Origin of the sequence: Polyangium sp. 15x6 (assembly GCF_029960785.1) — a bacterium.
In the GTDB taxonomy this organism is placed as follows: domain Bacteria; phylum Myxococcota_A; class Polyangia; order Polyangiales; family Polyangiaceae; genus Polyangium.
The window spans coordinates 1-53,270 of sequence record NZ_JASBQE010000086.1; the positions used below are offsets into that span (position 1 = coordinate 1).

Sequence of the window (53,270 nt, forward strand, 5' to 3'; positions counted from 1 at the left end):
CGGCCGTTGGAAGAACCGCGCATCGCGCGGTTCTTCCACCCCGAGTCCAGGGCTTGCCCTGGTCCGGGTCGAGGGGCGGATAGCCCCCGCGGGGTCCGGGGCAGCGCCCCGGCGCGGCGGCCCCAATGCGCAGGTCAGGCGATGAGCCGGAGGGGCGCGCCGGCGTGCCAGGCGAGGATGTCCTCGAGTGCGTCCCGGTAATACACGGCGAAGTTTTCTCGCGTCACGTAGCCGAGGTGCGGCGTCAGGACGACGTTGGGCAGGCCGAGCAGCGGGTGCTTCGGCGACACGGGCTCCTCTGGGAACACGTCGAGCCCGGCGCCGGCGATACGCTTCGCGTCTAGCACGCCGAGCAGCGCGTCCATGTCCACGAGGCCCGCGCGTGACGTGTTGATGAGAAATGCCGAGGGTTTCATGGTGGAGAGCTCCTCCACGCCGACGATCCCGCGCGTCCGCTCGCCGAGCACGAGGTGCAGGCTCACGACGTCCGCCGTCCCGAAGAGCGCGGCCTTCTCCACGCGTTTTGCCCCCGCTGCCTTGGCTCGCGTGTCGTTGAGGTTCGGGCTCCAGGCCACCACCTCCATCCCGAACGCATGCCCGACGCGCGCGACCTGGGTTCCCAGCTTCCCGAGCCCGACCAGGCCGAGCCGCTTGCCGGCGAGCCCCTCGGTCAACCCCGTCTGCCAGACTCCCAGGCGGAGCGCCTTGTCTTCGGCTGGGATGCGCTTCACGAGCGCCAGGATCAGGCCCCAGGTGAGCTCTGCCGTCGGCGTGCCGGCCGAGCGTGTACCCGAGACGGTGATCCCACGCGCGCGACAGGCCGCGAGATCGATCGCCGCGTTTCGCGCCCCGGTCGTCACCAGGAGCCGCAGGTTCGGCAGGTTTTCGATGAGAGCGGCCGGGAACCGGGTCCGCTCTCGCATGGCGACGATCACGTCGAACGGGCGTAGCGCCGCGATGAGCTCGTCACGATCGGTGATGTGCCGATCGAACACCACGAACTCGCTGCCTGGCGGCAGGCGGCGAAAGTCCGCGAGGCTCTCTGCCACGCGAAGGTAGTCATCGAGGATGGCGACTTTCGGCGGGTTCTTGACGGTCATGCGTACAGACTAGTTGGAACGCTCGCCTTCACGCACAACAAAAGCACCGAACCGACGGGCTGATACGGTTGGGAATGGCCGGCAATGCGGCGCAACGGTCATTTCCCGAAGGGGAAAATGTCCCGCCGCCGCCGCGGGGCGGGTGCGCGCGCGGGCGAGCGGCCCCCGCGGCGGATCCGGGAGCGTTGCGAGATGGGGAAACCGGTCCGGGCCCCGGAGCTGGGGCGTTTTCCCGGACGGGAAACGTGCCCGTCCGCGCGTCCGGGAGCGTTGCGCGGACGGGAAACGCTCCTGGGAGGACGAGCGGGCGCGTTGCGAGACGTCGCAACGCACCCCGCCGCCGGATCCTGGCGCGTTGAGAAGAGGAGAAACGCGCGTTTCTTCGTTCCGGGGTGCGTTTCCGCGGATTTCAGCGCGCTCGGCTGCCCCGCCGCGGTTTTCGTCTACCATGGCGCCCGCCTTGGGCCCCTTCATGTCCCGCCTGCGCCGCTGCTCACCTTCCCTGCCTCCGGCGCTCGCCCTCTTCGCCACGCTCGCAGCCGTCCCCGAGGCCTCCGCGGCATCCCTGCCCCGCCTCGTGGTCGAGCGCGCGCCGGAAGCGGCTGATTGTCCCGACGCCGCAACCCTTGCCGCCGCCGTCGAGCGCCAGATGCAGCGCCCTGCACTCGATCCGGAAGGCGCGGACCCGTCGGCCCCGGTGTACGAGGTGCACGTCGTCCGCTCGGAGGACGGGTACGCCGCGACGTTGAAGGCGGGCGACCTCACGCGGCAGCTCTCCGACCCGGGATCCACCTGCGACGAGCTCGCCGATGCGCTCGCCCTGACCCTGGCCATCCTGCTCGACAGCGAGCCCGCGGCACCGCCGCCTCCGCCGCCACCGCCGCCGCCGCCTCCGCCCCCGCCTCCGCCCCCGCCCCCGCGCCCGGCCGACCGGGACCTCTCCTTCCACCTCGGCGCCGTCGCAACCGCTGGATTCCTCACGCCTTTCTCCCCCGCCGTCACCGGCGAGGTCGCTCTCCGCCTCGGCAGAGCCTCCTTCGGCGTCGGCGTCTTCGGCCTCCCTGGCACCTCCATCGACGTCGCCGCCGGCCAGGTCCGCCTTTGGCTCGTCGCGGCCACGGCGCGGGCCTGCGGCGCCGTCGTCGACCCGCCCCGCGGCGTCCGCGTCTCCTTGTGCGCCGAGCCCTTCCTCGGCGCCGTCCACGGCGAGGGCCGCGGCTTCGAGGCCAACCGCGAGGGCTCCCGCCCCTGGATCGCCCTCGGCGGCACCGGGATCCTCGAAGGCCCCCTCGCCGGCCGCCTCGGCTGGTCCGTCCGCCTCGGCGTCGCCGTGCCGCTGCTTTCCTACGCCTTCACCGTGGACGTGCCCACGGGCCCGGACCCGGATGCCCCGACCACCACCGCCACGGCCTTCCAGCCCACGCCCATGAGCGGATTTCTCGGCGCAGGCCTCCGCTGGACGATTCCGTGATGGCGAACGGCCCCTGCCTCCACCCAGCCAGGGCCATGACCGCGGACGCTGTCACTCCATGAACTTCCGGCAGCTCTACGACGAGCACTTCCCGTTCGTCTGGCGCTCCCTGCGCCGCCTCGGGATCCGCGAGAGCGACCTCGCCGACGCCGTGCAAGACGTGTTTCTCGTCGTTCACCGGCGGCTGCCCGAGTTCGAGGGACGATCGAAGATGAGCACCTGGATCTTCGGCATCTGCTTCCGGGTCGCCGGCGATCGTCGCAAGGCCGCCCGCGCCGCCGACCGCCGCGACGGGGGCGACGAGCCCTTGCTCCACACGCCCGACGAGCGCGCCGACGTGGCCGCGGAGGCCGAGCGCCGCCGCGAGCTCGCGCAGCTCGAAGCGTTGCTCGACGAGCTGCCGCTCGATCAGCGCGCGGTCTTCACGTTGTTCGAGCTCGAAGGCATGACGGGCGAGGACATCGCCCAGACGCTGGAGCTGCCCCTCGGCACGGTGTACTCGCGCCTCCGGCTCGCCCGCGAGGCCTTCCGGCGGGGCGCGGCGCGCTCGCAGGCGCGCGACCGGTTTTACATGGCCCCGTCCCCGAAGGCCCCGGGGAGCGCCCTCACGAATCAGGCAGGAGGGAAGCGATGAGCGACCCGAGGCGATGGATGGAGGAAGGCGCGGACGCCGCGCCGCACGAGCGCGCGCTCCTTCGAGCGGGGCTCGACATGGCCCCGCCGGCCGGCGCGGAGGATGCGATCTGGGCCGCGCTGAGCGCCAAGATCGGCCCGGGCGGAGGCGGAGGAGATGGGGGCGGCGGCGCCTCGGGCAGCGCGGGGGCGCCGGAGCAGGCAGCGACGGCGACCTCGTCGACGGCCAGCGCCTCGGGGGCGATCGGCGTCGCGAAGGGTGTTTTCGTGGGGCTCCTCGGCGCGGCGATCGTCGCGGGCGCCGTCGCGGCGCTCGTACCCACGAAGGAGCCACCGCCGGCTGCGCCGAGGATCGAGCCCACGGCGGAGGCGGTGATCGAGCCGCCGCGCGCGCCGGAGCCGGACGTTCCGCCGCCCGAAGCCGCGCCCGCGCCGGCTCCGGCCACGGAGGACGAGCCGCCGAAGAGCGCCCCGCCGCGGAGGTCCGCCGCGGCCGTCCCCTCGGCGAGCGTCGAGCCCCCTGCCCCCTCGCCCGCTGTCGATCCCGCGGCGGCCGCGCGCGCCGAGCGGGCGAGCCGTCTGCGCGAGGAGCGGACGGCCCTCGGGGACGCGCGCGCGGCGCTCCGGGCCGGCGATACGGCGGGCGCGCTGCAAAAGCTCGAAGCCATGGGGGATCGTTTTCCCAACGGCACCCTCGCGCAGGAGCGCGAGGCGCTGGCCATCGAGGCCCTCGCCCGGGCCGGTCAAACCGCCGCCGCCTCCGAGCGCGCCGCCGCCTTCCTCCGCGCCCACCCGACGAGCGCGCACGCGAAGAAGCTCCGCGGCTTCGTCCGATGAAACCCCCCATTCGCATTTTTTGAAATGGCGCCCGGCGCCTCGGTCCACCCATATCGCACGAACCTGGTGCCGGCCGACGTCCGGCGGCGCCGCGTGCAAAGGAGAATGTCATGGGCCAGCGATCTGCAATGACGTTGTTTTCGTGTATCCTCGGCCTCGGCGTGACGGGTATCGCATGCCAGGGCGTGGTCAACGTGGGCGGCGGCAGCAATGAGTCGCCGCTCCCCAAAGCGAACAAAGTCGACCTTCTGCTCGTCGTGGACAACTCGCGGTCCATGGCCGACAAGCAGGAGGTCCTCGCGCGAGCGACCGAAGACCTCGTACAATCGCTCGCGAACCCGCCGTGCGTGGACGCGAACGGCGTCGTGGTGTCGACACCGTCGACGGCCGTCGAACCCTGCCCGGCGGGCCAGGTGCGAAGGCACGTGCCCGTGACCGACATCCATATCGGCGTGATCAGCTCGAGCCTCGGTGGCCGTGGCGCCAAGACTTGCCCGGACGTCGTCGGCAACGACGCGACCTGCTCGCCGAACCCCAACCTGACGAACAACGACAGGGCCCACCTGCTGACGCGCGCCGACGCGTGCGGCATCACGCCGGAGGTGCCGACCCACGAGAACAAGGGGTTCCTCGTCTGGGATCCCATCGGGGCGCTCTCGCCGCCGAGCACCGCGGGCGAGCTCGCGCAAAAACTCTCCAACATCGTCCGCGGCGTCGGGCAGATCGGATGCGGATACGAGTCGCAGCTCGAGAGCTGGTATCGTTTCCTCGCCGACCCCGAGCCTTACGAGTCGATCAGCGTCGTGAATTTCGAGGCCACGCCCCAGGACATCGACACCGAGCTGCTCGAGCAGCGCCGCAATTTCCTACGGCCGGATTCGATGCTCGTGATCCTGGCGCTCACCGACGAGAACGACTGCTCCATCAAGGAGACGGGCCTCCATTACCTTGTCGCGGAGCCCGACCGGCTGCCGCGGCCGCGCAGCGAATGCGCGACGAACCCGAACGACCCGTGCTGCAAGTCGTGCGGCGTGGATCCCGGCGATTGCCCCGTCGATCCAACCTGCTTCGGCCCCCAGGGGGACATCCTCCGTCTGAGCACGAACGAGGACCCGATCAATCTGCGTTGCTTCGACCCGAAGCGCCGCTTCGGGATCGACTTCCTCCACCCCGTGGATCGATACATCAACGCCTTGACCCAGCCCACGGTCACGACGCGCGCGGGGGACGTCGTCCCGAACCCCATCTTCTCGGACCTCGATCCGAGCGACACGAACGAGACGATCCGCGATCCGGGGCTCGTCTTCGTGGCCGGTATCGTCGGTGTGCCCTGGCAAGACATCGCGCGGGACCCGTCGAACCTCGCAGCCGGCTACAAGAACGCGGAGGAGCTCACGCAAAGCGGAGCCTGGAGCGCCCTTCTAGGCGATCCCGCGACGTTCACGCCGCCGACGAACCCGTACATGATCGAGTCCATCGGGAAACGCACGGGGGTCCCGGCCGGCAATGTGAAGAACGGAGGCGACCGCAGCACGAACAACGAGGATCTGCAATACGCCTGCACCTTCCCCCTGGTCGAGCCGCGCGATTGCAGCGACGAGTCGAGCTCGATACCGTGCGATTGCTTCAGTGTGAACAACGACAGCCCGCTCTGCGCGCCGAACCCAAACGACGGCGGCGCGCGCACGCTGCAAGTCGCAGCCAAGGCCTACCCGAGCCCCCGCACGATGAGCGTAATCGAGGGCGTGGGCAACCAAGGCGTGCTCACCTCGATCTGCCCGTCCCAGCTCACGGACACGAGCGCCCCGGATTACGCATACCGCCCAGTGGTCCAAGCCCTCGTCGAGCGCATGGCAAACCGGCTCTGATGTGGATTGGGGACGCCGCGCCGGGGCGCTGCCCCGGACCCCGCGGGGGCTGTCCGCCCCTCGACCCGGACCAGGCACGGCCTGGACCGAGGGTGGAAGAACTGCGCGATGCGCAGTTCTTCCAACGGGCCCGTTGGAAGACCAGGGACAGCGTTGCCGATTGCAAGGTCAGCGAGGCTGTCTTGGTTGGCAGGGCTCGTTCCTCGGCCTGTTCGATGAACTGCGCATCGCGCAGTTCATCGACCCCGGGTCCAGCGCTTGCGCTGGTCCGGGTCCAGGGGCGGATAGCCCCTGGTGGGGCCTGGGGCAACGCCCCAGCGCGGCGGCCCATCACGCGCCCTTGCTGATGGGCAGCGAAAACGTGAATGTGGTGCTCTCCCCTGGGACGCTCTCGGCCTCGACGCGCCCCCCGTGCGCTTCCACGAGACCACGCACGATGTAAAGCCCGAGGCCGAGGCCCTTGATGGCCCCGCCTCTCGCGCGCCCCCGCTGGAACCGCTCGAACAAGGCTCGCATGTCCTCGGCCAGGATGCCCGGCCCCTGATTGCGCACTGCCACCGTGATCTCGGCTTCACGCCTCTCTGCGACGACCTCGATTGACGTCCCGGGGGTCCCGTATTTGAGTGCGTTCGAGAGCAGGTTCTCTGCGACCTGCTCGAGCCGCTGCCCGTCCACGGAGATTGCGGGAAGCTCGCCGCGGATCGAGAGACTGACGCGATCGCGGTCGCTGCTCGCCTCGATCACCCGCGCGAGCAGCGCTGGGATGTCGGTCGGCGCGCGCACGAGCTCCAGCCGGTGCGCCTCGATTCGTGACAGATCGAGCAGATCGCCGATCATGCGCCCGAGCCGCTCCGCGCTCTCGACGATCCGCTCGGCGCGGCGGCGCGCCGTGGGGTCGGCCGACGCGCGCGCGAGCATTGACGCGAGGGTCATGATCGTCGTGACTGGCTGGCGCAGGTCGTGGGCCACCACGCTCGTCCATTCCTGCCGCATTCGCTCGAGCTCCTTCAGCGGCGTGATGTCCTCGTAGGTCACGACGGTCCCGAGGTGTTGGCCTGCCTCGCTGTGAATGGGCGACGCATTCGTCAGGACCGGCACGTCGGGCTTGTCTGGGGCACGGATGAGCATCTCCCGCCCGGTCACCACCTCGCCGCGCATGCCCCGCTCGATCGATAGGTCCCCTCGGGGCACGGGCGTGCCATCTGGCAGGCGGAGCCGCTTCCGTATCTTTCCGAGCGCGTCCGGATCCGAGTTGGCCACGCCGAGCAGCTCCTCGGCCCTCCGGTTCATCACGTACCGCGCCCCCTTCTCCAGCTCGCAGAGCACGATGCCGATGGGCGACCGGTCGATCACGGCCCGCAGCCAGCGCCGCTCGGTCGAGAGGGCATCGACGAGCCGTTCGCGCTCCGCTTCCAGCCGCCGCTGCTCGGTCACATCGTCGTCGATGGCGAAGGCACCGAGGATTCGCCCCTCCGGATCACGCACCGGCGCGGCCGAGTTCAGGATGAGCCTGTGGGGGCCGTCGAAGGCCTCGATCTCGATGAGATCGTTCCGCGTGGCCTCGCCATTCCGTAGCGCGCGCATGAGCGCCCATTCCTCGGTCTCGACCCTCTTGCCCGTATCGGCCCACCATGCCTTGTATTCGCCGAACCGCTCCGGCCCGACGAGCCGTGCCCCGCCCCAGATGTTTCGTCCGGCGGGGTTGACCAGGACGAGCTGGCCGCGCTCGTCGGAGACCCATACTCCGACCGGCAAGGCCTCGAGCACCTGCCGGAAGAGGAGCTCGCTCTTCTGGAGCGCCGTCTCCGCGCGGCGCTGCTCCGTCACGTCCAGGACCGTCCCGCACATCCGGATCGGGCGCCCCTGGTCGTCGCGGAACACGTCGCCTTCCGCGTGCACGATCCGCTCCCGGCCGTCCTCGACCACGATGCGGAGATCGTGCGAATACGTGAGCGTCCCTTCGAGGGCTCGCCGAACCGCCTCGTCCACGTTCGCGCGATCATCCGGGTGCACGACCGAGAGAAAATCCTCGTAGGCCCTCGTCTCGGCCCCGGGAGGCAGGCCGAAGAGGCGGCAGCACTCGTCCGACCACGAGACCTCGTTCGTGTCGACCTCCCATTGCCAGCTCCCGATGTGGGCGATCCGCTGGGCGCGGGCGAGGCGCTCCTCGATCCGGCGAAGCTCCTCCTCGGATTGCTTGCGTGCGGTGACGTCCCGGAGGATGCCCATGTGCAGGCCCGGAACGAAATGGGCCTGCGCGGTGAACTCGCAGACGAGCGTGCTGCCGTCGGCGCGGACGAACGTCCCCTCGGCTCGCCAGTGCCCCACCCTGAGGAATTCGGACCAGTTCGCCCGGGCCTGGGCCCTGTATTCGGGTGGCCGGAGCTCGAACACGTTGCACTGCAAGAGCTCGTCCCGAGACGCACCGAAGAGCTCGCAGGTGCGCGGGTTGACGTCGACCAGGTGTCCTGCGTCGTCGGCGACGACGATACAGTCGAGCGCGTGCTCGAAGAGCCGCCGGTATTTCCAATCGGTCTCCGTGGCCGCCCGGGTCGCGGCCGCCAGCGATGCAGCGATGAGGCCCGTGAGCGCCGAGAGCATCGGTAACGACCGATCCCGGCCGTTCTCGGCCCGCGACGTGAAGCAAACCAGCACGCCGAGCAGACGTTCTTCGGCGACGAGCGGCGCCGCCAGGGCTCGCTGGCCACAGCCGAGCACCGCGGCCGCGTGGAGGTCCGAGGGGACGTCCTTGGCTGCGACATCGACGTCCGCGGCCCTCCGCGTGCGCGCCACGTGAGCGGCCAGGCTCGCCGATTCCAGCGGGAGCGAGCCGATGCGGTCGAGAAGCGCCTCGGGCGCGCCGCGATGCGCCGAAATTGAGAGCGTACGCTCGTCCCCGCTGACGCCATAGACGAGCGTCACGTCCCCGCCGAGCGCCGCGGCCACGAGCTCGACGGCGAGCCGGTGCGCGTCCCGGGGCTCGCTCGCGCTGCGGAGGAGGCCCGTCGCAAGCTTCGAGAAGACGTCTGCGTGATCTGTAAAAATGCCGTTGTCGGAATGAATGACCTCGTCAGCATCCAACATATCTCGCCTGCTGCGCCCCGCCGCTCGGAGAGCGCGTGGATAACGCTCCCAATACAAACCATGCACACGGCGGCGTGTCACGCTGATTGCCGATCGAATGCCATGGCCCGCCCCGGCAGGACGGCTACCGCCGCTGCCCGTCAGCCCGCCTCCGCGCTCGCGGTCTCGGGGACGGGCAGGGAAAACGAAAACGTGGTGGTCTCCCCGGGGACGCTCTCGGCCTCGACCCGCCCCCCGTGCGCCTCCACGAGCCCTCGCACGATGTAAAGCCCGAGCCCGAGCCCCTTGATCGTCCCGCCCCGCGCGCGCCCCCGCTGGAATCGCTCGAACAAGGCGCGCATGTCCTCGGCCGTGATCCCCGGCCCCTGGTTGCGCACCGACACCACGACCTCGCAGCCGTGCCTCTCCGCGACGACCTCGATCGGCGTCCCGGGAGCGCCGTATTTGAGCGCGTTCGAGAGCAGGTTCTCCACGACCTGCTCGATCCGCTGTGCATCCACGGGCACCGCGGGCAGCTCGTCGCGGATGGAGAGCGTGACGCGATCGCGGGCCTCGGTCGTCTCGATGACGTGCGCGAGCAGCTCCGGGATGTCCGTCGGCGCGCGCACGAGCTCCAGCCGGTGCGCCTCGATCCGCGACAAGTCGAGCAAATCGCCGATCATCCGTTCGAGCCGCTCCGTGCTCGCCACGATTCTCTCGGCGCGGCGGCGCGCCGTGGGGTCGGGCGAGCGCGCGAGCATCCCCGCGAGCGTCATGATCGTCGTGACCGGCTGGCGCAGGTCGTGGGCCACCACGCTCGTCCATTCCTGCCGCAATCGCTCGAGCTCCTTCAGCGACGTGATGTCCTCGTAGGTCACGACGGCCCCGAGGATCTGGCCCTCATCGTTGCGAATGGGCGACGCATTCGTCAGGATCGGCACGTCTTGTTTGTCCGGGATACGGATGAGCAGCTCCCGCCCGGTCACCACCTCGCCGCGCATCCCCCGCTCGATCGACAGATCTCCGAGGGGCACGGGTGCGCCGTCCGGCAGGTGCAGCCGCTGCCGCATGAGGCCGAGCGGGTCCTCGATCGGCCCGATCACGCCGAGGAGATCCTCGGCCCTCCGGTTCAGCACGAACCGCGGACCCTTGGGGAGCTCGCAGAGCACGATCCCGATCGGCGAACGGTCGATCACGGTCCGGAGCCAGCGACGCTCGGTCGACAGGGCGCGCACGAGCTCCTCGCGCTCCGCTTCGAGCCTGCGCTGCTCGGTCACGTCGTCGTTGATGGCGAACGCCCCGAGGATTCGTCCCTCCGGATCACGCACGGGCGCCGCCGAGCTCAGCACGATCTTGTGGGGCCCTCCGAGGGCCTCGATTTCGATGAGCTCGTTCAGCACGGTCTCGCCCGTCCGCACTGCGCGGGCGAGCGCCCATTCGTCGGGCTCCACCTCCTCGCCCGTATCGACCCACCACGCCTTGAGCGCGCCGATCCGCTCCGGCCCGGTGAGCTGCGTTCTGCCCCAGATGCGCTTCGCCGCGGGGTTCGCCAGGACGAACTTGCCGTGCTCGTCGGCGACCCAGACCCCGACCGGCAAGGTCTCGAGCACCTGCCGGAAGAGAAGCTCGCTCTTCTGCAGCGCCATTTCCGCCCTCCGCTGCGCGGTCACGTCCTGCATCGTCCCGGTCATGCCGATCGTGCGCCCCGCCTCGTCGCGGACCACGTCGCCCTCCGCGTGCACGATCCGCTCGACCCCGTCGGCGGCGAAGATGCGGTGATCGATCGAATAGATCGCGAGCCCGCGGAGGGCTCGTTGCACCGCTTCGTCCACGCGCGCGCGGTCGTCCGGGTGCACGAACGCGAGGAACTCCCCGTAGGCTTTCTTGTCATGCGAGGGGGGCAGGCCGAAGAGACGGAAACATTCGTCCGACCAGGTCGTCTCGTCCGTCGCGGCCACCCACTCCCAGCTCCCGATCTGAGCGATCCGCTGGGCGCGGGCGAGGCGCTGCTCGCTCAGGCGCAGCGCCTCCTCGGATTGCGTTCGCGCGCTGACGTCGCGGAGGGTCGACAGGTGTCTGCCCGGCATGAAATGGGCCTGCGCCGCGAACTCGCCGATGAACGTGGTCCCGTCGGCGCGCTGGAACGGCCCCTCGGCCCTGAAGCGCCCGGCTTCGAGGAAGGCCGGCCACGCCGCTCGGAGCTCGGCCGCGAGCGCGGGGGGCCGGAGATCGAACACGGTCCACCGCAAGAGCTCGTCGCGAGGAGCGCGGAGCAGCGCGCAGGCGCACGGATTCACATCGAGGAGGCGCCCCGCGTCGTCCGCGACGAGGATCCCGTCGAACGCGTGCTCGAAGATGCTTTGGTAGAGCCGCTCGGACTCTGTGGTCGTCCCTCCCGTCATGCCCCCGCTGCTCACCCCAAGGCTTCCTGCTCGGCTCCTCGTCGCCCCAGCGTCTTCTAGCCCACCACCGATCGGCCGGCAAAACAAGCGCCGTCTTGGGCGCTCGGGCGCGCTTCACCGCTTCGCGTCGAGCTCCGGGTAATGTCGGAAAATATCCTCTTCGCAGAAGGGCAGCCGCCGCGGGGACGCGAGATAGGCCGCAATCCGGGGGCGCGCGGCCACCGCTCCGGCGAGCGCCGCGAGCTTCGGCGTGCTTCGCTCGGCGCGCGCCATGGCGTTCGGGAACGCGTATCGCAGGCCCTCGATCACCTGGAACATCGAGAGGTCGACGTACGAGAGGGTGGAGCCGACGAGATGGGCGCCCCCGTTCCGGGCGAGCGCCTGCTCGAAATAGCCCAGGAACCTGGGCAGCCGCTCCTTCCGGAAGAGCGACGCGCGCTTCTTCGCCGCGGTCTTCTGGTCCTCGTAATAAAGGCTCGATGCGATCGGGTGGTGCGTGTCGTGGATCTCGGCGACGAAATCGGTGACCGAGAGCTCTAGCTGATGCGCATGCAGGCGGCTCTCCTCGTCGTCGGGGACGAGCCCGAGCCGTGGGCCGAGGTAGAGCAGGATGTTCGCCGTGTGCCCGAGCAAAAAATCTCCGACCTCGAGGAACGGCGGCGCGAATGGCACGAGCCCGCGGCCCCCGCCTTCGAGGAGCTTCATCATCGCGCGGACGCCGCCGCCCTTTTTCGCGGGCAAGCGGGCCACGTCGACGTACGGGACGCCCGCCTCCTCGAACGCGAGCCGGACGAACTCCCCGCGCCCCTGGATCGACGGCCAGTAGTACAGCTCGTAACGCGCCTTCACCCGGCGCAAGGTATCACGGCGTCAGGACCCGTTCGAATGCTGCCGCAAATGGGCATCCACCGCCCGCGCCGCGTCGCGCCCCTCGCGGATCGCCCATACGACCAGCGATTGACCACGACGCATGTCCCCCGCGGCGAAGACCTTGGGATTCGAGGTCCGATAATTCCGCATATCAGCCTTCACGTTTCCGCGGGCGTCGAGCGCTACCCCGAGCTCCTCCAGCATTCCCTTGCGCACCGGGTGCAGGTATCCGAGCGCGAGCAGCACCAGATCCGCCGGGACGTCGAATGTGGAGCCGGGGATTTCCTCGGCCCGAAAGGCGCCGGTCGCGTCCTTTTTCCAGTCGAGCCGCACGGCGGAGAGCGACTCGACCTTCCCGTTCTTGCCGGAAAAAGACTTCGTCGCGATGGCGAAATCGCGGGAGCAGCCCTCCGCGTGCGAGCTCGACGTGCGCAGCTTCATCGGCCAGTACGGCCACGTGAGGGGTTTGTCCTCCTTTTCGGGCGGCTCCGGCATGAGCTCGAAGTTCGTGACGGATCGCGCGCCCTGCCGCACCGCCGTGCCGATGCAATCCGACCCGGTGTCGCCGCCGCCCAGCACGACCACGTGTTTGTCCGTCGCGAGGATCTGTCCCGGCACGAGGTCCCCGGCGATCCGCTTGTTCTGCTGGGTCAGGTAGTCCATCGCGTAATGAATCCCGTCGAGGTCGCGCCCCGGCACCTCGAGCGGCCGCGGCGCCTCCGAGCCGCCCGCGAGCACGACCGCGTCGAACCCGTCGAGGAGCTCCTTCGCCGGCAGGTTCACGCCCACGTGCACGCCCGTCCGGAACACCACGCCTTCGGCCCGCATCTGATCGAGCCTGCGATCGACGTGCCGCTTCTCCAGCTTGAAATCGGGGATCCCGTACCGCAGGAGGCCGCCGATTCGATCGTTCTTCTCGAACACCGTGACCTCGTGCCCGGCCCGCGCGAGCTCCTGCGCGCACGCGAGCCCCGCCGGACCCGAGCCCACCACGGCGACGCGCTTGCCCGTCTTGTGGCTCGGGGGCTGCGGCACGATCCAGCCCTCGTCCCAGCCCCGGTCGACGATCGAGTGCTCGATCGTCTTGATGGTGACCGGCTGATCGTTGATGTTCAGCGTGCAGGCCGCCTCGCACGGCGCGGGACAGACACGCCCGGTGAACTCCGGGAAATTGTTCGTCGAATGGAGCACCTCGAGCGCGTGGCGCCAGCTCTCGCGGTAGACGAGGTCGTTCCAGTCGGGGATGAGGTTGTTGACGGGACAGCCGTTATGGCAAAACGGAATCCCGCAATCCATGCAACGCGCGCCCTGCCGGCTCACCTCGACGGGCGCCATCGGCAGGACGTGCTCCTCGTACCGCTGGATCCGCAGCGGCACCGGCACGACCTCGGGCTCCTTGCGCGGGATCTCCAGGAAGCCTTTCACCTTACCCATGGGCCACGACCTCCGTCACCGTCGCGGGAGCGGCCTTCGCGGCCTCCTCGGCCGCGTGCTCGGCGAGCGCGCGGCGGTATTCGTGCGGCATCACTTTCACGAAATGGGCCCGGTACGCGTGGAAATCGTCCAGGATCGCCCGCGCCCGCGCGCTGCCCGTGTAGAAGAAGTGCTTTTCGAGCAGGCTCTGGACGATCTCCGCGTCCGCGCGCCCGAGGTGCCGGACCGCGCCCTGTGGCATGTGCTCCGCGTCGAGGACCTGCTCGAGAGCCACCATGGAGAGGTTACACCGCAATCGGAAATCCCCGGTCATGTCGAGCACGTAGGCCACGCCGCCGCTCATGCCCGCGCCGAAGTTGCGCCCGGTCTTTCCGAGCACGACCACGGTGCCGCCGGTCATGTATTCGCACCCGTGATCGCCGATCCCCTCGACGACCGCCGTCGCGCCGGAGTTCCGCACCGCGAACCTTTCGCCCGCGACGCCCCGGAAGTACACCTCGCCGCAGATCGCGCCGTACAGCACGGTGTTGCCGACGATGATGTTCTCCTCCGGCACGATCGGGCAATCGCGCGGCGGGTACGCGATGATCCGGCCGCCGGACAAACCTTTTCCGACGTAATCGTTCGCCTGCCCTTCGAGCTCCAGCGTGATCCCCTTCGCGAGGAACGCGCCGAAGCTGCCGCCGGCCGTCCCGCGGGCGCGGATCCGGATCGTGTCGTCCGCGAGCCCGGCGTGCCCGTACCGCCGCGCGACCTCGCCGGAGAGCATCGCCCCGGTCGCGCGGTGGATGTTGCGGATCGGCACGTCGAACGCGACCGGCACCTGGTTGACGAGCGCCGGCAAGGCCTCGTCGATGAGCCGGTGATCCAGCACGTGCTCCAGGCTGTGATCCTGCCGCTCCGTCCAGCGGATCGAGACGCCCGGCGGAGATTCGGGCCGGTAAAACACCCGCGAGAAATCGAGCCCCTTGGCCTTCCAGTGCGCGATCCCGCGGCGCATGTCGAGTTTGTCCGAGCGCCCCACCATCTCCGCGAAGGTGCGGAGGCCCATCCGGGCCATGTACCCGCGCACCTCCTCGGCCACGAAGAAGAAGTAATTGACCACGTGCTCGGGCTGCCCGGCGAAGCGCTTCGCGAGCTCCGGATCCTGCGTGGCGATGCCGACGGGGCACGTGTTGAGGTGGCATTTGCGCATCATGATGCAGCCCTCCACGACGAGCGGCGCTGTCGCGAAGCCCATCTCGTCCGCGCCGAGCAGGGCCGCGATCACCACGTCCCTGCCCGTCTTCATCTGCCCGTCGGCCTGCACCGCGATGCGGCCGCGCAGCCGGTTCAGGACGAGCGTCTGTTGCGTCTCGGCCAGGCCGAGCTCCCACGGCCCGCCCGCGTGCTTGATCGACGAGAGCGGCGAGGCGCCCGTGCCGCCGTCGTGCCCCGAGATCGTCACGTGATCCGCGTGCGCCTTGGCCACGCCCGCGGCCACCGTCCCGACGCCGATCTCGGCCACGAGCTTCACACTGATGCGCGCCTTCGGGTTCACGTTCTTGAGATCGTGAATGAGCTGGGCGAGGTCCTCGATCGAGTAGATGTCGTGATGGGGCGGCGGCGAGATCAGGCCCACGCCGGGCACCGAGTGCCGGATCTGCGCGATGTACTTCGAGACCTTGTGTCCCGGCAGCTGCCCGCCTTCGCCGGGTTTGGCGCCCTGGGCCATCTTGATCTGGATGTCGTCGGCGTTGACGAGGTACTCCGTGGTCACGCCGAAGCGACCCGCGGCCACCTGCTTGATCGCCGAGCGCATCGAGTCGCCGTTCGGCAGGGGCACGTACCGCGCCGGATCCTCGCCGCCCTCGCCCGTGTTCGACTTGCCGCCGATGCGGTTCATCGCGATCGCCAGCGTCGTGTGCGCGGCCTTCGAGATCGAGCCGAGCGACATCGCGCCCGTGGAGAAACGCTTCACGATCTCGGACGCCGGCTCCACCTCGGAGAGCGGGATCGGGTGCTCCGATTCTTTGATCTCGAACAAACCACGCAGCGTCATCAGCCGCTCGCTCTGGTCGTTCACGAGCCGCGCGTATTCCTCGTACGTCGCGAAGTTGTTCATGCGCGTCGCATGCTGGAGCTTCGCGACTGCGTCCGGCGTCCACATGTGGGCCTCGCCGCGGGCGCGGTAGGCGTAGTCGCCGCCGGCGTCGAGCGTGTTCCGGTAGGCCGGCGCGTCGTTGTAGGCGCGCCGATGCAGGCGCACGGTCTCCTCGGCGACCTCCTGCAAACCGACGCCCTCGATGGCCGTCGCCGTCCCCGTGAAATAACGATCCACGAAGGCCGAGGCGAGCCCGACCGCCTCGAAGATCTGGGCGCCGCAATAGGACTGGTAGGTCGAGATGCCCATCTTGGACATGACCTTGAGCAGCCCCTTCGCGATCGCCTTGATGTACCGCGCGCAGGCCTCCGGATGCGTCATCCCGGGCGGCAAGAGATCCCCGAGCATGCCCAGCGTGGCGAACGCGAGGTTCGGGTGGATCGCCTCGGCGCCGTAACCCGCGAGCAGCGCGAAATGATGCACCTCGCGCGCCGATCCCGTCTCGACCACGAGCCCCGTCCGCGTCCGCAAGCCCGCGCGCACGAGGTGCTGGTGCACGTCGCTCACCGCGAGCAGCGCCGGGATCGCGATGTGGTCCTCGTCGATGTCCCGATCCGACAGGATCAGGATGTTCACCCCGCCTCCGCGCACCACGTCCTCGGCGTCCGCGCAGAGCTTCCCGAGGGCCGCCTCCATCCCGTCCGCGCCCCACGCGGCCGGGTAACAGATCGACAGGACCACCGACCGAAAATGCCCTTTCGTGAGCTCCTCGGCGCGGTGCAGCTTCTCCATGTCCTCGAACGTGAGAATGGGCAGGTGCACCTCGAGCCGCATGTTCGGCCCGCTCTCGTCGAGCGCGAGGATGTTCGGCCGCGGCCCGATGAACGAGACGAGCGACATCACGGTCTCCTCGCGGATCGGATCGATCGGCGGGTTCGTCACCTGCGCGAAGAGCTGCCGGAAGTAGCCGTAGAGCGGCTTCGGCCGATCGGAGAGCACGGCGAGCGGCGTGTCGTCGCCCATCGAGCCGATCGCCTCCTCGCCCGTCGCCGCCATCGGCGCCATCACGAGCCTGAGATCCTCCTGCGTGTAGCCGAACGCCTGCTGCCGATCGAGCAGTTTGTCGCTGTCGGGCACCGGCACGTAGTCCGGCATCGGGATGTTCTCGAGCCGGAGCTGCGTGCGATCGAGCCACTTCTGGTAAGGCCTGTGCTTCGCGAGCTTCGTCTTGAGCTCCTGATCGTCGATGATGCGCCCCTCGGCGAGATCGATGAGCAGCATCTTTCCCGGCTGAAGCCGCCATTTCTTGACGATCTTGCGCTCCGGGATGTCGAGCACGCCCGCCTCGGAGGCGAGGATCACGTAGTCGTCGTCCGTGAGCAGGTACCGCGCGGGCCGAAGGCCGTTCCGATCGAGCGTCGCGCCGATCTGCCGCCCGTCCGTGAACGCGATCGCCGCCGGCCCGTCCCACGGCTCCATGAGCGCCGCGTGGTACTCGTAGAAGGCGCGGCGACGCTCGTCCATCAGCGGGTTACTGGCCCACGCCTCCGGGATCATCAGCATCATCGCGTGCGCCAGCGAATAACCGCCGAAGTAGAGCAGCTCGAGCGCGTTGTCGAACGAGGCCGAGTCCGACTGGCCGTCGTAGATGAGCGGCCAGATCTTCTGCAGGCCGTCGCCGAGCAGCTTCGAGGCGATGTTCTGCTGGCGCGCGCGGATCCAGTTCACGTTGCCGCGCAGCGTGTTGATCTCGCCGTTGTGCGCGATGAGCCGGAACGGATGCGCGAGATCCCACGACGGGAACGTGTTCGTCGAGAACCGCTGGTGCACCATGGCGAGCGCGGACTCGACCGCTTTGTCCTTCAGGTCCACGTAGAACTCGCCGACCTGGTGCGCGAGGAGCATGCCCTTGTACACGATCGTCCGCGCTGAAAACGAGGGCACGTAGAACTGCCCCGCGCGCGAGATCCGGAGCGCGCGGATCGCGTGACCTGCGCGCTTGCGGATGATGTAGAGCTTGCGCTCGAAGGCCTCGACGTCCGGCGTGGAGAGGCCTCGCGCCACGAAGACCTGCCGGATGACGGGCTCGCTCGCTTTGACGCCCTCGCCGAGGCCGGTGTTGTCGACGGGCACGTCGCGCCAGCCGAGCACCTCCTGGCCTTCGGCGACGATGGCGCGCACGACCTCGTGCTCGCAGGCGGCGCGCGCGCCCGGGTCCTGCGGCAGGAACATCATGCCCACGCCGTACTCGCCGGGCTCGGGCAACGTGATGCCGGAGAGCGCGCACTCGCGCACGAAGAACGCGTGGGGGATCTGCAGCAGGATGCCCGCGCCGTCGCCTTGCAGCGGGTCTGCGCCGGTGGCGCCGCGGTGGGTCAGGTTCTTCAGGATCTCGAGGCCTTGCGAGACGATCGCGTGGCTCTTCTTGTCCTTGATGTGGGCGATGAACCCGAGCCCGCACGCGTCATGCTCGTTGCGCGGGTCGTAGAGGCCCTGGCGGGGCGGCGGCGCCTGATGCTTCACAGCCTACGATCGTACGGCGATCGGCGACCGAAGCACAGTCCATCTTGCTGCGATGCAGCAATTTCTTTCTTTCCCCTGGTGCGTCGCGCTACGGCCTCGACCCGGTGCGGCAAACCGTCGGCACCCCGACTCAAGAGGCCGGCCGGTACAGGACGTCGGAGCGCAGGACGTATTTCGTGCCGTTCGTGACGGCGTTTCCCGCGTGGAGGAGCATGTGCTGGAAGAGCAGCGCGTCGCCGGTCTTCGGGACGATCGTGCGCTCCTGCTCGGGAAATTCGGTCTCTCCGCCGGCAAACCCCTCGTTCAGATAGACCATCAGCGTGAGCAGGCTGCGCGTCCCGCCCTCCCCCGCGTACGATTGATCCTGGTGCAGGCCGAAATGCTGGCCGACCTCGTACCGGTAAATCCGGAGCGGCAGGAAGATCCCCGAAAGATGCATCGTCACGCGCCCGCGCGCGCCGAGCTCGGTGGTCATGCGCTCCGGCACGTGGGGCGAGACCCGGCGAAAGAGCTCGTCCGCGAGCGCGGGATCCCGCAGGACCGCCGTGGTGCTCGAACGAATGCGGGTATCGACGACGCGCCCCTCCTCGGCGTTCACGGTGGCCGGCAGCCACGCGCCGTCGCTCGCGCCGTCGAGGATCTTCGCGCAATTTTCTGGCGAAAACAGCGCGGGGACCGTCCAGAGCAAAGGGACGGTGAAATCGAAATGCCCGACGTAGAGGCCCATGGGGGATGATTTTACCTCTCGGCGCCCGTGGTGTCCATGACGCTTGCGGGAGCGCTGGGGCCCGGCGGGCGGCCCGCCCGCGGACGTGGTCACCTACGGGAGCACATTACGATAGGGCAAACGTGAAGCCACCGGCTGGGCTCCTACGAATTCGTCGAACCGATGACGCTGAATCGAATGCCACGGGACCATACCGCGGAGAACCAGCCCGTCGTGGACGGGGTGAAGATGCCGCCGAAGGACGTTCCATGGGGCGAAGGAACGACGGACGAAATGTGTCTCGGGACATTTTACCTCACGTGATGACCTCTCCTTGAACGCCGTGGGACTCCGCTCCGCCTTCCTATGCGCGACGAAGCATGCCAGAGTGCGCGCCGAGGACTGAGGAGGGAATCATGAGCTTCACGAAACGCGTCATTGCCGTCGTCGGCGCCACGGGCGCGCAGGGCGGAGGTCTCGTCCGCGCCATCGCCGCCCACCCGAACGGCGCATTCCGCGCTCGCGCAATCACGCGCAATGTCGATTCGTCCGCCGCGAAGGAGCTCCGCGCCCTCGGCGCCGAGATCACCTTCGCCGATCTCGACGACGAGGCCAGCCTGCGCCGCGCGTTCGAGGGCGCGTACGGCGCCTACTGCGTCACCTTTTTCTGGAGCCATTTTTCCCCGGAGAGAGAGACCGCACAAGCGCGCGCGATGGCCCGGGCGGCGCGGGCCGCGCGCGTCGAGCACGTGATCTGGTCGACGATCGAGGATTCACGCAAATGGGTGCCGCTCTCGGACGATCGCATGCCGACGCTGCGCGGAAAATACAAGGTCCCGCACAGCGACGCGAAGGGCGAGGCCGACGCGACGTTCACCGCGCTCGGCGTCCCGACCACGTTCTTTCATACCTCGTTTTACTGGGAAAACTTCCTTCACCTCGGCATGGGACCCCAGCGGGACGGGCAGGGCCGCCTCACCCTCACCCTGCCGATTGGCACGGCCAAGATGCCGGGCATCGCCACGGAGGACATCGGGCGTTGCGCCTACGGCATCTTCGAGCGCGGCCCCGAGATGATCGGGCAGCGCCTCGGCGTCGCGAGTGATCACCTCACCGGGAGCGAGCTCGCCGCCGCATTCTCGGCGATTGCCGGCGAGGAGGTGCGGTACCACGCCATCGACCCGGAGGCGTACCGTCGCCTCGATTTCCCCGGCGCCGACGACCTCGGGAACATGTTTCAGTTCAAACGTGATTTCATGGCCGATTATTGCGGCCTGCGGGACATCGCGCGGACGCGCGCGCTGAACCCGAACCTCCGCTCGTTCGCCGCGTGGCTCGCGGAGAACCAGAGCCGCTTCGCCTTCCCGCCGCGCGTCTGATCCGCGCGTCTAGCTCCGTTTGTCCGGGGCGAGGGCGCCCATGAGCAAGAGCTCGACGAGCCGCGCGAGGAATGCCTCGTCGATCGGCCTGCGCTCCATGCCGAGCCGGTGGTGGATGGTCGCCGCCATGCAACGGAAAATCAGTGTCGCGTCGATGCCGGGCGCGAGCTCGCCTCGTGCCTCGGCCGCTTCGATCACGGGGCGCGGCAGGGCCTCCATCGATTCGTGGATCGACTGGGCGATCGCCACGAGCTCGGCGTCGCGATCCTCGGCGAAGAGCAAGCGCCGGAGGCCCTGCAGCTCGGGCGAGCTCGCCTGCGTCGCCATGTTGCGCGCGATGACGAGCAGGTCCCCGCGCAGCGACCCCGTGCTCGGCGTGATCGCGCGATCGACCGTGATCGATCGGAACGCGGCCCGCACCAGGTCCTGCTTCGTCGGCCAGCGCCGATAGACCGTGGTCTTGTTGACCCCGGCGCGCGCGGCCACGTCCTCGATCCGCAGCGCCTCGTAGCCGACCTCGGCCAGCACCTCCAGCGCGGCCGCGAGGACCCCTCGCACGACCGGCTCACCCCGGACCAGCGCACGCCGCTCGGTAAGGCTCGACTTCTCCTCCTTCATGACCTGCCGTCCACGAGGCTCCGATCGCATCTCAGGCCAGTGAAAGCCAACTTCGCGGCTTTGTCGACCCGGATCGCAACTGGTAGTTGCGGTGGAGACGTAGGCTGCTACATCATCGCAACTACCAGTTGCGGTTGCGCCGCGGGGAGGAACGAGGCGATGTTCGACGATGCACCGAGGACCGGGACGTTTTTGCTGACCAGCTCGACCGCGTCGGGCCATTTGCTGCGTGTCCTCGACCTCGCGGAACAGCTCAGCTCGCGCGGCCATCGGGTGCTCTTCAAGACGAAGGCGGACCGGGCGGCCGAGGTAAAGGCGGCCGGCGCCGAGCTCGTCCCGTACGAGCAAATCGTCGACCTCCAGGATCTTTCGGCGCACGCGCAGCATCTTTCTCTGCCGACGTGGATCCCGCGGCTCTTGCGATTCCCGTTCATGCGCGGGTTTTTCCAGGCGAGGAACGTCCTGCTCGCGCAGGAGCTCGAGCCCGTGCTGCGCCGCGAGCGGGTCGATTGCGTCGTGTACGACTTCTTCGATTACGGCGCGGCCTTCGCCGCGGAGCGCGTGGGCATCCCCTGGGCGAGCGCCGGCAACATGGGCACGGTCCTCACGCGGGACGGGCTGCCGTTGATGCTCGAGCACGCGCCCAAATTGCGCCGCATCGGCAAGTTCCCCGCCGTGCCTCACGCCCTCCTGAACGGGCTCGTCTCCCTCCGCGCCGACCGCGAAAAACTCGGCCTTCCCCCGTATGCCCGCGGCACGGCGGACCTCATCGCCGCGATGGCCTCGCCGCACCTGCACATCATCATGTCGTACCGCGGCCTCGCTGGGGACACCCCGCTCCGCGACGGCCAGCTCTTCGTCGGCACGACGACATTCAACGTCGCCGCGCGGCCGCGCGGAGAAACGATGCGCGTCGAGCCCGGGACGATCGTCGTCAGCACCACGACCACCGGCCATGACAATGGCCTCTTCCGCCGCGCGCTCGAAGCCGTCGCGCCGCTCGGCGTCCCCGTCCTCGGCACGGCGGCGAGCGCGGGCGACGTCCCGGAGGGCCTCGGCGCGCATGTCCGCATCGAGAAGTACATCCCGCACGACGAAGTCTTCCCGGAGGCGCGGGCGCTCATCACGCACGGCGGCTGGGGCACGGTGGGGCGCGCTTTGCTGCATGGATTGCCCATGCTGGTCATCCCGCTCTTCGGCGATCAGATCCTCAATGCGTCGCTCGTCGAGCGTGCGGGGCTCGGCCGCCATTTGCCCCTCGACAAGGCCACGCCCGACACGATCCGCGCCGAGCTCTCGGCCCTGCTCGCGGACGAACCCCTCCGCGCCCGCGCTCGCCGCGTCGGCGCCGAAATCCAGAAGCTCAAGCAGGACAAGGTCGCGGCCCGCGCGCTCGAAGAGCTCGCGTTCAGGGACCCCCGCCGTGGCGTGGCCCCTGCCCACCGCGCAGCGTGATATCATGACCGCTCCCACGACCCACATGCCCGCCGGCGAACGCATCGATTACGCGAGCCTCCTCGAGCCCCGCACGAAGGCCCTCGTGCTCGCGGGCGTGATGATGGCGCTTTTCCTCGCGGCGCTCGATCAGACCATCGTCGCCACGGCCTTGCCGCGTATCGTCGGCGAGCTCCAGGGCATGGAGTATTATGCCTGGACCTCGACGTCCTACCTGCTCGCCAGCACCACCATGGTGCCCATTTACGGCAAGCTCTCGGACAGCCTGGGTCGGCGGACGGTCCTTCTCACGGGCATCGGCATCTTCCTCGTGGGCTCGGTCCTTTGTGGCCTCTCGCCCTCGATGCTCGCGCTCGTCGTCTCGCGCGGCGTCCAGGGCCTCGGCGCCGCGGCGATCACCTCCACGGCGTTCGCGGTCCCGGCCGACATCTTCGCGCCCGCGGATCGGCCGCGGTATCAGGGCATCTTCGGCGCCGTCTTCGCGCTCGCCAGCATCATCGGCCCCGTCCTCGGCGGCGCGCTCACGGACGGCGTCGGCTGGCGCTGGGTCTTTTTCATCAACCTGCCGCTCGGCGCCCTGGCCGTCGCGTTCATCCTCGCGAAAATGCCGCGCCTCCACAGCGGCCTCGAAAGCAAGGTCGATTGGCTCGGCGCGCTCTTCCTGGTCACCGCGACCGTCCCGCTCCTTTTGACCCTGCGCGGGGATCGACCGCTCGCGGGCTGGCTCGCGCCCGAGGTGCTCGGGATGCTCGGCCTCTCGCTCGTGGGCCTCGTCTTGTTCGTCCTCGTCGAGCGGAAGAACCCCCACGCGATCATCCCGTTCGCGCTCTTCCGCAATCGCGTCTTCGTCCTCGTGACGCTCACCTCGATGTGCATCGGCGCCGCGTTCTTCGCGGCCCTCCTGTTCATCTCCGTGCTCGCGGTCAATTCGCTCGGCGCGACGGCGCGGGCCGCAGGCATGGCCATGCTCCCGCTCACGGCCGCCGTCGTCTCGACCTCCGTCATCACCGCGCGCTTCGTGCACCGCACCGGCCGCTACAAGACCATGATCGTGGGCGGCCTCGTGCTCACGTGCGTCGGGCTCTTCCTCCTGCGCACGCTCAGCGCGGACAGCACGCTCACGAGCATCGGCCTCTGCGTCTTCGTCTTCGGCTGCGGCATGGGCCCCGTCATGCCGATGCTCACGCTCTCGATCCAGAATGCCGTGCCCTTCCAGCACGTCGGCACGGCGACCGCGGGCCGGCAGTTTTTCCAGCAGCTCGGGCAGGTCGTGGGCAGCGCGATCTTCGGCATCGTCCTCGCGACCACGCTCGCGCACGGGCTCACGGAGCGGCTCGGGCCCGTGCGCGCCGAGGTCCCGGCCGCGGTGCAGCCCCAGTTCGACGCTGTTTTCGACGCGGATCGCCTGCGAAAAGGCGGCGTCGTCGAAGAAGGCGCGGGCGAGGCCCCGCGGTCGGCCGAGAATCGCTTCGCGGACGAGGTGCATGCCAAATACGACGCCCTCCGCCGCGCGCCGTCTGCCGACGCCGAGGCGCTCGCGCGTGAAGAAGCGCGTGCCCTCGAGCTCGGCCGCGCGGGCGATCGGGCGGTGCGCGTCTCGTTCGCGCGGGCCGTCACGCGAGTCTTCGACGGCGCGTTCCCGCTCGGGCTCATCGCGCTCGTCCTCGCGCTCTTCACCCGCGAGATCCCGCTCCGCAAGGGGACCCCGAGGGCCTCGGCCGTCGCCGGCGAATAACGGATTCCGTTTCATCAAAAACCAACGTTCCGCCTTCGGCGCGGAGGTGCGTTCATGCGACTTGCTGTCATTGGAACCGGTTACGTCGGCCTCGTGGCCGGCGCAGGCTTCTCGGATTTTGGAAACGACGTCACCTGCGTCGACGTCGACGCCGGCAAGATCGAGCGTCTCTCGCGGGGCGAGGTCCCCATTTACGAACCCGGCCTCGACGCCCTCATCGCGCAGAACGCGAAAGCCGGCCGCCTGACCTTCTCCACGGACCTCGCCGCCGCGATCCGCGCCGCCGAGGTCGTCATCATCGCCGTCGGCACCCCGCCCGCGGCCGACGGCTCTGCCGATCTCTCGGCCGTCTTCGCGGTCGCCGAGACCATCGGCAAGAACATGAACGGCTTCAAGGTGGTCGTCACGAAGAGCACCGTCCCCGTGGGCACGGCCGACAAGATCGAATCCATCCTCCGCCGCTTCACGGACGAACCCTTCGGCGTCGCGTCGAACCCCGAGTTCTTGAAGGAAGGCGCGGCGATCCAGGATTTCATGAAGCCCGACCGCGTGGTGATCGGCTCGAACGACGCGCGCGCTCTCGCCGTGCTGCGGAACCTCTACGCGCCGTTCGTCCGGACGAGTGATCGCATCCACGCAATGGATGCGCGCTCCGCGGAGCTCACGAAGTACGCCTCGAACGCCATGCTCGCCACGCGGATCTCGTTCATGAACGATCTCGCCGTGCTGAGTGAAAAGCTCGGCGCGGACATCGAGCTCGTGCGCAAGGCGGTGGGCGCCGATCCGCGCATCGGCCCCAAGTTCCTGTTCCCGGGCCCCGGCTTCGGCGGCTCGTGTTTTCCCAAGGACATCTCGGCGCTGATCCACATCGGCGCGTCGCTCGGGCACGATCTCGAGGTCGTGCGCGCCGTGGAGCGCGTGAACGCGCGGCAAAAGAAGCTCCTCTTCGAGAAGATCCGCCGCCATTTCGATGGCACGCTCGAAGGCCGGACCGTGGCGGTCTGGGGGCTCGCGTTCAAGCCGCAGACGGACGACATCCGCGAGTCGCCCGCGCTCGTGCTGATCGAAGAGCTGCTCGTCGCGGGCGCGGCGGTGCGGGCGCACGATCCGGCGGCGATGGAGAACGTGCGGGCCGTGCTCGGCGACCGGATCACGTATTGCGAGTCGATGTACGACGCGGTCACGGGCGCCGACGCGCTCTCGCTCGTGACCGAATGGCACGAGTTCCGCCGGCCGGACTTTTCGCGGATCAAGCGCGTGATGCGGAGTGCGGCGCTCTTCGATGGCCGGAACGTCTGGGACGCGGACGAGGTGCGCGCCCTCGGTTTCTGGTACACCGGAATCGGACGCGAATAGCCCTGCCCGGGACGCAATCGCATTTTCCGCGTGCAGCGCTCGTGCGGCCGGGGGCGGCGAGCATGCATTCGTGATACGCTCGTTCATGCTTGTCGATGGGGTGGCCGCGATCTCGCCCCTCCCGGGCGCCGAGGCGGCCGTCGTGGCATTTCGTGCGAGCGGCGTCTTGCACGCCACCGTGATCACCAAGGCGACGTTTGCCTTCGCGCCCGACGCGCCAATGCCGCGCGCCGACCCCCAGCCGATCCTGCGGGAGGAGGTCCACCACGGCGACAATCCCGCGCGGAGCGTGCGATTCACGAGTGATCTCGTCCCCTACCTGGGGCGCGCCGACGTGCTCTTCACGGGGCACGGTCATGCGCCGAGCGCGCGCCTTCAGCTTCACGCGGGCGAGCGGGTGCTGCTCGACAAGACGATCCTTTTGAAGGATGCGCGCGGCTCGCAGCGAATGCCCATCGTGTACGAGCGCGCGTTCGGAGGCCCCGACGTCCCGGACAACCCCCTCGGCGTCGACGATGGCGAACCGACGATTTCGACCCCGGGCGACCCGCGGCGTCCCGCGGGTTTCGGCCCCATCGCGCGCGCCTGGCCCGCGCGCAAGCGCCTCCTCGGTTCGACCTCGCGGAGCGTGCTCGAAGGCCGGATCGCCGAGATCCACCCAGGCTTCGACGGCGCCTATTTCCAGGCCGCGCCCCTCGATCAGCAGACCGATTTTCTCCGGGGCGACGAGCATATCGTGCTCGAAGGCTTGCACCCCACCCTGCCCCGGCTCGTGACACGTTTGCCCGGCGTGCGCGGCGTCGCGCGGATTCATGGCCTCTCGGCCTTCGGCATCCCGGACGGTCAGCCCATGGACCTCTGCATCGATACACTGCGCATCGACGGCGACGAGCAGCGGTGCACGGTGGTCTGTCGGCGGTGGATGATGCTCCCCCACGAGAACGCCCTCGAAGCGCTGCGCGTGGTGGCGGGCGTGGAGGTGGCGGGCGAGCCGATCGCCTGGTTCGATCCGCCGTATCGCACGGCGGGCCCGCCCTCCTCGGGCAAACGCGCGCTGTCGCCCGCCTCGACGCTCGCCCTCGCGCCCGACGTGAGCGACGCGCGGCCGGCGCTCCCGTTTCGAACGGGCACCATGTCCACGTGGCGCGCCGAATTCACGGCGTCGCCGCCGCCTCCGCCCATTCCGTCGCCGGTCCCCTCCCCGTCCGGCACGCCGCGCGCGCCCCCGAGCGCGTTCTCCGCGTCGAATGCGGCGGCCGATCTCGTCGACGTTCCCCCGGCGATGCAGCCGGCCCTGGCCACCCCGAAAGAATGGGCGGTGCCCTCGCGGGTGTTCGATCTTCTCTGGTTCGAACCGCGGAGCTTGCCACGCATCCGCAAGCAGCCCGCGTGGCGTGAGATCCTCGATGCGCTCGCGGACGAGCCCCTCGATCCGGACATCGACGATCCGGAGCTCGGCTTCGAGCCCGCCGAGGTGGAAGAGCGGCGCGAGATGTTCGAGGTGCTCGCGCACGGAGCGGCGCTGGGCGAGGGAGCGATCCGAGATGCGGTGCGTGCCGCCATTCGCAAGGATGGTCGATTCGTCGCGCCGCTCGTCCTGGTCGAGGGAGAGCTTTCCCTCTCGTTCGACGAAGTCGAATCATTGCGGGCGCTCGTGGCGGTGGTCGGCCCGATCGCGGGCGGGGACGAGCGATCGAAAGAGGCGCTCGCGGCGGCGCGCGAATACCTGAGCGCCCCGGACTCCGTTCGTGATCCCGTCACGGCGCGGGAGCTCGGCGCGGCGATCGAGGCGGCGCACGCGCAGGCGAAAAAACGAGTGGTCTCCTCGGCGGAGGTCGCGGCGCGCGTGGAGCGAATCCTCCTCGAAAACCGCCGTCATCAGCGGCGCGCCGTGTTCGGAGGGAAGCACCTGCGCGGCGCATGGCAGCTCCCCGCAGGCGAACGCGAGCTGCCCGTGTACTTTCCGGAGGCGCTCGCGGAGAGGATGCCGATGTTCACGAAGTTCACGGCGCGCATGGTGGCGGAAGCGCACCTCCCGGCGGACGCGCGCGAGGCGTCTCCGGTGGCCTTGCGGGGCGTGGCGATCGCGCGGGTCGGGACCACGGACGGGTGGTGACGGCGCGTGCCCTGAATCTTCTCGAGGCCGCCGCGCCGGGGCGCTGCCCCGGGCCCCGCGGGGGCTGTTCGCCCCTCGACCCGAACCAGCGCAAGCGCTGGACTCGTGATGGAAGAACTGCGCTCCGCGCAGTTCTTCCAACGGGCCGGTTGGACCGCGTTGCCCGTCGAAAGGGCAGCGCGGCTGTCTTGATTGGCAGCGTTGCTCGCCGGTCTTGCCTCGGCTGTTCGATGAACTGCGCATCGCGCAGTTCATCGACCCCGGGTCCAGCGCTTGCGCTGGTCCGGGTCCAGGGGTGGACAACCCCTGGTGGGGCCTGGGGCGACGCCCCAGCGCGGCGGCTCCCAGATGAGACCCATGGGCGGTCAGCGACGCGGCCGCTCGGAGCGCCGCCTGTTGAGCGCGGCCTCCGCCTGGACGTCGGGCGTCACGCTGTTTCGCTTTTCGTTGTTGTGCTGCGCGCTCATCACCATGGCGTTGCTGTATGCGTTCGAGCCGTTGTGCGCCTGGGGATACATGTGATCGACCTGCGGCGCGGCGTGCGTGCTGCCGTCGAGCAGCGTGCCGGGGCGGCGTCCCGGCGGCGCGGGCCAGCCATGCGCGGGGTCCGTGGGCGATTCCGACACCACGAATCCGCTTCGGTTGAGGATGCGGTTGTGCATGAGGATCAGATCCCGCTGCGCAGCCGTGAACTCCCTGTTGTTTCCGAGCGTCACATTCGCCGCAGCCGTGCCCGCGAGGTGCCCGTTCACGTGCAAATAATCCAGGATGGCGTGTCGACCGGGCACGTTCGGCAGATTGAGCGCCATGCCCGAGGGATCGTGCAGCATGTGCGCGCTGAAGCCCGAGGCCACGAAGGCGTCTCGATGCTGGGCAATCAACTCTTCGAGCCACCGGTCCTCGGCACGTTGCGCTGTCGGGGGTGTCGGCACGAACCAGCCGTTGTGACGCTGCACGAAGATGCCGTCGAGGAGCTCCTCCTCGACCTTCACGTGAAGGCGCACGGGCACGCGCGGATCCCTCTGATCGTCGTAGCCGAGGGTGATCGTCACCCGCACGGGGCCGCCGCGCTCCTGCACGACCTGGTCGATGGCGCCCTCGAAGTTGCTCCATTCCGTCCGGTTGAACCCGGCATAAGCTGAAACCAGGTTTTCACTTTCCTTGCTCCCGCCCCACCGGTGCGCGACGAGGTGGAATCGATCCATGTGAAAGACCATCGGATCGGCCGCGCCGCCGGGCCCCACGAGCGCGAGCGGCGTCTCGAGCTCCTCGCGCCGTCGCTTCTGCCCCCTCGCCGCGCCCGCGCCGAGCTCGAAGGTCACGCGCAAAGGACGCTCGCGTGGTTGCCCTTGGTACACGAACGATTCGCGCTGGTACACGGGATCGCCGCGGAGCCTCGTCGGCCCACGCACGCACCGCTGGACGCTCGGCTCTTGGATCTGCCATTGCGCCATCTGATCCCCCGTGAACCTCATGGCGCCGAAGGGCTGCGCGAAGCGCGAAGAACCTCGCCCTGCTCCCCCTCCATCAAGAAGGCCTCGATCGTCGAGCCGAACATCTCCCCTCGTTGCCGCGTGCTGCTCATCGCCAGGAATCGCCGGAGCACCCGCGGATCCTGAAACCGGAAATAGAGCCGCTTCGACTCCCCTTCCGCCTCCACCATCGAGAGCCGCCGGAGATGCCGCCGCACTTCCGGAAGCGGACGCGCGCTCGTCAGGTACACGCCCCAGCTCCGGCCCCATCCCTCGTCGAGGAGTTTTTCCATCAGCGCGCTCTCCGGCGACAAGCGCACGAGATAGGGCGCCACCTCGGCGAGCGCGTCACCTTGCGTGCCTTCGTACAGCGAACGAGATTCGTCGACGGATTCTCGCAAAAGCTCACGGATTCGCTTGTCACGAGCCGCGTCGAGCAGCGCGAACAGCGGTGGGTTCTCCGCCCGCAACGCCTCGAGCGCTCGCTCCTTGCACGAGGATACCTCGGGTGAATCCGCCGGCCGCGGGCGCGAGGTCGCCCCTTCGAAAAACACCATGAACACCGTGTCCCCCGCGCGAATCCACGATGCGTTCCGCGCCTCCCCCTCGCGCACCGGCTGCCCGTCGAGCCACGTCCCCGTATCGCTCCCGAGATCCCGCACGAGGCAACACGCCCCGTCCCACGACACCTCGAAATGGAGACCCGACATCCGCCGATCGTGCGAAACCACGAAATCGGAGACCTCCGTCCGCCCCACGCGCAGCGAGCCGCCGGGCTCGAGCGCCGCCCGCTGCGACGCGAGCCGCCCCCATTGCACCTCGACGATCACTCGCATGGCTCGCAGAGCGGCGTCCCCTCCTGCGCCGCGCGTTCGAGCGTGCGGGCCTGCGCCGACGTGCCGATCAGCACGTTCGGACAGCCCATCGTGATCATCCCTCCGTGCGCCGTCGGATCCCCGAGCCGCGCCGCCGGCCGATATCCGATCAGCACCGTCGGTGCTCCCGCGACAATGACATCCGGCGGCCCCGCGCACGTCGCCACGTCGCCCACACGCGCCGCGGGCATGTACCCGATCAGTACACGCGGATCACAAGGCGCCGCGACGGGCCCACCCGCCGGCATCAAAGGACATACATGCAAATCGGTCATGCGCGCCGCAGGCGGCATCGTCCCCCTCCTCGATTCACGGCGCGCCCGCGCCGGGCACGTCCACCACCGCCTCGATGGCATCCTCGGGCGCGTCCGGGCGTGCCCCGCTCCCCGCGCCGGGCATGCCCCCGCTGTTGATTCGCACCATGTTCCCCACGATGGAAACCCCACCCGCGTCGATTCGAACGAACCCCCCGGGCCCTTTGAACGTCAGGTCGAGCGCACCCTCGATCACGACCGACGATCCCGCCGCGAGGTGAATCTCCTTTCCGGCCTCGATCGCGTGGCTCTGCTCTGCCTTCTCGTGCCGGCTCCCGCCCACCGTGAGCGACGCCTTGCCATCCACCTGCCGGCGCTCGTCCCCTCGCACGTGCAGATCACTCCGCCCGGCGACCAGCTCCTTCTTCTCCGCCTTGATCACGAGGTCCTGGCGCCCGCCGACCAGCACGCGGTGATGGCCCTGGATGCTCTCGTGCTCGTCGCCGAGCACCCGCGCGTAGAGGTCGCGCTGCGCCTGCACGTACACGAGCTCTTTTCCTCGCGCGTCCTCGAACATGAGCTCGTTCGAGCCATTCCCGCCGGGCGACGACGCGCTCTTCAGCGTGCTCCGCGTCTTGTGCTCGGGCAGCTTGTACGGCACGAGGTTCTTCCCATTGAAGACCCGCCCGACCACGACCGGCTGATCCGGATCGCCGCCGAGGAAACCCACCAGGACCTCCTGCCCCACGCGTGGAATCGTGATCGATCCCATCCCCGTCCCCGCCCAGCCCTGGCTCACGCGGATCCAGCACGAGCTGTCGTCGTCGTTCTTGCCCTCCCGATCCCAGGGAAACTGGACCCGGATCCGGCCGAATTCGTCGGTATGAATTTCCTGCCCCCGCGGCCCGACCACCGCCGCGCTCTCCATGCCGAGCGCCCGCGGCTTCGGCGTCGTCATCGGCGGCCTGTAAGGATCGGCCGCGAACACGGCCCGGCCGCTCATCTCCCATTCCGACACGACGCTGCCCGAGAGGCAGAACTCGGTCACCAGCAATCGCTGCTGCGCGAGCCCGAGGTGCGGGTGGTCCTGGATCACGAAAAGGACCCCCGGCGCGAGGATCATGGAGTTGGTCTCGTACGTGACGACCCGCTTCTCGTGGCGCTCGGCCTGGAGGCTCTGCGTCGCGCGGGTGGTGCCGAACCCCTCGTCGCGCCGCGCCATGCCTTTGTCGTCGGCGACGGGCGTGGCGCCGGCCCCTTTCGTGGTCTCGACGAGCAGCGCGCCCGGGCGGTAATGAAACTGCTCGTACCGGTGCTCCGGGTCGAGCGCCTTCGGGGCCTCGCCCTGTGTCGGAAAATCGGGCCGCCGGAAATCGTGGTCGCGCACGACGTACGCGCCCGGCCGCACGCGGTGGCTCATCTGCACGGCCGTGACGTATTCCTTCGGCGCGGTGCGGTTCGGCGTGTCCTCGAAGGTCAAGGGCGAGCGCGGGTGCGGCTTGCCGGCGGCGAGGGCATCGGCGAACTGGAGCATGGTGCCGGCGCCGTCCTCGTCCGGGAACGTGTACGCAATGCCGGCCTCCTCCAGCAGGCGCGAAAGGAACGAAAGTTCGCTCTCGCCATACTGGACCCGGTATTCGAGCCGGGGATACGCCCCTCGGTCGATCGCCCACTTGTGCTGGATTTTCCACTCGCCGAGCAGCTTGTCGACGATGTCCGGAATGGACAGGTGCTGGAAGACCCGATACCCGAGCCGCTGCCCGAGCAGCCACAGCTTGGGCATGATCGTCAGCGTATAGGTGGATTCGCCGGTCTCCGAATCCTCGACGCGCACCTGCTCGATGTGCGTGCAGATGCCCTCCCACCGGCGGCGGGCCTGGCCAATGGAAAAATGGTCGCCGCGCTCCATCACGAAGGCGGCGGGTTTGCCCACGATGGCCTCGAGGTCGATGCTCGCGTCGTGCGAGCGCGCCATGATGGAGACCTCGAACGGCTCGGAGATCGCCTCGCGCACCGAGAAGGTGCGGACGGACAGATCCTCCCGCGGGGTTTTCGGTTTGAACGATTCGAAGAGCAAGCGGAAGCCTCGCATGTCACTCCTCCGATGCGGCGCGGGACGCGGGACAGGCGAGCGAGGGCTCCGCGCACCCGAGGCCAAACGCGTCGACGAGCGAGCCCGAACGCCCGAGAATGGCCCGCGCGACCTGGTTCGCCGGGCAAGACGTCGGATCGAAGGCGTCTCCCGCGTCCTCCGCGCGGCCGAACGACTCCGTGCGCGTGCTCTCCCCGAGCGAGAGCGACGGCGCTTCGGGCGTGCCGGACGCGAGGAGCGGCGCGCAGTGGAGCCGGAGGCTCGAGATAACCTCGGTGGTCGAGAACGGCCCGGTCGTGCCCTCGAACCCGACGACCATCGTATTCGGCGGGCACATCTCGGGCGCCGTGGTCGACGTCAAGCCGCGCATGATCGGGAGGGTGGTGCCCGGCGTGGAGGTGATCGCATAAGGGTGGGTCTCCGAGGCGCGCACCACCCCGCAAATGGCGATGAGGCCCGACACGTACGAGTTGCTGATGCCGCTCCGCAGGCCCACGAGGACCTCGCCCTCCGGGCATTCGTCCAGGAACGGGCTTCCCCCGTCGCCGCCGTACTCGTCCGTCGCGGTCAAAGCAGAAAAACTCGGCGCACACGCCTCGAATCGGAGCGCGTCGACGCCCGTGATCGAATTACACCCGAGCGCTCCCTGGAGCCCGACCGCCCCGAGGAGCGCGCCGAGGACCCCGCGCGCCCGGCCGCTCGAAAACACCTGCATGACCGTCCCTCAATAACGAAACTGGAGTTCCGCCCGGCCGATCCCCACGGAGACGCGGAGATCCTTCACGGCGCCCGTCGAAGCGCCCGCCGTGCCCCCCGGGCGGAGCACGAGCAAGACCACGCCCGCCGCCGCCGCGACGCCTCCCACCACGAACGCCGCCGTCGAGACCTGGCCGAGCGTCCGGGCCTCGTCGGCCTCGACGCGATAGGCCGAAAGGCAATGGTCGTCCTGGCAGCGACTCCGGACATCGGACACCTTCGCCATCGAAAACGCCCCCGTCACGGCCCCGACCCCGAGCCCAATCGCGCCCACGCCGAGCGAGATCACGCCGGGCACGACGGATCCCTTCGAGGGCGCGGGTGCCGGTCGGTCGGAGACCTTCTTTTCCACGACGAGCTTGGCCTCCATTTCGGTGAGCTCGCGCTCGGCGTCGCGATGCGCCTCCACGAACGGCGGCGGCGCATCCTCGCGCAAGGGCTCGGCGAGGACCTCTTGATAAAGCGCCTTCGCCTCGACGACCTTGCCGAGCTTGCGCTGGCAACGGGCCATGTGCACGAGCAAGGTCGGCGCGGGGAAGAGCGCCTGCGCTTCGCGGAAGTGCTCGTAGGCCTCCTCGAAGCGCCCTTCGCGATAAGCGTCGAGCCCCTGGTGCGCGTGGTCGAGGGCCATCGCGCGCTTGTCCGGAACGCTCGCCGGCCTGGGCTGCGCGTCCGAGGTCGAGGGCGCGAGCGTGAGAAAGAGCGCGGAGACGAAAGGAACGAGCCAGCGAAGGCGCATGAAAACTCCCGATTCAGAAGCCGAAGGTCGGGTCGCGCGGGGGCACGGGCGAAGACGGCGGAGGGCGCTTCGAGGTGGCGCGGGGCGCGGAGGTCGGGGCCGTCTTGCGCGGCGTGTCCGGGGGCGGCGTGTCCGGGGGCGGCGCGGCGGACGGCGCCGATTCCGCAGGCGTGGGCGCGACCGTCGGTGCCGGCGTCGAGGACACGCTCGGCGTGGGCACAGGCCACGCGGGCGGCTGCGCCGGCAATGGCTCCACCGGAGCCGTGGTCGTCATTTCGACGGGCTCCTTCGGCGAGGAGAGACGATACGCGGCGAGCGCGCCGAGGCCGAGGACGACCGGGGCGGCGATTCCGAGCGCGAGCTTGGCGGCCCGCGGGCGGCTGACGCCTATCGTGGTGGTGGCGACACCGGGCGCGGTCGGCAAGGCGGCCGGCGGCGGGGTCTGGGCGAGGGTCACGTCGGGATTCGACGGCAATCGTTCCATCACCAGGGACGGCCCGGGGACGAAGTTCGGCATGCCCGATCGGAGCGAAGCGAGGGCCTCGGCGAAGGCCTCCGCGCTCTGGAATCGCTCGTCCGGGTTCCGCGCGAGCGCCCGCGCGAAAAAAGGATCGACGACGGCGGGCAGGCTGGGGGCCATCGTCGTGGGCGGCGGGACCGGCTCGGTGCAAAGCTCGACGAGCAGATCCCCGAGCGCCTGCGACCCGAACGGGATTCGTCCCGTCAAGCATTCGTAAAGGACGACGGCGAGCGACCAGAGATCGCTGCGATGATCCACGCGCCGGCCGCGGGCCTGCTCGGGGCTCATGTAGCTCGGCGATCCGAGCAAGACCCCCGTCCGGGTCGTCTGTCCGGCCGCGTCGTGCACGATCCGCGCGACACCGAAATCGAGGATCTTTACGATGGTATCGTCGCCCTGGCGCGCGAGGAAAATGTTGCTCGGCTTCACGTCCCGGTGAATGATCCCGAGCTCGTGCGCGCGCCGGAGGCCCTTGCAGACGGGCAGGATCACGGCAATGGCCGCAGAGAGCGAGAGGCGCTCCTCGCGCGCGAGGCAGGCCTGGAGATCCTCGCCCTGGAGGAGCTCCATCACGAGGAACGGCGTGCCGTCCACGACGCCGTAATCGTGGACGCCCACGACGTTCGGGTGCTGGATCTGCGCGCAGGCCCGTGCTTCGCGTTGAAATCGGTCCCGCGCGAATGCGGTATCGACGTGCTCGGGCGCCATGACCTTGAGGGCCACGCGCACGTCGAGCTCGAGGTGCCGCGCCACCCACACGGCCCCCATCCCGCCTTTCGCCAGCGGGCGCTCGAGGACGTATCTCGAGGCGATGATGTCCCCGCTGTTCAAGGCAATGCCCCTCCCGCCCGGCAATCCGTGACAGGGTACGATCAGGGAGGGAGGCGGCAAGCGGTTTCGGCCGCGTGTTTCTGCTGCGAAATGCGTCGCCGAGCCCTCGAATACGTCCACACACGTGTCATTCGCATTCGCCGACCTCCCGCGCGGACCGCCTCACGTGGCATCCCCCTCCGGCGACCGCCGGCGCCGACTGCCACACGTGTCACCTCGCCGAGCCGACCGGGATCCGCGCCGGCCACGTGTGTCACTCGCCCTTTCCGAGCTCCCCGCCCGTCCGCGACACGTGTCCGCCGCCGATGCCGGTCGCCCCCGTCACCTGCCACCTGTGTCCGTCGCCCGCGCCGACCGGGGTTCGGGGCTGCTACATGGGACAGCTCGTCCGCGCAAGCGGGTTTCCCATCTGCCACGTGTGGCAGGCCGGAACCGAGCTCGGATCCCGCTCAAGCCAGGGCAGAGAGCCGCGCCGCGAGTGTTTCCAGGTCGCCCGACGCCCCGGACGCCCGGGCCCGGAGCGCGAGCGCGAGCGCCTGCCGGAGGTCGAGCGCCTCGCCCCGGCGTCGCGCCTCGAAATACCCCGTCTCCCACCCCTCGGGCACGCGGAGCGACCAGTTGTCGTCGCTGATCGTGCCGGGCACGTTGTACCGCTCCCGCAGCCCGAACAGGTCGGCGAAGAAGAGCATCGCGCTCCGGGCCTCGCTGGCCAGCGCGTCGGCGAGCTTCGCCGCGACCAGCATGCCCGGGTCACGCACGGCGGCCGTCTCCAGCGCCGGCGCGCCGAGCCGCCGCGCGAGGTACGCGGCCTGCGCCGCGAGCTTGTCCTCGGTCCGCCATGTGGCAGCGAGCTCCCACATCGAGGGCGTGTCGTGCGTGCCCATCATGATCCAGTCGGCAGGATCGGCATTTTCGCTGCGGTAGACGTCGCGCGGGTCGTCGAGGTTCGCCTTCTGGGTCACCCGGAATCGCCCGAGCCCGTGCCGCGCGAGCACCACCCCGAGCTGCTCCGGCAGCGTGCTCAGGACCTCGCAAAAGAGCGTCTCCGTGACGTATCCCCTCACCTCCGCGGCTTGCACCAGGACGTCGAAGAGTTTTCCGTAGGCGTCCACCTGGGCCGCGTCGAGGTCCCGGACCCAGGCCTCCGCGTAGCGCGGCAGGCTCCGATCGATCTGCGACGGACGCGGAATGGCAAACGCGGCGAGGCGCGGGTGACCGGGCAACTCCGGCGAGGAGCGGAGGCGCGCGCCGCGCTGGACGGCCGCGAGCGGGTCCGCCGCGGCCGCGTCGTACACCCACGGGTCGACGAGGCCGTGCGGATGATCGATTCGCACGCCGTCGTAGGCCTCGAACATCGCGGCCATGCGCGCGCGGAGGAATGCGCCGGCCGCGCCGGACCACGAGGCAGGGTCGAGGACGGGATACCCCCAAGGTTGTCCCTCGGGATTCGTGCGGCTCGGCGGGGCGCCCATGCGGTAACCCGAAAGGAAAATCGAGAGGTTCGACCATTCGTCCTGCAGGCCGAGGCCTACGGCGAGGTCGCCATGGAGGGCGAGGTCGAGCGATGCGAGATGCGCGCGCAGGGCCGCGTGCTGTTCGCGCGCGAGGAGCTGGCGGAAGGCGTGCGCCTCGATGGTCTCCGTGTGGCGTGACCGGAGCGCCGCGAGGCGCGCGGCCGCCGCGGCCTCGTCGCCGGGCCATGGCGCGAAGAGGCGCGCGTCCAGGGCGGGCCAGTCCTTGAAATGGCCGAGGCCGTGCTCGATGGCGAGGCGCTCGTACAGCGCGTCCCGCTCGATCCAGCCGATGTTCCGCGCGCGCCAAGCGTCGAGCCGGGCGGCGAACGCGGCGAGCGTGGGTGGCAGGGTGCCGCGCCGACGTTTTTCCTGGAATGACGCGAAGGTCTCGTCGAGCGCGCGGCGCACGGCGGCGGAGGCGTAACGGTGATGCGCGCGGCCGGCCAGGCCGCGGGGGCGATCTTCGACGAGGGACGCGAGCGTTTCAGGGCGGAGGAGGCCGCCCCAGGACGGATCCTGGGCGAGCGGCGCGAGGGCGATGGAGACGGTGGCGCGCGAAAAGCACGCGCCGTCGTACGGCGAGGCGTTGCCTTCGGAGAGGTCGCCCTGCGGGCCAAAGAGGACGGCGGTGAAGCCGAGGTCGCGGGCGAATCGGAAAAAACGCGCCGACGCGCGGCCATACGGAGAGCCGCGGCCGATGTCCTCGTCGGGATCCGCGGGGAAGCTCGGGTCGTGGATGGCGAGCACGAGGCGGTCTTTGCCGAGCAGGTGCAAGGCCTCGCCGGCAAGTTCACGTTCCTCGGCGCGCACGTTCATGGAGGGCGCAGCGTACCGCGCGGCGGGCCGGCGTCACGGGGCGCAATGCATGGGGTCGGTCGGCTCGATCGGGATTTCAGTCCCCCTGCCCTTGCCGGCGCACCCAGTACATCTGCTTGTGTCCGCGGGCCTCGAACGCGGCGCACTCGCGCATGGCACGCGAATACGAGAGGAACGTGGACATCTCGTAACGCTGCCCATTGTCGTCCTGGCGCCAGAGCGACCAGCGCGGGAGCGCGGCGACGTCGATGCGTGGATCGACCCATTGGACCTCCGGCGTGTCCAGGGCGAGGGCCTCCGCGAGGTCCTGGGCTGCCTCGGTGGGATCGTCCCCGCGGATCGTGCGAATCTCCAGGCCGGCCCCGCGTTCGAGGTCCGATACGGCCCAGAAGCCGCGCCCCGTGGCCGAGACGAAACACGTCTCCACGAGCCAGCCGAACCCCGGCTGGAAGAAACGGACCGTGTCCCCGCGCATCTCCGTCACGAGCGAGTCGATCGAGCGCGCGACGGCGGCAAGCGGACGCGGCCCGATGGCCCCGCGCTCTCCCCGCGTCGTCAGCCATGCGACGTACCCGGCTACGTCCTCGCGGCGCACGAGAAAATCGTCACCGCGGCGCCGCTCGATATCGTCGAGGCAGTCGAACACCAGGCACGCCATGCCCTGACCCTGAAGCCCGCCTCCGTCCACCTCCGCGTTTCGCCACCCCGTGCGCCTCCAGCGGGTGATCTCCGCGCGGTCCTTCCGCCCGTCGAGGAATGCACAGAGGAGGTCGACGAGCTCGCGGACGCGCTCGGTCTGGATGTATTGCTCTTCGGGGGACAGAGGTCGGCGCACCGGTGGGTGTGTAGGCGCAGAGAGGCGGGAGGACAAGGTGCGCGTCGCGACGCCGAGCCGCCCGGGGGGGGCCTCCGGATGGACATTCCATGTCCCAGCGACGCACCGATTTCCCTCCATTTGGGGGGCTCTTGCGATAAAGTGTGCGCCGGTCGACGGACGATGAAGGTGCCGCTCTTTTCGAGCGGCGGTGGACCATCGGACGGACATCGAGGGGCTCGGGGAAATCGGCGCGAGAGTGCGCCCGCGGGGCCTTTGTCGATCCGTTGCTTGCACGAGGAGGTGTTCGTGACGCTCGAGATGAATCAGATCGACGGCGTTCGTATTCGTTTGCCCATGGCGACGGCGATCGTCGCTGCAATCGTGCTCGTTGGGTTCGTGTTGCTCGCTCTCGCCTCGTGGATCGTGGAGACGAACGGGGCTTCTGCGCCGGAAGGCGCGCGGACGTCGCGCGTGATGGCGCCTTCGGATGCGCCAGATTCGGCGCGCTTGCTCGAGGACCGGGGGCGCCCGGGGCGTCGGTTCTAATCGCGAAACCGTCGCGCTGGGGCTTTGCCCCAGGCCCCAGCAGGGGCTCTCCGCCCCTGCACCCGGACCAGCGCAAGCGCTGGACCCGGGGTCGATGAACTGCGCGATGCGCAGTTCATCGAACAGGCCGAGGCAAGACCCTCGTCGACCCTGCCCATCAAGACAGCCGCGCTGCCCTTTCGACGGGCAACGCGGTCCAACCGGCCCGCTGGAAGAACTGCGCGGAGCGCAGTTCTTCCACCCTCGGTCCAGGCCGTGCCTGGTCCGGGTCGAGGGGCGGACAGCCCCCGCGGGGCCTGGGGCAGAGCCCCAGCGAGACGCGGGTGGAGGTGTCCGATTTTGGGACGACGATCCCGGATCCGGTCACCTCCTCCCCGGTTCACACCTCGTTTCCGCGGGTTTTCCTGCCTGGTACGCCGTTCGCTAGGGCGCACCGCGTCGGATGGACATCCCGCGCAAGCCCACCCCCAAGCGTCGCGCGCCGCTCTTCGCCGCGGCGGCTTTTGCCCTCGCGATCGCGCTCGTCACGTTGACCCTCGGGCGCCTCCGTGCCGCGGCCCCCGAGGTCGAGCGGTCGGGCTTGTGGATCGCCACCGTGCAGCGCGGCGAGATGGTGCGGCTGGTGAAAGGCCCGGGATCGCTCGTGCCCGAGGAGGTCCGGTGGATCACGGCCGAGACCGCGGGGCGCGTCGAGCGCATCCACGTGAAGCCCGGCGCGACCGTCGAGAAGGACACGTTGATCCTGGAGCTGACGAACCCCGATGTCGTGCTCGAAGAGCTCGCGTCGGAGCGTGACGTGGCGAGCGCGCAGCTCGAGTTGTTCCAGGCGAAGAGCCGCCTCGAAACGCAGGCGCTCGCCGAGCGCGCTGCCGTCGCCGATCTCGCCTCGCAGCTCGCGGACGTGCGGCGCCGCGCCGAGGCGTATCGCGCCGGCGCTGGGGAGGTGTACTCGACGCTCGACGCGCGGCAGCTCGCCGATCGCGAGGCCGATCTCGCGGCGCGGCTCGATCTCGCGCAGCGCAGGGTCGCGGTGATCGACGGGAGCAAGCGCGACGAGATCGGCGCGCAGCGGACGCAGATCACGAAGCGGCGCGACATCGCCGCGTTTCGCAAGCGTCAGGTCGACGCGATGCGGGTGCGCGCCGGCGGCGACGGGCTCTTGCAGGATCTGCCGCTCGAGCTCGGGCAGTGGGTCGTGCCCGGGACCGTGCTCGCCCGCGTCATCCGGCCCGAGCGGCTCAAGGCCGTCCTGCGGATCCCCGAGCTCCAGGCGAAGGATCTGCAGATCGGTCAGGCCGCGTCGATCGATACGCACAACGGCCTGGCGAAGGGCCGCGTGGCGCGCATCGCGCCCGCCGCGCATCAGGGGACGGTCACCGTGGAGGTGACGATCGATGGCGAGTTGCCGCAGGGATCACGGCCGGATCTCTCGGTCGAGGGGACGATCGAGATCGAGCGGCTGAAAGACGTGCTCTCCGTGGAGCGGCCCGCGGGCGCGCAGCCCGAGGGCGCGGTGAGCCTGTTCAAGGTGATCGACGGGGACGAGGTCGCGCTGCGCGAGCGGGTGGAGCTCGGCCGCGCCTCCGTCGGGACGATCGAGGTCCGCGGCGGCCTGCGCCAAGGGGATCGGGTGATCCTCTCGGACATGTCGCGATGGGACGGGATCGATCGGATCAAGCTGCGTTGAGCGAACGAGACGACGAAGGAGGGACGATGGCCAGCAAGGCGGAACGACTGATCGCGCTCGAAGGGATCACCAAGGTCTTCACCACCGACGAGGTGGAGACACACGCGCTCGAAGGCGTGCACCTGACGATCGACAAGGGCGAGTGGATCAGCGTGATCGGGCCCTCGGGCTCGGGGAAGTCGACGTTGCTCGCGATCCTGGGGCTGCTCGACACGCCGTCGGGCGGCTCGTACACGCTGCGCGGAAGACCCGCGGCGGGGCTGTCGGCCGCGGAGATGTCGCGCCTGCGCAACCAGGAGATCGGGTTCATCTTCCAGACGTTCAACCTGATCGGCGATCTGTCGGTGTACGAGAACGTCGAGCTGCCGCTGGTCTACCGGAAGGTGCCGCCGGAGGAGCGGCGCGAGAAGGTGATGAAGGCGCTCGAACGCGTGGGCGTCGCGCACCGCGCCCGGCACCTGCCCGGTCAGCTCTCCGGCGGGCAGCAGCAGCGCGTCGCGGTGGCGCGCGCCGTGGTCGGCGACCCGGCGATCCTGCTCGCGGACGAGCCCACCGGGAACCTCGATTCGAAGAACGGGCAGGCCGTGATGCAGCTCCTGCACGAGCTGCACGAGGGCGGCGCGACGATCGCGATGGTGACGCACGACGTGGCGTTCGCGCGGCACGCGACGCGCACGATCAGCCTGTTCGACGGACGGATCGTCGAGGAGTCCCACGCGCCCGGGGCGGCGGCCTGAGGCGCGGAGGGAGCCATGCACGACTTTCTGCAAGACGTCCGCTTCGCGCTGCGCATGCTGCGCAAGGCCCCGGCCTTCACGGTCGCCGCGCTCGTGGTGCTCGCGCTCGGCATCGGCGCGACGAGCGCGATCTTCAGCGTGGTCAACGCGGTGGTCCTCCGGCCGCTGCCGTACCCGGACGCGGATCGCATCGTCGTCATCCACCAGGATTTTCGGTTGGCGGGGCTCGAGCAGATGGCGTTCGGCATCCCGGAGTACCACGACTTCCGCGACCAGAACCGCTCGCTCGAAGCCGTCGCGGCCTACCAGCTCCGCGACAAGAACCTCGCCAGCGTGGATCCGCCCGAGCGCCTGCTCGTCGCGACCGTCTCGCCGGCGTTTTTTCCCGTGCTGAAGATCGAAGCGGCGCCGGGCCGCGTGTTCACGCCCGACGAGGCGAAGGCCGGCAACGACCGCGTCGTGTTGCTCTCGCATGCGCTCTGGCAGCGGCGGTTCGGCGGGGATGCTTCGATCGTCGGGCGCTCGGCGGATCTCAGCGGCGAGCCGTACACCGTGGTCGGCGTGCTGCCACGTGGGTTCGCCTTGCCGCAGAAGGTCGACGTCTGGATCCCGCTCGCGCCCTCGGAGCTCGAGTCCTCGGAGGAGCGTCGCAACTGGCGTAACTACGACCTCCTCGCGCGGCTCAAAGCGGGCGTGTCGGTCGTGCAGGCCGAGGAGGATCTGACCGCGCTGCGCCGGCGGATGAACGAGGAGCACGAGGGCGCGGCGCCGGGGGCGTCGCGGCTCCTCGTGCACGTGCGGACGCTCAAGGATTTCACCGTGGGCGAGACGAAGACGACGCTCGTCTTCTTGCTCGGCGCGGTGGTGTTCGTGCTGCTCATCGCCTGCGCGAACGTGGCGAACCTCCTCATCGCGCGGGCGGCGGTGCGGCAACGCGAGATCGCGGTGCGCGCGGCGCTCGGCGCGGGGAGCGGGCGGATCGCCGTGCAGTTCCTCGTGGAGAGCGCGGTGCTCGCCGTGCTCGGCGGCGCGCTCGGGCTGCTCTTCGCGCTCTGGGGCGTGGACGCGCTCGTCGCGATCGATCCCGACAGGCTGCCGCGCGCCGAGGAGATTCATCTCGACGGCGTCGTCGTCGCCTTCACGCTCGGCGTGTCGCTCGTGACGGGGCTCGTGTTCGGCGTGATCCCGGCGATCCACGCGAGCCGTGTCGATCCGGCCGAGGTGCTCAAGGAAGGCAGCCGCGGCACGGCCGGCGGGCGCATGGGGCGCTTCCGCAACGCGCTCGTCGTTGCGCAGATCGCGCTCGCGCTGATGCTGCTCGCCGGCGCGGGCCTCATGACCCGGAGCCTCAGCGCGATGGCCCGCATGCCGCTCGGCTTCGATCCCGAGGGCGTGCTCACGGCAAAACTCGCCATCACGAACCCTCGCTACAAGGACGACAAGGCGAAGGCCGCGTTCGCGCGTGACTTGCTCGCCCGCGTGAAAAACCTCCCCGGCGTGACCGGCGCCGGCATCACCACGAACCTGCCGATCTCGGTGCGCTACAGCCAGAGCTTCCGCATCGAGGGCAAGACGCCCGCGGCGGACGAGCGCTGGCCGTACGCGGTGCATCGCGAGATCACGCCGGGCTACCTGGAGGCGATGCGCGTGCCGCTGATCGAGGGGCGCATGCTGAACGATCAGGACCACGAGGACGCGCCGCGCGCCATCGTGGTGAACCAGGCGCTCGTGAAGACGTACTTCCCCGAGGGGAACGCGGTCGGGCGGAGGATCCGGCCGCCCTGCGGCGACGACGAGAAGACGTGCCCGTTCCACACGATCGTCGGCGTGGTCGGCGACGTGCGCGAGGTGTCGAGCGAGGAGACGATCGCGCCGACGTTTTACGCCTCGTACGCGCAGGTCCCCCGGCACACCCTGAACATCGTCCTCCGCACGTCGCAGGATCCGCTGTCGCTCCTGTCGGCGCTCGGGAGCGAGGTCCGCGCGATCGATCGGGAGCAGCCGATCTACGACGCGATCCCGATGCAAGCGCGCGTCGAGCAGCGCCTCGGGCCGCGCCGGTTCGCGCTGGAGGTGCTGTCCGTCTTCGCGATCACGGCGCTGATCCTGGCCGCGGTTGGACTGTATGGCGTGACCTCCTACATGGTGACGCAACGCACGCGCGAGTTCGGGATCCGGCTAGCGCTCGGGGCGGAGGCGCGCGACATCCTCGGCATGGTGCTGAAGCGGAGCCTCGTGCTCGCCGGGCTCGGGATCGGCGTGGGGCTCGCGGCCTCGCTCGCGCTGTCGCGGGTGATGGCGAGCGTGATCTACGGCGTGAGCGAGCGAGATCCGCTGACGCTTTCGATCGCCTGTCCCGTCCTCGCGGCGGCGGCGCTGCTCGCGAGCTACTTCCCCGCGCGGCGCGCGACGCGTGTCCCGCCTGCGATCGCCCTGCGCACGGAGTAACCTCGCCGTGACGACGATGAAGATCCTCTTGGCCGACGATCAGCCCGACGTGCTCGAAGCGCTGCGCCTGCTCGTGAAGGCCGAGGGTTTTTCCCCTGCGCTGGCGCGCTCGCCGGCCGCCGTGCTCGCGGCCGTGGAGGGCGGCGACTTCGACGTCGTCCTGCTCGATCTGAACTACACCCGCGACACCACCTCCGGCCGCGAGGGCCTTTCGCTTTTGCCGAAGCTGCGCGAGCTCGACGCGACGCTGCCGGTGGTGGTGATGACGGCGTGGGGCAGCGTGGAAGGCGCGGTCGAGGCGATGCGCAAGGGGGCGCGCGACTACGTGCAGAAGCCGTGGGACAACGCGCGGTTGCTCGCGACGCTCCGCTCGCAGGTAGAACTCGGGCAGGCGCTCCGGCGCATGCGGCGGCTCGAACGGGAGAACGCGGCGCTCCGGGGCGAGGTGCCTCCACTCGTCGCGGGCTCGCGCGCGATGGCGCCGGTGATCCGGCTCATCGAGCGGATCGGGCCGTCGGACGCGAACGTGCTCGTCACGGGGGAGCACGGGACGGGCAAGGAGGTCGTCGCCCGCTACCTGCACGCGATCTCGCGGAGGGCCGCGGGGCCGTTCGTGCCAGTGAACGCGGGCGGCCTCGCCGAGGGCGTCTTCGAGAGCGAGCTCTTCGGCCACGTGAAGGGCGCGTTCACGGACGCGCGCGAGGATCGGATCGGCTGCTTCGAGCTCGCCGACGCGGGGACGCTCTTCCTCGACGAGATCGCGAACATGCCGCTCGCGCAGCAGGCGAAGCTCTTGCGGGTGCTGCAGACCGGCGAGCTCTGCCCGGTCGGGTCGTCGAAGGTGCGCAAGGTCAGCGCACGTGTGCTCTCCGCGACGAACGTCGACGTCGGGGCCGAGGTGCGGGCGGGGCGCTTCCGCGAGGATCTGCTCTACCGGCTGAACACCGTGGAGATCCACCTGCCGCCGCTGCGTGAGCGGCGCGAGGACATCCCGGCGCTCGCGGGGCACTTCCTCGTGTCGCACGCGAAGCGCTACCGGATCGAGAATGCGTCGTTCGATCCGAGCGCGATCGAGGCGCTGCTCGCGCACCCGTTCCCGGGCAACGTGCGCGAGCTCGAACACGCGGTCGAGCGCGCGCTGCTGCTCGCGCCGAGTGGGCTCATCCGGGCCGAGGACATCATGCTGCGCAGGCCTTCGCAGGCCCCGAGCCGGCTCGAGGAGATGACGCTGGAGGAGGCGGAGGGGCATCTGATCGCGCGGGCGCTCGCCCGCACCGGCGGCAACGTGAGCGACGCGGCGCGCGCCCTGGGCCTCAGCCGCAGCGCGCTCTACCGGCGGATGCAGCACTTCGGGCTCAAGGGCTCCGGATGAACGCCGAGCGGCCGCGGCTGCCGTTCGACCGCGGGATTCTTCTCCTCACGCTCCTCGCAGGCCTGCCCGCGGTCATCCTCGCGCTCGTGCTGCTCTGGCGGAGCGACGCGGGCGCGGCCGCGAAGTGGACGCTGACGACGCTCGTCGTGCTCACGTGGGCGGGCGTCGCCTCCGAGGTGCAGGCGCGCGTGGTGCGGCCGCTCCAGACGCTGGCGAACGTGCTCGAAGCGCTGCGCGCGGGCGACACGTCGATGCGCGCGCGGGGCGCTCGGCGAGGGGATCCGCTGGGCGAGGTGATGCTGGAGGCGAACGCGCTCGGCGATGCAGTGCGCGAAAAGACGCTCGGGGCGCTGGAAGCGAGCGCGCTGCTCCGCACGGTGATGGAGCAGATCGACGTGGCGATCTTCGCGTTCGACGAGGGCGAGACGCTGCGGCTCGTGAACCCGGCGGGCGAGCGCCTGCTCGGCCTGCCTAGCCCGCGCTTGCTCGGCCGGCGCGCGGCGTCGCTCGGGGTCTCGGCTTGGCTCACGGCGTCCGCGCCTTGCCGCCTCGACGACGTCCTGCCGGGCAGCGGCGGCCCGTTCGAGCTCCGGCGCACGACGTTCCGGCAAGGCGGGCTGCCGCATCACCTGGTCGTGCTCACGGATCTGCGGCGCGCGCTGCGCGAGGAGGAGCGGCAGGCGTTCCAGCGGCTCATCCGCGTGATCAGCCACGAGATCAACAACTCGCTCGCGCCGATCCAGTCGATCGCCGAGGGGCAACGCAAGTTGCTCTCGCTGGATCCGCGGCCCGACGACTGGGAGGACGACGTGCGCGACGGTCTCGCCGTGATCGCGCGCCGCTCCGAGGCGCTCGGTCGGTTCATGTCGGCCTACGCGCGTCTCGCCCGCTTGCCGGCGCCGTCGATCGGTCCAGTCGCGGTCGGAGCGTGGGTGACGCGCGTGGCGGCGCTGGAGAATCGGCTGCCGGTGCACGTGGACGAGGGTCCGGAGGTCGTCGCGCCGGGTGATGGAGATCAGCTCGATCAGCTTCTCATCAACCTGGTGCGGAACGCGGTCGACGCAGCGCTGGAGACGGGCGGAGGGGTGCGCGTGTCATGGCGAACGGCCGGTGCGCGCGTGGAGGTGGTCGTGGAGGACGAGGGGCCAGGGTTGCCGCAAACGGAGAACCTGTTCGTGCCGTTTTTCACGACGAAACCGCAAGGATCGGGCATCGGGCTGCTCTTGAGCCGGCAGATCGCCGAGGCGCACGGGGGGCTGCTCCGGCTGGAAAACCGGCCCAATGCGAAGGGGTGTGTCGCCATTTTGGTGCTGCCGCTCGGCGAGGAGCGAACGGCGCGCTAGAGAGCGCGCATGCTCTTCCCAAAAATCCGTTCTCCTTGGCTTCTCCTGTCCACGCTGTTGCTCGCATGCGCCGGGAACGACCCCGAGACGCCCGCCCCGCCGCCTCCGCCTCCGCCGCCGCCGGAGCTCGACGCACGGATCGCCGACTGTCTGCGCATCAACGCATGCGAGGCGGAGGGAGGTCAGCCGATCGGCATGCAGGTATGCCTCGGCCACGTCCTCGACGAGCGCTGGACCTGGGCGGCCACCGGTCAGCTGAGCTTCGAGATCGCGAGCCTCGATTGCAAGCTCGCCGCGAAGGACTGCGCCGGCGTCCGCGCCTGCACGCCGCCCAAGGACACGTTCGCCGCCGCATGCGCGGCGCACCCCGCCGACGATCTCTGCGAGGGCGAGACCTGGGTGCTCTGCAATCCCGACGGCGTGCCGACGGGCGCGATGGACTGCGCGGCCGCGGGGCTGTCCTGCAACAAGAACATCTGGGCCGGCTGCGGGGCCGAGACCTGCACGTTCGGCACGACGGAGACGACCTGCGCGGCCGATGATCCCGACGTGCTCGTCCAATGCACCGCCGCAGGCATTCTCAAGCGGATCGATTGCCGCACGCAGTACAACATGGTGCACATCAACGGGCAGGATGAGGAGAAGAGGGTCACGATCGCCGGCGAGACCTGCGGCTTCGATCCCCAACGCAACGACATGGGCTGTATCGGCAAGGGCGAGGCATGCAGCTTCTTCTCGCAAGAATGCAAAGGCGACGTGCTGGAGACCTGCGCAGGCGGGAAGATCGGTCGGCGCGACTGCGCCGCGCTGTCGCCGGAGGGCCAAAGCTGCGGCTTCGTGCAGAGCGGAGCCTTCGCCGGAGGCGCGGCGTGCGGATTCGTCGAGCCAACGTGCGATCTCGGTGCCGCGGAGGCATGCGAGGGGAGCACGGTGTCGTTCTGCAACCTGGGGACACCCGCGAAGGTCGATTGCGAGGCGCAGGGCTTCAGCGGTTGCGAGACGGCCATGCTCGGAGGCAGGACCGTCGCGTATTGCGTGCCCTGAGACGGAGCGGGGCGTCGCCCCGCACCCCAGCAGGGGGCTGTCCGCCCCCTGCACCCCGGACCAGGCACGGCCTGGACCGAAGGCCGAGAAACCGCGCGATGCGCGGTTTCTCGGACGGGCCCGAGGCAAGACCCTCCACCACCTCGCCCGCTGAGACAGCAGCGCTGCCCTACCCTCGATCCGACACGTCCGTGCTGCGGTTTCGACTGGCAAGCCTGTCGCTGGTCTTGCCACGGCCTGTTCGATGAACTGCGCATCGCGCAGTTCATCGACCCCGGGTCCAGCGCTTGCGCTGGTCCGGGTGCAGGGGCGGATAGCCCCTGCTCGGGTCCGGGGTGAAACCCCGGCGCGACGCTGTGCCCTGTCTAAGGCGTCGCCCGTGCTTCGACCGCCGCGGACGCGCTCGTGGCGGGCGCCTCGGGCTCTGCGGGCGCGGGCATGCCGCCGGCTGCCGGGCGCATGTCTGCGCCACGCACTGCGCCTTCGGCGATGTTTTTTTCGCCCCCCGTGGTGAAGGCCATGACGAGCGCGACGATGATGAACACGGCCGTCGTTGCGCTCGCGGCGAACGCCACCGATTTCGCGCCGCGAGGCGCGGGCGGAGCTGGTGCGTAATCCCAGGGGGCCATGCTGTTGCCGATGGGCTCGCCGGCGCTCGGCACGGGGACGCACGGGAGGGACGTGCGCACGGACGGAGGCGGGAGCGCGGGGAAGCTTGGCAGCCGCGGCGGGGCGAGCGCGGTTGCTTCGTCGATGCTCTCATCGGGTTCGAGGAGGGCCGACGTCGGCTTCGTGTCGGGCTCGACGGCGGGCGTCGTGGGTTGCAGCGCCTGGGGGGGCCCTCCGAGTCCCATTTCCCGGGCCTTGCGCAGATCGGTGCTCCCCATCGGGACGGTTCCGCTGCCCATGCAGGAGAACTCGGGATCCCGGAGCATTTCGCAGGGAGGTTCCGCTGGCGCGGCAGGAAGGGCTTTCGGTTCGATGGCTTCCGCGCGCTTCAGGAACGGATCCGACTGGGTGCGGCGCCCCTTGGCCCGCGCGGCGCGGCGGCCCGAATCCTTGCCGATGCAACCGAGCAGAATGGCATCGATGTTCTTGGGAATCGGGCGCGAGCTGTTCGAGACCCGGGACGAGCGCGGGTCGTCGGTGAGCGAGACGCGCTCGTCCTCGTCCCAGCCTTCGCGGCGCTCGCTGTAGGGCGAGAGCGCGGCTTTGAGGTCGACGGCGCGCGGGAAGCGCGAGTCGACGTCCTTGCAGAGGCAGCGCATGATGACGGCCTCGAGCCCGGACGGGATTCTGGCGTGAATCGACGAGGGGAGCGGCGCCGTCTCGCTGCCGAGCACGGCCATGCAGATCTCGGGCGTCGTGGCGCGCTGGAACGGCGCGCGGCCCGTGAGCAGCTTGTACAGAATCGCGCCGAGGGCCCAGATGTCGGCCCGCGCGTCGACCTCCCGCGCCGCGCGCATCTGCTCGGGCGCCATGTACAGCGGCGAGCCCATGATGTCGCCGTTGCTCGTCATCTCCGATTCGCCGTCCTCGGGTACGTGCTTCGAGACGCCGAAATCGAGCACCTTGATGCACGGCGAGCCATCCTCGCGGTGCGTGAGGAACAAGTTCGCAGGCTTGAGATCGCGGTGGACGATTCCGCGACCGTGGGCCTCGGCGAGCGCGTCGCAGGCCTGCATCACGTAAAGGACGGCCTCGTGCACCGGCAGCGGCCCTCGTTTCTTGAGCAGCGCCGAGAGGTCGTCGCCATGGAGCAGCTCCATGACCATGAACGGCGTGCCCGAAGGCAGCCGGCCAATGTCGTACACCTGAGCGACGTGCTCGCTCCGGAGCTTCACGACGACGCGCGCCTCGCGGAAGAAGCGCTCGATGATCTGCGGATGCGTGAGCTCCGACCGGACGAGCTTGATGGCCCGCTCGTCCCGGAGCTCGAGGTGCGTGGCAGCGACCACGACGCCCATGCCACCCATGCCGAGGAGACGCTCGACGCGATACTTCCCCGCGAGGATCTCGCCCACCACGACCGGGCTCCGCACTGCTTCGTTTTCCATATCGCGCCCTATGGCGCATGCTACGAAGGCCACGGAGCGCGGGCCAACAAACCTGGGGCCGCTGCGCCGGGGCTCTGCCCCGGACCCCGCGGGGGCTGTTCGCCCCTCGACCCGAACCAGGGCAAGCCCTGGACTCGAGGTGGAAGAACCGCGCGATGCGCGGTTCTTCCACAGGCCGATGGCAAGACCAGAGACAACGTTGCCCATAGAAAGGGCAGCGCGGCTGTCTTGGTTGGCAGGGGTCGTTCCTCGGCCTGTTCGATGAACTGCGCATCGCGCAGTTCATCGACCCCGGGTCCAGCCCCTGGCTGGTCCGGGTCCAGGGGCGGATAGCCCCTGGTGGGGCCTGGGGCAACGCCCCAGCGCAGCGGCTCCCCGATGAAACTCATCCCTTCACGGTCGCAATCGGCGAGAGCCGCACGACTCGACGTGCGACGCCGGCATCCTCGACGGATTGCACGACCGGTGTGATGGCCTTGTACGCGTATGGTGCCTCTTCCTTCATCCGGCGGTGATACTTCTCGAGGATGTCGCGCCGCCCGCGGAGGGATGGCGCGTCTGGATCGATCGGGGTCACCACGTCGAGCTTCCCGGTCGATTCTCGGTACACGTCGTCGCTCACGTGGCTCGCCTGCCCGCGCGTCAGGCTCCGGCCTGCGCCGTGACAGGCGCTCGCGAGCAGCGCTTCGTTGCCGAGCCCCGCGAGTACCCAGCTCGCGTCGCCCATCGAGCCCGGGATGATCACTGGATGCCCGGTGTACTGGAATGGGCTCTGGAACGGATCCGGCCCGGGTGCGGGCGTCGCGCCTTTCCGATGGAGAAAGCGCCCTGCCTTGCCCTCCGGCTCCCAGATGAGGTTGTGCGGCGCATCGTAGACCAGCCGCGTCTCCACCGTTCGACCGAGGACCTCGCTCATCGCGCGTGCTGCCATCAGCACGAGGAAGAGACGGTTTCCAAAGGCGAAGTTCGCCGCGTTGCGCATCGCGGACAGGTATGCGGCCGCCTCCGCGGCGAGCGGCCCCCGCGTCGGCATCACGTAAAAGCCGTGCGCCGGGTGGGGCAGACCTTTCGGGTAGAGCTCGTGCGCGCGGGCCATGAAATGACCGCCCACCACGTGACCGAGTCCGACGGAGCCCGAGTGCGCCATGATGGTCACGGCCCCGCGGGCGAGGCCGAACTCGTGCGCCGCGTGGCCGTCCACGATCTCGTCCACGCGCTGCAGCTCCACGAAATGGTTCCCGCCGCCGACGGATCCGATCTGGATGTCCCGGCCGTCTCTGGCGCCCGAGGCGCGGATGAAGCTCGCGAATGCGAACGTGTCGTCGGTGGGCAGCGCGCCGTTGAAATGGACCCGCTCGAGATCGTGGAGCTCCCGCGCGGGGTCGTAATGGCGCCAGATTCCGGTACCCTGGTTATCGGCCGCGGTCTCGGCGAGCCCCCAGAGCCCGTCCCGGAGCAGCGCCTCGCGCTGGCGGGGGGACATGGGGATGTTTCGTTGGCCCTGAAAGAAGATGGCCCGCAGGCGCTTCTTCAAGGCGGCCATGTGCGGCGCGAGCTCGTCGTGGGTCACGTCCGTGACGGCGAGGCGCATGCCGCAGCAGACGTCGTTGCCCACGGCGCGCGGGACGACGAATCCACGCGCGTCGGCCACGGTGCCTACGGGGATGCCGGATCCTTTGTGGAAATCCGGCGTGAGCACCACGGCCGCGAGATGGCCCGGCCCCTCGCCCCAGAACGGCGCGATGCGGCCTTTGCGCTCCTCTTCCCAGATGGAGAGGAGCGTGTCTTGAATCGAAACGAATTCGAGGAGCTCAGCGATGCCCTCTGCCTCGACGGAGACATCGGGCCGCGCGATGAGCGTGATGGGAACACCAAAACGACTTTCGATGCGGGCGAGCGCGCTGTCTTGTCGGCGCACGACCGCATCCAGACGAAGATTGCCCATGGCTGCTTTCCCAGGCGCGAGCACGTCCTGCCGTGCGAGCGCCCTGCGAACGAACGAACCCTATCGCGCAGGTCGTGCGTTGCCGCGACGTCGAGCCTGGGAGCGCATCCAATCCAGAGGACGCACGTCTCCTCACGCTCGCACGCCGACGATGCATCGCCGACCCGCGATCCTTTCCTCGGTTCGACGCTTGGGACTGCAGGTCGCCTGACGGCGCCCTCCGCCCCAAACCCCGCTCGTTTGAACTCCGGAGCGCGCCCGAGGAAAGCGCACTTCGCAGCAGCCGCGCCCACGATACGCGAGCGATTCTCATTTGTCAAGGCAGAGCTCGCGCGCATTCCACTGCCGGCATATCGAATGCACGGCGCCCACGGGCACAAGATGCGCAAGCCGGGTGCAACCCGTGTGCACGGTGGAGGACGAGATGGTGCGCGACGATGAAACGAACAACCCTCTCACGCAGGGGAAAGGCCGTACGGACGAGGTCGATCAATCGAAGGGAATCTACCCGTTCGGCAGCCCGCACCCGCCCGACGCGGAGATGCGCCCGCCAGGTTCGCTCGGCGGTGGCTCGTACGACGAATCTGGCCGAGGTGGCGTGTCCTTCGCGCCGGAGCGATCGACCTCGGGTGCCGGCGAAGTCGGCGCGTCGAGCGCACAGCAGAGCGTGGAGCAGGGGCTGTCGGAGGAGGCCGACCGTGCCCCCGAGCCGCAGGAGCCGAAGGGCGCGCTCCCGCCGCACGACGAGCGGAAGCCTCGCTGAGCGGGCCGCCTCTCCGCTCGAGGTCCTCCTCTCTCCTCTCTCTCCTCTCTCTCCTCTCTCTCCTCATCGTTGTTGCGTTGTTGCGTTGACAGCCGGAGGAGCGTCGTCAGCCTCCCTGCCCTCGATCGAGATCGGGAGCGTCGGTCGGTTGACGCCCGGGCGGTGGTGGTTAGGATGACTCTTTGCTGGGAGACAGAGGGCGCCGCGAGGTGCCGTCCTCGGCAGGTCCGCGGAAGAAGGGGGCGGAGAATATTTTCGTCCTTCGCGGATCATTGTCCGTTGACAACACGACCGAGGCCGTTTAGATACGCCCCCCTCGCCGCGAGACAGAGGGCGCCGCAAGGTGCCGTCCTCGGTGAGGATCCAGGGTCCAGAGAATGTGAAAGTGTTCTCGGACCTCGGATAAAAAGATGTTGACAAGGTGAATGAGGCGGTTTAAAAGGCCGCCCCTCGCTGAGGGACGCAGGGCACCGCAAGGTGCCGTCCTCGGTGAGGACCCAGGCTCCGGAGAATGTGAAAATGTTCTCGGACCTCGGATGAAAAGATGTTGACAAGGCGAATGAGGCGGTTTAAAAGGCCGCCCCTCGCTGAGGGACGCAGGGCGCCGCAAGGTGCCGTCCTCAGCGGGTCCCCGAGCCTGAAGGATCTCGAAAGAGATTGCTGACGAGTTCGTGGGTGCCGCGCGGTGCTCCGTATAGAAATATGCAGAGTCCGTGAGACGATTGCTGAGATTGCTGGCGACGGCGGGCCTTCGGGCGCGACGTTTGTTCGAGCAAACGAGGTGAGCTTTGCGAAGCGCCTCGGCTCGGTCCTTGAAAACTGGATTGTACGCAACACGCAATAACGTGTGGTGACGTGGCCCTCGCCTTCGACCTGCGCAAGCACGGTCGAGGCAACACGTCATGCCAATGAGGCATGAGCCGTCACCCGGTCTTTAGCCGGACCGAGGTGACCTCCAGCAAGTTTAACTGGAGAGTTTGATCCTGGCTCAGA

Annotated in this window: 36 protein-coding genes and 1 pseudogene; 18 read left to right on the top strand and 19 right to left on the bottom strand. The window is 69.4% G+C overall.

All coding sequences use genetic code 11. From position 1 onward, the window contains the following. Positions 1-134: 134 nt before the first annotated feature. The gene (locus QHF83_RS40125; protein ID WP_282423369.1) at positions 135-1,100 is read right to left on the bottom strand and encodes a D-2-hydroxyacid dehydrogenase family protein; all 966 of its coding nucleotides are present in this window, start codon (positions 1,098-1,100) and stop codon (positions 135-137) included. A gap of 472 nt (positions 1,101-1,572) precedes the next feature. On the opposite strand from QHF83_RS40125, the gene QHF83_RS40130 reads away from it, so the two are divergent. The 4 genes from QHF83_RS40130 to QHF83_RS40145 all read left to right on the top strand — a co-directional run bounded on the left by QHF83_RS40130 (position 1,573) and on the right by QHF83_RS40145 (position 5,909). After that, entirely contained in the window at positions 1,573-2,571 is a 999-nt protein-coding gene (locus QHF83_RS40130; protein ID WP_282423370.1) for a hypothetical protein, read from the top strand. A 58-nt stretch (positions 2,572-2,629) separates the two neighbouring features. Further along, positions 2,630-3,205, top strand: a complete 576-nt coding sequence (locus QHF83_RS40135; protein WP_282423371.1) for an RNA polymerase sigma factor — start codon at positions 2,630-2,632, stop codon at positions 3,203-3,205. Continuing rightward, the gene (gene bamD, locus QHF83_RS40140) at positions 3,202-4,041 is read left to right on the top strand and encodes an outer membrane protein assembly factor BamD (RefSeq protein WP_282423372.1); all 840 of its coding nucleotides are present in this window, start codon (positions 3,202-3,204) and stop codon (positions 4,039-4,041) included. The genes QHF83_RS40135 and bamD overlap by 4 nt, the downstream gene beginning before the upstream one ends. A gap of 110 nt (positions 4,042-4,151) precedes the next feature. After that, positions 4,152-5,909 (top strand): hypothetical protein, encoded by a 1,758-nt coding sequence (locus QHF83_RS40145; protein ID WP_282423373.1) that lies wholly within the window; start codon positions 4,152-4,154, stop codon positions 5,907-5,909. Positions 5,910-6,239: 330 nt separating this feature from the next. Here QHF83_RS40145 and QHF83_RS40150 read toward each other — a convergent pair whose 3' ends face one another. The 6 genes from QHF83_RS40150 to QHF83_RS40175 all read right to left on the bottom strand — a co-directional run bounded on the left by QHF83_RS40150 (position 6,240) and on the right by QHF83_RS40175 (position 19,011). After that, on the bottom strand, positions 6,240-8,993 hold the full coding sequence (locus QHF83_RS40150; RefSeq protein WP_282423374.1) for a PAS domain S-box protein: 2,754 nt from the start codon (positions 8,991-8,993) through the stop codon (positions 6,240-6,242). 140 nt (positions 8,994-9,133) lie between these two features. Continuing rightward, complete coding sequence (locus QHF83_RS40155) at positions 9,134-11,374, bottom strand: PAS domain S-box protein (protein ID WP_282423375.1); 2,241 nt, start codon at positions 11,372-11,374, stop codon at positions 9,134-9,136. 114 nt (positions 11,375-11,488) lie between these two features. After that, the gene (locus QHF83_RS40160; RefSeq protein WP_282423376.1) at positions 11,489-12,223 is read right to left on the bottom strand and encodes a glutathione S-transferase; all 735 of its coding nucleotides are present in this window, start codon (positions 12,221-12,223) and stop codon (positions 11,489-11,491) included. Positions 12,224-12,244: 21 nt separating this feature from the next. Then, on the bottom strand, positions 12,245-13,678 hold the full coding sequence (locus QHF83_RS40165; RefSeq protein WP_282423377.1) for a glutamate synthase subunit beta: 1,434 nt from the start codon (positions 13,676-13,678) through the stop codon (positions 12,245-12,247). After that, positions 13,671-18,284: a glutamate synthase large subunit gene (gltB, locus tag QHF83_RS40170; RefSeq protein WP_282423378.1), complete on the bottom strand. Its 4,614-nt coding sequence runs from the start codon at positions 18,282-18,284 to the stop codon at positions 13,671-13,673. The genes QHF83_RS40165 and gltB overlap by 8 nt, the downstream gene beginning before the upstream one ends. A 130-nt stretch (positions 18,285-18,414) precedes the next feature. Beyond that, a complete protein-coding gene (locus QHF83_RS40175; protein ID WP_282423379.1) occupies positions 18,415-19,011 on the bottom strand; it encodes a 2OG-Fe(II) oxygenase in 597 nt (198 codons plus the stop codon). Positions 19,012-19,173: 162 nt separating this feature from the next. Between QHF83_RS40175 and QHF83_RS40180 the strand changes: the two genes are divergently transcribed. Next, entirely contained in the window at positions 19,174-19,314 is a 141-nt protein-coding gene (locus QHF83_RS40180) for a hypothetical protein (protein WP_282423380.1), read from the top strand. 92 nt (positions 19,315-19,406) lie between these two features. Beyond that, positions 19,407-20,369, top strand: coding sequence for an NmrA/HSCARG family protein (locus QHF83_RS40185; protein WP_282423381.1), 963 nt, complete (start codon positions 19,407-19,409; stop codon positions 20,367-20,369). Between the two features lie 9 nt (positions 20,370-20,378). Here QHF83_RS40185 and QHF83_RS40190 read toward each other — a convergent pair whose 3' ends face one another. After that, positions 20,379-20,987, bottom strand: coding sequence for a TetR/AcrR family transcriptional regulator (locus tag QHF83_RS40190; RefSeq protein ID WP_282423382.1), 609 nt, complete (start codon positions 20,985-20,987; stop codon positions 20,379-20,381). A 159-nt stretch (positions 20,988-21,146) separates the two neighbouring features. On the opposite strand from QHF83_RS40190, the gene QHF83_RS40195 reads away from it, so the two are divergent. From QHF83_RS40195 to QHF83_RS40210, 4 genes are all read left to right on the top strand, one after another. Beyond that, positions 21,147-22,442, top strand: coding sequence for a glycosyltransferase (locus tag QHF83_RS40195; protein ID WP_282423383.1), 1,296 nt, complete (start codon positions 21,147-21,149; stop codon positions 22,440-22,442). Between the two features lie 4 nt (positions 22,443-22,446). After that, entirely contained in the window at positions 22,447-24,177 is a 1,731-nt protein-coding gene (locus QHF83_RS40200; RefSeq protein WP_282423384.1) for an MDR family MFS transporter, read from the top strand. Between the two features lie 54 nt (positions 24,178-24,231). Beyond that, entirely contained in the window at positions 24,232-25,533 is a 1,302-nt protein-coding gene (locus QHF83_RS40205) for a UDP-glucose/GDP-mannose dehydrogenase family protein (RefSeq protein WP_282423385.1), read from the top strand. Between the two features lie 85 nt (positions 25,534-25,618). Further along, positions 25,619-27,649: a DUF2169 domain-containing protein gene (locus tag QHF83_RS40210; RefSeq protein WP_282423386.1), complete on the top strand. Its 2,031-nt coding sequence runs from the start codon at positions 25,619-25,621 to the stop codon at positions 27,647-27,649. 365 nt (positions 27,650-28,014) lie between these two features. On the opposite strand, the gene QHF83_RS40215 is transcribed toward QHF83_RS40210, so the two are convergent. The 9 genes and pseudogenes from QHF83_RS40215 to QHF83_RS40255 all read right to left on the bottom strand — a co-directional run bounded on the left by QHF83_RS40215 (position 28,015) and on the right by QHF83_RS40255 (position 38,353). Then, positions 28,015-29,124, bottom strand: a complete 1,110-nt coding sequence (locus QHF83_RS40215; protein WP_282423387.1) for a DNA/RNA non-specific endonuclease — start codon at positions 29,122-29,124, stop codon at positions 28,015-28,017. After that, positions 29,121-29,957, bottom strand: a complete 837-nt coding sequence (locus QHF83_RS40220) for a DUF4123 domain-containing protein (RefSeq protein WP_282423388.1) — start codon at positions 29,955-29,957, stop codon at positions 29,121-29,123. The genes QHF83_RS40215 and QHF83_RS40220 overlap by 4 nt, the downstream gene beginning before the upstream one ends. Positions 29,958-30,019: 62 nt before the next feature. Then, positions 30,020-30,289 (bottom strand): annotated as a pseudogene (locus QHF83_RS40225) (PAAR domain-containing protein); the annotation flags it as partial. A 16-nt stretch (positions 30,290-30,305) separates the two neighbouring features. After that, complete coding sequence (gene tssI / locus QHF83_RS40230; protein ID WP_282423390.1) at positions 30,306-32,342, bottom strand: type VI secretion system tip protein TssI/VgrG; 2,037 nt, start codon at positions 32,340-32,342, stop codon at positions 30,306-30,308. A gap of 1 nt (position 32,343) precedes the next feature. Then, the gene (locus tag QHF83_RS40235; protein WP_282423391.1) at positions 32,344-33,057 is read right to left on the bottom strand and encodes a hypothetical protein; all 714 of its coding nucleotides are present in this window, start codon (positions 33,055-33,057) and stop codon (positions 32,344-32,346) included. A gap of 9 nt (positions 33,058-33,066) precedes the next feature. Next, the gene (locus QHF83_RS40240) at positions 33,067-33,837 is read right to left on the bottom strand and encodes a tetratricopeptide repeat protein (RefSeq protein ID WP_282423392.1); all 771 of its coding nucleotides are present in this window, start codon (positions 33,835-33,837) and stop codon (positions 33,067-33,069) included. Positions 33,838-33,850: 13 nt separating this feature from the next. Continuing rightward, positions 33,851-35,188 (bottom strand): serine/threonine-protein kinase, encoded by a 1,338-nt coding sequence (locus QHF83_RS40245; RefSeq protein WP_282423393.1) that lies wholly within the window; start codon positions 35,186-35,188, stop codon positions 33,851-33,853. A gap of 449 nt (positions 35,189-35,637) precedes the next feature. Further along, positions 35,638-37,518 carry a 4-alpha-glucanotransferase gene (locus QHF83_RS40250; protein WP_282423394.1) on the bottom strand — a complete coding sequence of 627 codons (1,881 nt, stop codon included), beginning with the start codon at positions 37,516-37,518 and terminating at the stop codon, positions 35,638-35,640. Positions 37,519-37,594: 76 nt separating this feature from the next. Next, positions 37,595-38,353, bottom strand: a complete 759-nt coding sequence (locus QHF83_RS40255) for a hypothetical protein (protein ID WP_282423395.1) — start codon at positions 38,351-38,353, stop codon at positions 37,595-37,597. 288 nt (positions 38,354-38,641) lie between these two features. Between QHF83_RS40255 and QHF83_RS40260 the strand changes: the two genes are divergently transcribed. The 7 genes from QHF83_RS40260 to QHF83_RS40290 all read left to right on the top strand — a co-directional run bounded on the left by QHF83_RS40260 (position 38,642) and on the right by QHF83_RS40290 (position 47,512). Further along, positions 38,642-38,881, top strand: coding sequence for a hypothetical protein (locus QHF83_RS40260; protein WP_282423396.1), 240 nt, complete (start codon positions 38,642-38,644; stop codon positions 38,879-38,881). 442 nt (positions 38,882-39,323) lie between these two features. Next, positions 39,324-40,568, top strand: a complete 1,245-nt coding sequence (locus tag QHF83_RS40265) for an HlyD family efflux transporter periplasmic adaptor subunit (RefSeq protein ID WP_282423397.1) — start codon at positions 39,324-39,326, stop codon at positions 40,566-40,568. Positions 40,569-40,594: 26 nt separating this feature from the next. After that, on the top strand, positions 40,595-41,305 hold the full coding sequence (locus QHF83_RS40270) for an ABC transporter ATP-binding protein (RefSeq protein ID WP_282423398.1): 711 nt from the start codon (positions 40,595-40,597) through the stop codon (positions 41,303-41,305). A gap of 15 nt (positions 41,306-41,320) precedes the next feature. Continuing rightward, the gene (locus tag QHF83_RS40275) at positions 41,321-43,753 is read left to right on the top strand and encodes an ABC transporter permease (RefSeq protein ID WP_282423399.1); all 2,433 of its coding nucleotides are present in this window, start codon (positions 41,321-41,323) and stop codon (positions 43,751-43,753) included. Positions 43,754-43,769: 16 nt separating this feature from the next. Continuing rightward, positions 43,770-45,125, top strand: coding sequence for a sigma-54 dependent transcriptional regulator (locus QHF83_RS40280; RefSeq protein ID WP_282423405.1), 1,356 nt, complete (start codon positions 43,770-43,772; stop codon positions 45,123-45,125). Further along, positions 45,122-46,468, top strand: a complete 1,347-nt coding sequence (locus QHF83_RS40285; protein ID WP_282423400.1) for an ATP-binding protein — start codon at positions 45,122-45,124, stop codon at positions 46,466-46,468. Before QHF83_RS40280 ends, QHF83_RS40285 begins: the two co-directional genes overlap by 4 nt. Positions 46,469-46,477: 9 nt before the next feature. Beyond that, the gene (locus QHF83_RS40290; protein ID WP_282423401.1) at positions 46,478-47,512 is read left to right on the top strand and encodes a hypothetical protein; all 1,035 of its coding nucleotides are present in this window, start codon (positions 46,478-46,480) and stop codon (positions 47,510-47,512) included. Positions 47,513-47,877: 365 nt separating this feature from the next. On the opposite strand, the gene QHF83_RS40295 is transcribed toward QHF83_RS40290, so the two are convergent. Both QHF83_RS40295 and QHF83_RS40300 read right to left on the bottom strand, forming a co-directional pair. Beyond that, entirely contained in the window at positions 47,878-49,569 is a 1,692-nt protein-coding gene (locus tag QHF83_RS40295; RefSeq protein ID WP_282423402.1) for a serine/threonine-protein kinase, read from the bottom strand. Positions 49,570-49,954: 385 nt separating this feature from the next. Beyond that, positions 49,955-51,514: an RtcB family protein gene (locus tag QHF83_RS40300; protein ID WP_282423403.1), complete on the bottom strand. Its 1,560-nt coding sequence runs from the start codon at positions 51,512-51,514 to the stop codon at positions 49,955-49,957. A 394-nt stretch (positions 51,515-51,908) separates the two neighbouring features. On the opposite strand from QHF83_RS40300, the gene QHF83_RS40305 reads away from it, so the two are divergent. After that, positions 51,909-52,277 (top strand): hypothetical protein, encoded by a 369-nt coding sequence (locus tag QHF83_RS40305; protein ID WP_282423404.1) that lies wholly within the window; start codon positions 51,909-51,911, stop codon positions 52,275-52,277. The last annotated feature ends 993 nt before the right edge of the window (positions 52,278-53,270 follow it).

Excerpts from the sequence above, each read along its gene's own strand:
- QHF83_RS40275 (WP_282423399.1), top strand. The coding sequence starts at position 41,321 with ATGCACGACTTTCTGCAAGACGTCCGCTTCGCGCTGCGCATGCTGCGC.
- QHF83_RS40180 (WP_282423380.1), top strand. The coding sequence starts at position 19,174 with ATGACGCTGAATCGAATGCCACGGGACCATACCGCGGAGAACCAGCCC.
- QHF83_RS40270 (WP_282423398.1), top strand. The coding sequence starts at position 40,595 with ATGGCCAGCAAGGCGGAACGACTGATCGCGCTCGAAGGGATCACCAAG.
- bamD (WP_282423372.1), top strand. The coding sequence starts at position 3,202 with ATGAGCGACCCGAGGCGATGGATGGAGGAAGGCGCGGACGCCGCGCCG.
- QHF83_RS40235 (WP_282423391.1), bottom strand. The coding sequence starts at position 33,057 with ATGCAGGTGTTTTCGAGCGGCCGGGCGCGCGGGGTCCTCGGCGCGCTC.
- QHF83_RS40150 (WP_282423374.1), bottom strand. The coding sequence starts at position 8,993 with ATGTTGGATGCTGACGAGGTCATTCATTCCGACAACGGCATTTTTACA.
- QHF83_RS40250 (WP_282423394.1), bottom strand. The coding sequence starts at position 37,518 with ATGAACGTGCGCGCCGAGGAACGTGAACTTGCCGGCGAGGCCTTGCAC.
- QHF83_RS40125 (WP_282423369.1), bottom strand. The coding sequence starts at position 1,100 with ATGACCGTCAAGAACCCGCCGAAAGTCGCCATCCTCGATGACTACCTT.
- QHF83_RS40240 (WP_282423392.1), bottom strand. The coding sequence starts at position 33,837 with ATGCGCCTTCGCTGGCTCGTTCCTTTCGTCTCCGCGCTCTTTCTCACG.
- QHF83_RS40165 (WP_282423377.1), bottom strand. The coding sequence starts at position 13,678 with ATGGGTAAGGTGAAAGGCTTCCTGGAGATCCCGCGCAAGGAGCCCGAG.
- QHF83_RS40185 (WP_282423381.1), top strand. The coding sequence starts at position 19,407 with ATGAGCTTCACGAAACGCGTCATTGCCGTCGTCGGCGCCACGGGCGCG.
- QHF83_RS40135 (WP_282423371.1), top strand. The coding sequence starts at position 2,630 with ATGAACTTCCGGCAGCTCTACGACGAGCACTTCCCGTTCGTCTGGCGC.
- QHF83_RS40300 (WP_282423403.1), bottom strand. The coding sequence starts at position 51,514 with ATGGGCAATCTTCGTCTGGATGCGGTCGTGCGCCGACAAGACAGCGCG.
- QHF83_RS40285 (WP_282423400.1), top strand. The coding sequence starts at position 45,122 with ATGAACGCCGAGCGGCCGCGGCTGCCGTTCGACCGCGGGATTCTTCTC.
- QHF83_RS40220 (WP_282423388.1), bottom strand. The coding sequence starts at position 29,957 with ATGCGAGTGATCGTCGAGGTGCAATGGGGGCGGCTCGCGTCGCAGCGG.
- QHF83_RS40145 (WP_282423373.1), top strand. The coding sequence starts at position 4,152 with ATGGGCCAGCGATCTGCAATGACGTTGTTTTCGTGTATCCTCGGCCTC.
- QHF83_RS40295 (WP_282423402.1), bottom strand. The coding sequence starts at position 49,569 with ATGGAAAACGAAGCAGTGCGGAGCCCGGTCGTGGTGGGCGAGATCCTC.
- QHF83_RS40155 (WP_282423375.1), bottom strand. The coding sequence starts at position 11,374 with ATGACGGGAGGGACGACCACAGAGTCCGAGCGGCTCTACCAAAGCATC.
- QHF83_RS40195 (WP_282423383.1), top strand. The coding sequence starts at position 21,147 with ATGTTCGACGATGCACCGAGGACCGGGACGTTTTTGCTGACCAGCTCG.
- QHF83_RS40210 (WP_282423386.1), top strand. The coding sequence starts at position 25,619 with ATGCTTGTCGATGGGGTGGCCGCGATCTCGCCCCTCCCGGGCGCCGAG.
- QHF83_RS40200 (WP_282423384.1), top strand. The coding sequence starts at position 22,447 with ATGACCGCTCCCACGACCCACATGCCCGCCGGCGAACGCATCGATTAC.
- QHF83_RS40130 (WP_282423370.1), top strand. The coding sequence starts at position 1,573 with ATGTCCCGCCTGCGCCGCTGCTCACCTTCCCTGCCTCCGGCGCTCGCC.
- tssI (WP_282423390.1), bottom strand. The coding sequence starts at position 32,342 with ATGCGAGGCTTCCGCTTGCTCTTCGAATCGTTCAAACCGAAAACCCCG.
- QHF83_RS40280 (WP_282423405.1), top strand. The coding sequence starts at position 43,770 with ATGAAGATCCTCTTGGCCGACGATCAGCCCGACGTGCTCGAAGCGCTG.
- QHF83_RS40190 (WP_282423382.1), bottom strand. The coding sequence starts at position 20,987 with ATGAAGGAGGAGAAGTCGAGCCTTACCGAGCGGCGTGCGCTGGTCCGG.
- QHF83_RS40265 (WP_282423397.1), top strand. The coding sequence starts at position 39,324 with ATGGACATCCCGCGCAAGCCCACCCCCAAGCGTCGCGCGCCGCTCTTC.
- QHF83_RS40175 (WP_282423379.1), bottom strand. The coding sequence starts at position 19,011 with ATGGGCCTCTACGTCGGGCATTTCGATTTCACCGTCCCTTTGCTCTGG.
- QHF83_RS40205 (WP_282423385.1), top strand. The coding sequence starts at position 24,232 with ATGCGACTTGCTGTCATTGGAACCGGTTACGTCGGCCTCGTGGCCGGC.
- QHF83_RS40215 (WP_282423387.1), bottom strand. The coding sequence starts at position 29,124 with ATGAGGTTCACGGGGGATCAGATGGCGCAATGGCAGATCCAAGAGCCG.
- QHF83_RS40290 (WP_282423401.1), top strand. The coding sequence starts at position 46,478 with ATGCTCTTCCCAAAAATCCGTTCTCCTTGGCTTCTCCTGTCCACGCTG.